This is a genomic window from uncultured Gilliamella sp. (assembly GCA_945271295.1).
GTDB lineage: Bacteria > Pseudomonadota > Gammaproteobacteria > Enterobacterales > Orbaceae > Gilliamella.
Genome location: CALYPG010000006.1, coordinates 1 through 57,671, shown reverse-complemented (window position 1 = coordinate 57,671; position 57,671 = coordinate 1). Strand labels below are relative to the sequence as shown.

Genomic DNA, 57,671 nt, shown 5'->3' with positions numbered 1-57,671 from the left:
CTTTATCATTGTTAAGTTGTTGATAAACCCATAAATGTTTACGAATACGGTTGAGCAAACTATCTGTCCCAAAAGAAATAGTTTGCCTGGTGTGATGAGTCTGAGTGATAATTGCACCTTCACTTAACATACCTTCCGGATGTACAGGTATGGTAATATAAATATGAAAAGGTTGCGGTTGATAAGCAAAGATTACATTAGCTATCTTATCACTCAATGCTTGTACAATTTGATTTTCCGGTAACTCATCTCCACTGAAAGATAGCAATCTTGTTAAAAAGGGGGTTAATCCATTTTCAGTCTCAGCTGGTTTGGATAGCTTAGATAAACCCGCAAAAGGTTGACCATAATCAGAGATAAAAAATTGATTCTCTATATAAATATAACGTTTGGCTTTTTTGATTAATTTAAGCATTACTTGATAAATATCACTTTGAGGTTGGTTTGTAAATTTTACGTTATTTTCAACATTTGGAGGGCGGTTCTTTACTCCCTCTTTACCTGAAAGTATATCATTGACAGCATCATGTAGTACTACCTGTGCCTCATTAACTCGCATAGATTTTGATGCACTTCTTAAGATTTGGACGCTGATATTACCTGTATCGCTTATGTCATCATAATTTTCTTGAGTCGGTAAGGGAATCTTACGGTGAAGACATTCATCAGATACATTTTCAGGAGGGAAATTTACATCTTGATTTGTTGGAGGCCAATTTTGTGAACGGTTGTTATAAGTTACATTTTTAGAATGTTCATTTTTGTTCTCAGCTTGATTCCAACGCAAAATAAAATTGATGGCTAAATCAAATACTGCTTTACCTTCAATTTTGACATGAATATCTTGCCATGGCATGATAGGTTGATTATCGGCTAATGTCACTTTAGTTGGTTGAGCTAATTTTTTGATAAATACCTGATCCTGTAAATGTTTGTACAATTTTAGTGATGAAAACGATCGATCCGTCGGGTCAAAAGTGAGGGATAATTTTTTTTTCGCATCTCCCATTAATACTACACATGGATTATATCGATTCAGTACTTGCCGATTATCAGCTTTAGGATCCAAATCATAACCATGACTATAGCGACCATAGGCTAAATCAATCCCTCCAACAAACGCTATTTTCTTATCGATAATAATACTTTTTTGATGATGAGAGTAAAACCTTGTGGTTACAGGAGAAGATTCATCATTTAAAGATTGATGAGATCTTACCGCTATTGCTTCGCGTCCTATATATTCATTAATATAATTTCTTAATACAATCATGGTTTCATGATCGCCTGTATTCATTGGGTATTGATGTCTCCAGGGCAAAATAAAAATTTGTAAATTTTTATTCTTTTGTACCACTTCAAGTAGTACATCTATTAAGCGTAAATCAGGTGTTAGCTTTGCATCCCAATTGACTTGCCATCCAGTTATGTAGATTTCTTTTTCGGCACTTCTAATTTCAGTAATCAAATCCTGAAAGTATTCATAGGATTGTACATATCCTTTAACACTATTTTTATGTGTTGGTTCGGCAAAATTATTCCTAATATTTTGTTCATTTATATCATATAGCCAAATATCATCGGTGACAGTCGAGGTGTAGTCTTCTTTATTATTTTTATCAAGTAAAACGTATGTTTTATTATGTTCCGTCATTGGTATACCATTACTTTTTTATTGAGTTAATTAATTGATTCTTGTTGATTTGTGAGTTACTTTCAACTGCATTTAAGAATCTTTTTTGCTCTTTTAACATTTTGGTGTTATATCCCATCGCATGAGCCGCTTTAATATTTTTTTTCAAACTATCTTCATTTCCTAAAGTCGTAAATTGTAGCTGATAAGCAATATTATTAGTCACTATCCATAGGAATCCTGGATGTTTATTATATTGTTTTATCAATTCTTTCGAGTCATCTGGTGATATCGCTAATTCACCTTGTGGTGTTGTTTTTCCTTCTGAGATAACCTCATCGGTCATTAGCGCATCATCTGAACAATTGGCTAATACAATTCGCCAATCTGAATTAGCATAATTAATACCATTTCTACCTGGAATATCGCTGATTTTAAGATTCAGTTGACAAGGAAGTTGTGAAAGAGTAATTGCCCCTAAAGGAAGCTCGATGGTTGGTGCAAATAAAGATGCTGGCCCCATTTTTTGTAACGCATTGCATTTTAGATAGATATTTCCGGAGGTACCTAGCTCAATGCCTTCACTGCTGATTTTAATATATGAACCACCACAAATTAACGTGATGTTTTCACTGGCGGTTATACTTACTTTACCCTCTACACTATCTATTTTAATGTCTTGTTTGGCCGCCATGGCTAAATTGGCATTTTGCGCTTGCACTTCTATATCGCCTTGATTGGTAAATACTTTCATACCTGATTTATGGGCAAACAGACCTATTGCTTCGGCCGATGATGCGGTGATATTTTTTAAAGCACTGATATCCGTTTGGTTTTCAGCAGTGACAGTTACGTTATTGCTGGTTGATAGCTGAATATCTTCCGGACTGGTTAAGGCAATACCTTCTTGTGCATAAGCTAATATTCCGCTTTCAGCTAGTTGAGTTAATGATGTTTTAAGTTGCGCCTGGCTATCCGTCTCAGCGGTGTGTGCTTGTGAGCTGTTTGCTGCATTTTGCAGTGCTTTAGCGATTGATAGCGCATTTTCAAGTTGCGTTATCGCACCTTGCATATCAAGTTGTTTGCCTTGTGCTTTTGGCTCGGTCTGGCTGGTTAGGTATAAACCTTTTTCAGCAGCGATAGCTCCCCATTCATCAGTTCGTAGCTCAAACCCTTCACCACGTTGTTCTTTGTTTTGATCCACTAAATGACCAATATTTAGTTGCGTTTTGCCGTATTCGGTAGCAAGCTTGATATGCTCTTTACCTCGTTTATCGTCCATGCGTAACTTATTGTTAGTTGGCGTACGGATGACATTGCGATGTTTATTTACCGTTGTTACATGATCAGGGTGAGCACTGTCATGCATGGCATGCGCAATATAGGGGCGATCTGGATTATTATCCATAAAGCCAATGGCTACTTCAGTGTTATTAATAAGTGGGAAGTGAAATCCATAGGTATGACCGGCATACGGCTTAGCCAGTCTGACCCACAGACTTTCTTGACCATTTTTCCAGTTTTTTAAGTCAACATTAAACTTAACCCGGTAACGCCCTTGGGTATCGATATAACCGTAAATATCGTTATCCGGACTGGTCACTCGAGCAGGTAATGTACCTACGGCTTTGGGCCACGCTATTGGAGCCGGGCGATAGGGTTTTAAAACCTGGTAAGCAATGGCGGTAAAGCTCAGTTCAAAGGCATCAGTACGATTTCCTTGCCCATTTATAGTTAATATTATTACGCCTTCTTGCAGTGCAGGTAATGGATTGCCGGTAATGCGTATATGCTGACCGGGCGCTAAGGTGTAGCTATTGCTTTTTCCGGTTATAAGAATTTGTCGGCTAATTGCATGTTCATGACGAATTCGGGCATACCATTGACCGCTTTCAATATTACCACTATTGTCATGATTGTTATCTTGGGTATTACTGTTTTGTTTGTCACCACCGGTACTTTTATAATGCTCCGCGTAACGGTAGTTTGTACCATATGTTGTGATATCTGTCGGTTGAGTATTCATTTCGCACAATAGATTTTCATCGGCTTTACGATAGTTATAATCTTGCACTTTTACCGATGATTCCACTATTTGACTATGTAATGCCATCTCCCAAACACTTTCTACTTCACTGTCGAGCGTTCCTGTTTCAAGTTTGTAATCAATGTCAGTCGCTTGATGATAACCTTGCTCATAATCACTTAATACCATTACGTCGCAATCATGTTGGGTATGACTTTCAAAACGAAACCATATCCCCACATCTGCCAGTAAACGCTGAATAAATTCCAAATCACTTTCGTTCCATTGGGTAATAAATTCGCGTATCGGATAGCTATCTTTTAATGCTAAGCGATAATCAATACCAGTAAATCCGTGACTACGTAGTACTTCTTCAACTACGCTTACTACACTCATATTTTGAAATATTGCATTATTACGGTTTAAGGCAAGTCTTGCTAGTCTCGATGATAATACTACCTGATAAAGTGCTTCGTCTTTATTAACCGATAATTGACTAAACTCGGTTATCACACCATACATCCGGCGTGGATTATTGATGGATGGTAAATCGCTGAGTGAATGTATCGCTGTGTTTAATAATGTGTCAGTAACAGGATTAAATGAAAACGTGGCTTGTTGGTTGAGCACAGAATTAATTGATAACATTTTATCTGAACTGGTAAAAGCAATGGTGTAACGCCATGGTTGATTTAACTGTTCTTGAGTTTCAAGCCGTAAAATCGAAATTGGTGAACTAAGTTTATCAATGGTTAAAGTGTAACGATTATGGCTAACCTTACCGATTAATCCATTGATTAAACCTTCACTAAATTGATTAATGAGGTCATTTAATACGTTCGCCATGTTATTTTCCTTTACATTGTTTAATTATTATCCATAACAAGTTGTTATTTATTTGTTCAATTTAGTTTCAATTAAGAATATACCTTTTTTACTAAATAATTTGAGGTTAACATTTTATTCTTATGCACATTTTGAGTAGTTATTACTTGCCAATTGATTAAGATTATTGGTATTGAATAATGCAACTTGATAATCTGTAATGTATATTTAATATACTATTTTTTGATATTATTGCAATAATTTCTCATTTTCACTTTTGATAAGTAAATTAGTTTAATAATTTATGGTTTTATTTATTTTATGTATGGTTAGTGTTAAACGGGAGTTTAGTAACTCTAATGCCACGTTAACTATTAGCTAATGACATTTTTGATTTAAGTAAAGATAAATATAACTCTTACACAACTTATCTGTTTTAATAATAGTGAATTGTCCAATTAACTAAATATGATTGGAGTTTATAAAAGAATAATCCTCAAAAAGAAGAAAATTATGGCATAATGTGCGCCAAATTTTAATTCAGCGACTTTACTCATATTTTGAGTTGAAAGTGACTTTAATTTAGAGAGTACATTTTTGTGTTAACAACAAATAATATGACCATGCAATTTGGCAGTAAGCCTTTATTTGAGAATATCTCTGTTAAATTTGGTAATGGCAATCGTTATGGCTTAATTGGTGCCAATGGTAGTGGTAAATCAACCTTTATGAAGATAATTGGTGGTGATTTAGTACCCACATCCGGCAATGTGAGTTTAGATCCCCATGAACGATTAGGTAAATTACGCCAAGATCAGTTTGCTTTTGAACAATATAACGTCCTTGATACGGTGATTATGGGGCACACACAATTGTGGCAAATTAAACAAGAGCGCGATCGCATTTATTCATTAGCGGAAATGAGTGAAGAAGACGGCTTTAAAGTTGCCGACTTAGAAACCCAATATGCGGAAATGGACGGCTACAGTGCCGAAGCCCGAGCCGGCGAACTGCTATTAGGCGTGGGCATTCCGACCGAACAACATTATGGCTTAATGAGTGAAATTGCTCCGGGTTGGAAGTTACGTGTGTTATTAGCCCAAGCACTGTTTTCCAATCCGGATATTTTACTATTAGACGAACCCACCAATAACTTAGATATTGATACTATTCGTTGGTTAGAAAATACCTTAAATGAACGTGAAAGCACTATGATCATTATCTCGCATGATCGTCATTTTTTGAACATGGTTTGCACCCATATGGCCGATATGGATTATGGTGAATTAAGGATTTATCCGGGTAATTATGATGATTATATGACCGCTTCGACCCAAGCACGCGAACGCTTACTTGCCGATAATGCTAAGAAAAAAGCCCAAATCAATGAATTACAATCATTTGTCAGCCGTTTTAGTGCTAATGCCTCTAAATCTAAACAAGCCACCTCGCGTGCCCGACAGATTGAAAAAATCAAACTGGAGGAAGTCAAAGCCTCGAGTCGGCAAAATCCATTTATTCGCTTTGAGCAAGACAAGAAGTTATTCCGTAATGCCCTAGTTGTCGAAAATCTGACTAAAGGATTTGATAATGGACCACTGTTTAAAGATCTTAATTTAATGGTTGAAGTGGGCGAAAAAGTGGCAATTTTAGGAACCAATGGGATCGGTAAAACTACCTTGTTAAAAACCTTAATGGGTGAACTACTTCCCGATCAAGGTGACATAAAATGGTCGGAAAATGCCAATATTGGTTATTATGCCCAAGATCATGAATATGAATTTGCTGAGGATCTAAGCGTATTTGACTGGATGAGCCAGTGGAAGCAACCTACAGATGACGAGCAATCAGTGCGCAGTATATTAGGACGATTATTGTTTTCGCAAGACGATATCAAAAAACAAGTAAAAGTCCTTTCTGGTGGTGAAAAAGGTCGGATGTTATTTGGTAAATTGATGATGCAACGCCCTAACATTATTGTGATGGACGAACCCACCAATCATTTAGATATGGAATCAATTGAATCACTCAATACTGCATTAGAGCTTTATCAAGGTACATTATTTTTCGTGTCCCATGACCGTGAATTTGTAAGTTCACTGGCGACACGAATTATTGAAATCACGCCAGACAAAGTGATCGATTATACCGGTAATTATGAGGATTATTTGCGTAGCCAAGGTATAGAATAATGCCAACAACGTTGTTATAAAAAACTTATTCCATAAAAATAGCCACAGCTGTGGCTATTTATTTATAAACTAATTATTGGTAATATTAAAAATTCAACTCATCCCACCAAATATCGATAAGTGGACTCGCTTCGACATTGGTTAACCCATGGCTTTCTAGCCAAGCAGTAACCAAAGTGCGATGTTCTTCAGTACAATTACCTAGTTTTTGGGTGCAAATAATCCCTTGCCAATTTAAAAAACCGCTACCTTCATAAGCTAAGCCATTCGGTTCAATGACTTCACGGATAAACTGATCGACAACTTTGTCCAAAGTGGCTTCATCAGTACCTTCATTGAATGACCAACTAATAGTAAAACCTAATTCTTTAAATTCATCGATATGTAATTTTTTACGTAAACGTCGACTGCGATTTACCATGATTTGCGTTCCTTTTCTTTATTGAGTATAACTTGATTTATGTTTAGAAGTAGCCTGCCTTTTAGCTAGTTTACCACTATTTGCATTGCCACTACTTTTATTTGTCGGGGCTGAGCGATTATTGGTTGATTGCGATTTACCTTGTGCACGACGAGGTGCTGTTTTTTTCGCTGGTTCTGCTTTAATCGTTGGATCAACCGCAAAACCTTGAGTGGTTAATTCCGGGATCGGCATTTTAATTAACTTTTCAATGGCTTTTAGTTGTGGCAGTTCATCAATACAAACTAACGAGATAGCCTGCCCTTTGTTTTGTGCCCGACCGGTGCGACCAATGCGGTGCACATAATCCTCGGCCACTTGTGGCAGTTCATAGTTAACCACATAAGGTAATAATTCAATATCCAAACCCCGTGCCGCAATATCAGTCGCCACTAAAGCGCGAATTTGGTCATGTTTAAAATCGGCTAAGGCTTTAGTGCGGGCGCCTTGACTTTTATTGCCATGGATAGCTGCGGCTTTAATGCCATCTTTAGTTAATTGCTCGGCTAAGTGGTTTGCGCCATATTTAGTGCGGGTAAAGATCAGCACTTGTTGCCACTGATTTTTGCCTATTAAATATGACAACAGTTCGCGTTTACGACGTTTATCAACTCGATGAACATATTGGGTGATCTGCTCTGAGGCACTATTGGTTTTAGCCACCGCAATTGACTGTGGATCATGCAAAATAGATTTGGCTAACACTTTAATGTCATCAGAAAAAGTGGCCGAAAACATCAGGTTTTGCCGTTTTTTAGGTAACTTAGCAATCACGCGGCGAATATCATGAATAAAACCCATATCCAACATACGATCGGCTTCATCCAGCACTAAAACTTTAACGGTAGCTAAATCAACAGCATTTTGTTGCACTAAATCCAATAACCGCCCTGGGGTGGCAATCAAAATGTCCACCCCACCCCGTAACTTCATCATTTGTGGATTAATACTAACCCCTCCAAACACCACCAATGAACGAATTGGCAAATAGCGGCTATAATCACGAATGTTGTCACCTATTTGCGCAGCCAATTCCCGAGTGGGGGCTAAAATTAGCGCATATAATGGCCGTCTACCCTTTTTAGCTTCAGGCTTATTAGTAGTATTGGTTTGTTGATCCAATAATTTTTGCAAAATGGGTAAACCAAATCCGGCGGTTTTACCGGTACCGGTTTGGGCACTGGCCATTAAATCTTTACCGGATAAAATAACAGGAATGGCTTGCTGTTGTATGGGTGTTGGTTCTGTATAGTTTTGCTCTTGAATAGCTTGTAAAAGCTTAGCGTCTAAGCCAAGCGAGTCAAATGACATGCAATGTTCCTAAATAAAAATATAAATAAGTGAATAATCAATCAACATTATAAAGCAATTCAGTAATTAGTTTCTGATTATTTCATTATTTTAGTATTTTAGTATTTTAGTATTTTAGTATTTTTGGTTTTTTACAATTAATATTGGGATGGCAAGCTAGATAAATTTGTAAATAGCTTTTTCACAGTATTAACGACTTTTAACATAAACATAATGATTTTTATTATGTTTCTTAACAAAAAGATTGTAATGATATTTATTATCATTACTGGCTGTGCTACTATTTATCCCCTGTATTTTGCCTGTTAGGATTTTGTATGTTTTTTAAATTTAACTACCTCAAAAATTTTTTAATTGTCTTATTATTATCAATATTTAGTTTTAATTGTTTAGCTAAAGATGATCTTACCTTCGCTAACTTCCGTGATATTCGAGATTTGAACCCTCACCTTTATTCCGGGGAAATGTGGGCACAAAATATGCTCTATGAATCACTGGTGCATTATAATGAGGATGGCACCTTTTCACCTTGGCTGGCAGAAAGTTGGACCATTAGCAATGATGATAAAACCTATACTTTTAAACTGCGAAAAGATGTTACCTTTAGCGATGGGGCTAAGTTTGATGCCCATAGTGCCAAACTAAATTGGGATGCTGTATTAGCGAATAAATTCCGCCATACATGGCTGGAAATGGTGCGGTTAATTACTGAAGTTAAAGCCGTTGACGACTACACTCTGCAAGTTAATCTATCTGAACCTTATTATCCATTTTTAATTGAAATTTCGGTTACAAGACCAATGCGGTTCATTTCGCCAAATTCAATGATTGATGGTACCACTAAAGATGGCGTTAAATCTTATATCGGCACTGGCCCTTATGTTTTAGGCGATCATAAAAAAGATCAATACGCCGTTTTTAACCTGAATCCTACTTACTGGGGTAAAAAACCGCAGTTAAAAACCATTACCATGAAGGTTATTGCTGACAATCAAAGTCGCTTAATGGCTCTGGAAAAAGGTGAAATTGATTTAATCTATGGCAAAAACATGGTGGATGCTGACTCATTTGAACGTTTTTCACAGATGGATAAGTTTCAAACCTTAATGTCAAAGCCTGTTTCTAGCCGAATGATATTGATGAATACCACTCGTTCTGCGCTAAGTGATGCCAATGTTCGTCGTGCTATTGAACATATCATCAATAAAAATGATATTTCTGAAGGTATTTTCAATGGAAGTGAAGCTCCAGCAGATACTTTATTGGCAACCAATATTCCTTTTGCTAATATTGGTTTAAAACCTTATCAATATGATACAAAACTAGCAGAGCAACTGCTTGATAAAGCGGGTTGGGTGAAAGTTAAGGATGAAAATTATCGTCAAAAAGATGGCAAACCCTTTGAAATCACACTGTATTACGATAGTAATACTGCGTCACAAAAAACCATTGCTCAATATATGCAAGATGAATTTGAACAGATTGGTCTAAAACTTAATATCCATGGTGAAGAGGAACAAGGTTATCGCGATCGTCAAAAAGCAGGTGATTTTGATATGGTGTTTGATATTTCCTGGGGTATGCCGTACGATCCGCAATCATTCTTAGCCGCCATGAAATTACCGGTGTATGGTGATTATATTGCTCAACAAGGATTACCAGAAAAAGCAAAAATTGATGCTAATATAAGTAAAGCGCTGATTGCTAATAATGATCAAGAACGGCAACAACTTTATCGTTATGTGTTAGAAACACTGCATAATGAAGCAGTATATATCCCTTTAACTTATGAACGTAATCGTGTTATAGCGGTTAAATCATTAAAAGGTATTGAATTTGCACCATCACAATTTGATATTCCTTTTGACAAAATGTACTATTAGTTTGCTTATTGTCATAATTAATAATAATGTTGAACTACATAATTAAACGTTTAATCATGATGATACCGATTTTAATCGGTATCTCATTTATCGCTTTTCTACTCATTAATTTAGCCCCTTCCGATCCAGCTGAAGTTGCGTTGCGCTTGAATGAAATTATGCCTACACCTGATGCCATTGAAAGCATGCGTCAAGAACTCGGTTTGAATGAACCTTTTTGGAGCCGCTATTTTAGCTGGCTGTATAACGTTTTTCATCTGGATTTTGGTCGTTCATTTGTCCATCGAGATAGAATGGTTTGGGATGAGATTATACGTAGCTTAAAACCCACTTTGGTTTTAGCTACTTCATCATTTATCTTTACGCTAATCGTTAGTTTAGTGTTTGGGGTGTTATGTGCTATTTTTGCTAATTCAGTGTTTGACCAGGTATTGCGTCTTTTTATTTTCTTAGGTACGGCAATGCCTAGTTATTGGCTTGGGTTATTATTTATTTGGTTTTTTGCAAATTATCTCGATTTATTACCAACTACTGGCTATGGTACATGGCAAAATTTAATTTTGCCAACCGTAACCTTGTCATTTGTTTATATTTCCACCTATATTCGTTTTATCCGTAACAATATGTTGGAAAATATGCATAACTATTCTATTTTTTATGCTAGGTGCCGCGGTTTAAGCCAACCTAAAATCATCCTTAAACATGTATTAGTCAATTCATTACATACCACCATTACCGCCCTCGGCATGACTATTCCTCAATTAATTGCCGGTTCTTTTGTGGTGGAGTACATTTTTTCTTGGCCGGGCCTTGGGCGTTTGTGTATTGCCGCAATTATGAATCGAGATTATCCGGTGATTCAAGCTTATATCTTAATTATGGCAATTTTGTTTGTGGTATGTAACTTTATTGTGGATGTACTACATCAAATGCTTGATCCAAGATTACGTGATAATGGTGGTATTGCATGAATTTATTACCACAACTTATTAAAAATAAAACTGCACTGTGTTGTTTAATCATCATAGCCATTATTATCGTTTTGGGGATTTTAGCACCTTATATAGCCCCATTTGATCCTAACAAAGTCAGGATAATTCGTAAATACGCGGGCATTTCGGCCGAACACTGGTTAGGCTGCGATCATTTAGGCCGAGATATTTTGTCACGGCTATTATATGGTATTCGGGCAACCGTGTTTTTATCCCTACTGACGATGATAATCACCATTGTAATTGGTTCCATTATAGGCTTAATTTCAGGTTACAATCGTGGCAAACTTGATGAATGTATTATGCGAATGTGCGATATTATGCTTTCATTCCCTAGTCAAGTAATGATACTGGCTATCGTCGGAGTACTTGGGGTTGGTATTGAAAACGTTATCATCGCTAACATTGTGGTAAAATGGGCATGGTATAGCCGTATGATTCGTAGTTCGGTTATCAAATATAGCCGTAAAAACTATATCTTATTTTCGCGAGCAATTGGTGCTCCGCATACATTTATCATTCGCCACCATCTATTACCAAATGTTATGTCGGAATTAGTCGTATTAGCAACGCTCGATACCGGTTGGGTTATTTTAAATATCTCAGCACTTTCATTTATTGGCCTTGGCGTTCAAGCCCCAACCGCTGAATGGGGATTAATGTTAAGTGAAGCTAAAAATGTAATGATACAGCACCCCATGCAAATGGTCTTCCCTGGAATAGCAATTTTAGTGGTGGTGGCAGCATTTAACATGCTTGGCGATTGTTTACGCGATATTCTTGATCCAAAGGAGCATAAACATGAATAACCCATTGCTCAAAGTTAGCCATCTCACTGTGATGCTAGATAATGGTAAGGTTTTACTTAATGATATTTCGTTTGCAATTGAACATAATCAATGTTTAGGCATAGTCGGTGAAAGTGGTAGTGGTAAAAGCTTGACCAGTAAAGCAATCATTGGTTTGTTAGAGCCCTATTTTTCGATTAAAGGGCAAATCCTTTTTATGCCAAAACAGCCGCAACTTAACTTACCTGAGCAGGGTGACTTACTTAAACAAAGCCCAGAAACCTTACGCCGTATTCGTGGAAAGGAAATTGCGATGATCTTGCAACACCCTATGAATTCGTTCGATCCTTTATATCGAATCGGCGATCAAATTATCGAAACCTTACTGGCTCACCAAACAATCACCAAAAAACAAGCCGTTGTCAAAGCACTAGATATGATAACTGAGGTAGGATTGAGTAATCCTAAACAAATATTCAATAAATATCCACATCAACTAAGTGGCGGCATGTTACAACGCATCATGATTGGCATTGCAATAATGCTGGAACCTGAGCTAATTATTGCCGATGAACCAACAACCGCATTGGATTCAATCAGCCAGTATCACATTTTAAAAATGTTGGCCAAAATTAAACAACAATCGAAAACGACGATGATTTTTATCTCGCATGATTTAGGGGTAATTCATCACATTGCCGATCATATTTTAGTCATGCATCAAGGCACAATTGTAGAACAAGGCAGCCGCGATCAAATTTTTCACCATGCTAACAGTGAATATACCCATCACTTAATCAATGCGCGGTTACAACTGTTAACTAAATTTAATGCGATTATTCACCCTAATTCGCAAAAATCAACCATGGAGTCTTGCTAAATGTCAGCGTTATTGCAGATTGAAAATGTAAGCAAAGCTTATTTACAACCTAACCAAGGGTTATTTAATCGACAAAAAACGCCGATCATTAAAAATGTATCGTTAAGCTTAAATCAAGGTGAATGCCTAGGCATTATTGGTGAAAGTGGCAGCGGCAAAAGTACGCTGGGTAAACTAATTTTAGGTTTAGAAAAGCCCGACCATGGCAAAATTTACTTTGATGGTCATGAAATGCAAACCCGCACATGGCGAAAATTGCAACTACAACGACAATTAAGTGCAGTATTTCAAGATTATAATGCGTCGGTCAATCCTTACTTTAAGGTGGCGCAAATTATTGGCGAACCAATCAATATTTACACAAACATGCCTAAAAAAGCTCGCCAACAACGAATTGAACAATTATTAGAACAAGTTGGTTTAGATCTTAGCTTTTATCATCGTTTCCCGCATGAAATGAGCGGTGGCCAATTGCAACGCGTCTGTATTGCTCGGGCGATTGCTTGTAATCCAAAATTCATTTTATTCGATGAAGCAGTGAGTTCTTTAGATATTTCAGTACAAACACAAATTTTAACTTTATTAACTGACTTACAAAAACAGTTAAATCTTACCTCTATTTTTATTAGCCATGATTTAACCACCATCACCTATTTATGTAATCGCGTCATTTTTTTCCAACAAGGTGAAATCGTCGAGAGCATTGATAATATGGCACAACTCAGTCAAACTCAAAACAGTTATTCAAAACAACTTCTGGAATCGATTTTAGGTTTTTAGCATTATGACAACAGCAACACTGCCGCCTAGGCAATATCGTTTTAAAAATTACCTAGCCCTGGTTATTCCTTTTATTATCTCAACCATCACCACTCCCCTACTTGGTGTGGTCGATACCGCTTTAGTCGGCCATTTACCCAATCCGGCGTTTATTGCTGGCATTGCCGTTGGCGCGGTTATTTTTAATACTATTTACTGGTTATTTGGTTTTTTGCGAGTCAGTACCACCGGTTTTGCTGCCCAAGCTTTAGATGATCCTATTTTGTTAAGAGCATCACTGATCCGGCCGCTATTTATTGCGATCTTTTTAGGTATCATCTTTATTGTTTTTCAAAAGGTGATTTTTGCTGCCTCCATGCAAGTCATAAAGCCTAATGATGAAGTCAAACATTATGCAGATATTTACTTTAGCATCCTAATTTGGGGTGCACCTTTTGTGTTAATCAATTACGTTTTAGTGGGTTGGTTAATGGGCATGGCAAAAGTGAAAGCAGTATTATTTTTACAAGTGCTGATCAATCTACTTAATATTGTTATGGCAATTATTTTTGTTTGGCAATTGCATTGGAACATTGAAGGTGTTGCTTTGGCAACATTAAGTGCCCAAGTTATTTGCAGTTTATTAGGGGTTTGGTTTATCTTTAGTTATTTACCCAAGGCTGAGCAAAAAACCGATCTAAGATCAATTTTATCTTGGCAATCACTAAAAGGGGTGATTTTGGTCAATACCAACTTAATGATTCGTACCATTTGTTTATTAATTGTCACCAATCATTTTATTGCTATCGGTTCGAGTTTTAACACCGAAGTTTTAGCCGCTAATGCCGTTTTATTCCAGATTCACTATCTAATGGCTTACCTTTTTGATGGTTTTGCCAATGCTTCTAGCGTTTTTAGTGGCAAAGCAAAAGGGACAAAAGATTTGACATTATATAAGCAAACCTTACATTGGTCACTACTTGCCTGCATCATCTGTCCAATTATTTTAATTGTGATATGGTTTGGATTTGACACGCATATTATCAAGCTTTTAACTAATCAGAGCGAAATTATCGCCATCTGCCTTGATTATCAATATTGGTTAATCATCTTCCCTATTGTAGTGGCGGGTGGGTTGATTTATTATGGCGTTTTTTCTGGGATCAGCTACACCGCATCCATTCGCGATTCGATGATCTTAGCCTTAGCATTATGGCTAATATCACAATATATCTGTGTGCCTATTTGGGGGAATGATGGATTGTGGCTGTCTTATATTTTATTTAGTCTTGGGCGCACATTATTTTTAGTGATTTGGATTAACCGCTCTAAACAACATATTATGGCTTAACAGTTAATGCTAACCAATCAACCATAAAATGGTTAATAAGAGGTTATCAATACAAACATTAATCCGATTGGTTAGCATTGAAACGTTTTTCATCGCCTAAATAGTTGATGAGGTAATTAATATAAAAAATATTAAAGATAATAATATAAAAGGATTTAGTTTTTAATTTGATATTGTATTCACCCAAACTATAATAAGTTAATACATATCTGGCAAAATTTGCCCACTCAATCAATATAAAAAAAGAAATAAAATCAATGATACTGTTAACTGATTCTAAAAACGCCAACGACGTTATAATACCGATTAAGGCAATGAAAAATGGTGAATAGTTCAAAATAATTAACGTAATGATATAAGCATTACTTTTTACCTCAACCCCTAGCAATTTTTTTATTGATTTATTAACTCTATAAATCCACACAAACTGGTAAATACCAAAGGTAATCAATGTCCATAGAATAAATTTAAATGTGCTTAAGTTATTTTCTTTTTTTAATTCAACAAATGTGTTCATTTTGTCCTGACACATGGTTACGTTAACTGAGTTATTAGCATAATAATTGCTTTATTGCGGACTTAGACGAGAATCGGTTGGCTTTAAGTTGCGTATTTTCACCCAACCCGATATATCTTCCGGATGGTCTTTTAAAAAGTACATAACATAATAAAAATTACCATAATCAGAATATACAATTAGCGTAGAAATTTCATCAGCTCGCAACAACGTATCGGTTCGGCAAGCTTCATTGGGAGCTGAATATAAGTAAACCTTTTCACCATTGTTGTTTTTTAGTTGGTAGGTTTCGAGAGGAGAAATCATCACACTATTTTCTGTAGCTTGTTGATTTAATAATTCACAATCGGTAGCAGTGGCAAAAAAAGAGGTTGATAACAGTACCAAATACCATATCTTTCTCATGTTTTATTCCTTAAAGGTAAATTCGGTACCTTGTTTTTCTCAATTATAATAGTAAAATCCCTTATTATTCTAAAAATTATTATACATTGTGCCTAGTTATTCATCCATAAAAAAACACTTGCATCTTTTTCATAAGATTAAACGTATCCAAGAAAAAGCGCCTTTGATGGTGCTAATTATTGCTGGGGTTATAGGAACCATTACCGGTATTATTGGGGTAATGTTTCAATATGCTGTCAATTGGGTTATCAGCATCCGCAAATTATTAATACTACATTTATTTGATAATATTTGGTTAACTTACTTAGCCATTTTTTGCATAACCGGAGCTATGGGGCTATTTGCCTACTATTTAGTTAAACGCTGGGCACCGGAATCGGGTGGTTCAGGTATTCCGGAAATTGAAGGTGCCTTAATGAACTTACGCCCAGTACGCTGGCGTTATGTATTGCCGGTTAAATTTATAGGCGGACTCGGGGCTTTAGGTTCGGGTATGGTGTTAGGGCGTGAAGGCCCAACTGTGCAAATTGGTGGTAATGTTGGAGCCATGATTTGTGATCTTCTTAAAATTAAAAATATTGCTTATCGACATACTTTTTTAGCCACGGGTGCTGCCGCCGGGATCACTGCCGCCTTTAATGCTCCCCTCGCCGGCATTTTATTTATTATTGAAGAGATGCGCCCACAGTTTCGTTATAATTTAACTTCCATCAAAGCCATATTTGTGGGTGTGATTATGGCGAGCATTATGTACCAATTCCTATTTAATCAAACATCAGTGTTTCAAATTGGTCATTTTAGTGCTGTGCCAATCCAATCTTTGTGGCTCTATTTAATTTTAGGGGTATTATTTGGTTGTATTGGGGTGATTTCCAATAAATGTATATTATTGATGCAAGACCGTTATCGACAATTTTATCAATGCAAATCGTCTAATTTTTTACTCACCGGCTTCTTGTTAGCGGGTATTTTTGGCGTAACTAGCTTCATTTTGCCAGAAATAACTGGTAGCGGATTTGATTTTATTCCTGACGCAACTTTTGGTAAATATGCTATTGGTACGTTATTTTTGATCTTATTGATGCGTTTTATTACCACAGTTTTATGTTTCAGTTCCGGTGCACCCGGTGGCATTTTTGCACCAACTTTAGCTCTCGGTACCACGATTGGGATTGTTTTTGGGTTATTCACTCAGCAAATTTTCCCCAATTATCATATTGAACTAGGCGCTTGCGCTATTATCGGCATGGGAGGTTTATTTGCCGCCACCGTGCGGGCTCCATTAACAGGCATTGTATTGGTGATGGAAATGTCAGATAACTATCAGCTAATATTACCAATGATTATTACTTGTTTAGGCGCAACCCTAATTGCCCAAGCATTAGGTGGCGTACCGCTCTACTCGGCCATATTAGAGCGGATTTTATTAAGAAGTAAGTCAGTTGAAGCTGAAAAAACAGAGCAAACGTAATTCGTTTTGATCTTTTAATTAACCCTTTTGTTCACCAAATCCTTCACCATAGAACACCAAGCCACTACCACCGCGTGGAATAGACTGGTGAAATTGATGTAAGGCTGTTTTTTGTTGCTGTTGTTGATTAGCTTTATATTGGCAGAGTTTATGTAACAGTAATAATTTAGCTAATCGTTTATTGGCATGTTGGCTGCGTTCCGTTTGTACTTTGACACTTATACCGGTTGCAATATGGGTTGCCCGCACCGCTGATTCGGTTTTGTTTACATGCTGCCCCCCAGCACCCGATGATTTCATAGTCGAAAATTCAATTGCACTATCCGTGATTGGTGCCGGATTAAGTAAGCAAGTTACACCAATAAACCAATTTTTACGTTTATGCTTAGGTCGATAGGGGCTTTGGCAAACCCATTGTAAAGTGCCTTGCCAACGCGCACTCAATTGATCTTTTTGCTCCCCTTCTATTGCAATGAGTACTGAGCGAAAGGTGCCGGATTTTTCACCCGGCACCGCTTCCAATATATCTGCAGACACATTTAATGCTAACGCTTCTTGCATAAATTGATTTACTGCCTTAGCCACCGCTAAAGTGCACTCATCCGGACCTTTTGCCGCAGAAAAATATAATAATGTCATCAATTTTCCCCCTGCGTTTTATAGGTCAATATAGGGGTAAGTTGGGCAATAACAGTAATAATATTGGCTTGTTGCATTGACTCAATCACACTATCGATTGATTTATATGCTTGGGGTGCTTCTTCAAAAATTAAACTATTATCAGCACAAATAACGCGACTACCTAGTTTAGTGCGCATCATATCATTTACACTATAGCGATTTTCTAGTTTACCCTTACAATCAGCACGTCGCCATTTGCGCCCGGCACCGTGCGCTAATGAAAGTAACAGTTCTTCACGCGGCATTGGCTTGACTAAATAGCTGTAATCACCGCGTGAACCCGGTACAATCACAATTTCATCCATGGCTGATGATGCACCTTTACGGTGTAACCAATAATCTTGCTTAGCTAAAGTAACTTTTTGCAAAAAATTATGACAGACATTAAGTACTTCATGCCCTTGAGTATTAAGGTTTGTCATGAGCCTTTGCGCCACAATTTTTCGATTTAATATGGCAAAATTTACCGCATTATCATGTTTAGCTAAATAATCTAGTGCTTCAGGACTATTTTCAACTAAACCTTGATAACCAAAGCGCGCTAATTGCTTTTGTAAAATAGCATGCCCGAGTCCTCTGGAACCCGAATGCACCAATAAAAACAACTTTTTAGCATTAAGCTGGTAATGATTAAAAAGTTGTTCATTATAAACTTGGCTTACTTTTTGCAGTTCAGCAAAATGATTGCCACCGCCAATCGTACCAAGATTATAGTTATGACGGCTATCAGGCTGATCGATATTACCAATACGGCGTTCAAGTTTATCGATACTTAATTTCGCTAAATTAATATCGGTTTGCCAAAAAGCCATTCCACAACCGATATCACTCCCTATCAACACCGGATAAATAAGTCCATGACTTAAATATGCTGCTCCGATAGGGTAACCTTGCCCCGGATGTAAATCTGGCATCCCGATCACTTTATGCATATTCGGCAAGTTTGCCGTTGCTAGTAATTGTTCAATCGCCAAACCGTCGATCCAAGTATTTTTAGATGCTATCATTAATGCTTTATCCGATAGCACTTTAATAGAAGTGTCCATGTTTCAATCCATTTAATAAATATTATTGTTGTACCCTGATGGTGTTCAAAGACAATAATTTAAAGATGAAAAGTCTATCAATAAAACAACTTATTTAGCATTAAACACGGTTTTATAAATTCCAGCATTTTATCTATGCAATGTTTTATCTATGCAGTTTTAATGTGATTTAATCACTGCTAAATCAATTGTCAGTTAATAACTGAATTGATTTCATCAATGTAATATCTTTAAACAATGGGTATAAGTTAAGTTGGCAGGTTAAGATCAGCAGAATAAATTGAAGCAAAAAACAGAAGGTAATTACTTAATTAGTTGGTGATGAACCTGCAAATGCTAGTTAAACAAATCATAATTAATTCTCCTTTGCTAATAATAATGGCGCGTATATTAGACAACTTTTTCACTATTGTAAATAATTTGTTTATATTATTTTATGCACCTTATTTTTAACTGGCTACCAATGGCTATTTACTTAACCAATTGATATATATAATTATATTAATAATTGATATCTGTCTATCAAGCTTAACTAGGTAGTATGTGACTTTTATAAGATAAGAAAATGAAGATCATTACAAAATTATATAAGCCTGTTATGGCCTTTTTTATTGACTATTGTTATATATTTTCTTACCAGACAGATTGAAGTGATTAATATTGATGTTGAAATAGGCTAACTGTTTAAATATCCTCACCTCAAATTTGATAATTATTATTAAACATTTGCTGTCATCATGATTTAAATAGATTAAGTGGCGGAAAGATAAATTTAGTTTGTTATAAAATGTAATGTGACAATTTAAATATCCTAATTGCGCAATTAGGATATTTAGTTCACGTAAGTTAAAAAACAATAAGCTTGAGTTTATAATCGAATAAAGAACTCTAACCTTGTAAATATAAATAATATTCTTGCAAATTTAATCATTATTGTTGAGTGAAATCACTCAATTTTTTGGAATTAGCAGGGAATCTCATCTCATCTTTAACGCCTATTTTTTTCAAAAATTTGAAAAAATCATTTTCACGAAATATTTTCATTTTTATCGATTTAGATTTAAATTTTCGTAATTTCACACTATCCGGAACAGGATCATCGAGAAAATAATCCCATTTATACTGCTCTTTATTAATGAATAAATCATTAATGGCCTTAAACGGAGCTTCTATTTCTACTAATTCACCATTTATAATTATCGACGTTTTATAATCATCCTCATCTTTTTTCCCAGCTGCAATACTTATAATGTCACTTACTCCTCCTAATACAGAATCTTTTTTATATTCAATTCTATAAATTACATAGTTACTGAGTGTTGGATTAATAATTGCAAAAGACTGTGAAGAGTCAACCGTAAAATTAACCGTGTCATTATTATAAGACAGGTTATGTTGACCAAATTCAAATTTATAATTAACACCTGAGTTTGCCGGTATCGCTAATTCATTACCGTCAATGACAACCTTTATATCGCTAGTAGTCGGATTATCTATCCAATGCTCAATAGAAGTCTTTTCAAAACAGCCGACTAGCATTAAGCTACAAATAAGTAGCAAAGTATATTTTATTTTTTTCATCTCATTCATTTGTTATAAAAATTAAAAAAGGGAATAAATTTTAACATATGCAAGAATAAATTGTTATTTGTGAATAATAAATAACAAGTTATTAGTAAATTAGCCATTTGGTTGGGCCAGTTCAGGTGTTATTAATTTGGTAACTTGCAAAAGAACATAATTAGTTAATCGGTGTTTTCTGATATTATTTTGCGCAATGCCTTTCGATCGACTTTACCAATGTGCGTCATGGGTAGCTCATCAAGCACTATGATTTTTTTGGGCATTTGGTAACGTGCAATTTGTGATTTTAACCAGTCTTTTATTGTACTTTCGGTTTGTTGGGTATTAGTGGTTAATACCACAAATGCCACTAATCTTTGTCCAAACTCATCATCTTCAATACCGATAACGGCTGTGTCATTAATATTAGGATGGCTTAATAAACATTGTTCAAGTTCGAATGGATAAACATTTTCGCCACCTGAAACTATCATATCGTCAACCCGACCATTTAGATAGTAATACCCTTCACTATCTTTTTGAGCTATATCGCCAGTAGCTATCCAGTTGTTACCTTGCGTTGACCATGCACATTGAATATAGAGTTCACCTTTTATAGCGTCCAGCTTATCGTTTTCCATTAATTTTGCCGATAACCCCTTAAGCGGTTTGCCGATGGTGGTTGGATGAATCATTAAATCATCTGGCGTAGCGATCATGGATAAGCCGGCTTCTGATGTTCCATATAAATTAAATAATACCTTACCGAGTTGATTTAGAGTTCGTTTAACCAAGATTGCAGTAATCGGTGCACCACCAGTAATAATACAACGTAAGCTGTATAGCTGTGTTGCTGAGTAGTTCAGCATTCTGTTGAGCATTAATGGTACTAGGGTGACAACTTCGATTTGATGTTTATCGATTAGCTGGCAGACTTTGGCGGTTTCAAAGCGTTGGCAGATAAACATGGTAGCACCTAATAATACCGACATGCATAGAGTAGCAATACCAAAACCATGATAAATCGGTGTTGCAATATAGATTTTGCTATACTGGCTAAGATTTAATTTCATCAATAATTGATAAAAAGGACTAATAAAATTTTGTGCTTTGCTATTCCGCCCGGCCATCTTAAATCGCCCTGTGGTGCCACTGGTTAATACAGTGAGTTTGGTAAAATGGGTGACATTAAGTTTGGAAGAATTAGGCAAAATTGCATCGTTCAATAGCGAGTAAATCGATACTTGTTCAGGATGATTAGTCGGTAAGGATTTAACAGTGGCTAAGGTGGTGATTTGCGGATCATGTATGATCCAATTGAACTTGACCATACCATGAATATTTTGTAATTGTGAAGCAGATAGTTCGGTATTGAGTAGATAAATATCCGCTCCTAATCGCGACACGGCAAACAGTGTCTGCACCATAATAGTATGATTGCTTGCCATTATGGCTATTTTTTGACGTGGTTGTATATGGCAATGTGCTGCTAATTGTTTAGCCAAATGTTGGGACTGAGTATAGAGCGTTTGGTACGTTATGCAGTTGTCATCTTCATTTATCGCTATTTGGGTTGGACTGAGTTTTTGGCGAACATAGAGCAAAGCCATTAAATTCATACCTACTGCGCCAATACTCATTAATAAATAACCAATCCCCTTAAAAGTAAGAAGCCGAGTGGTATAGAGAGCTTTAATCGTTTTTATCATCATTTTCTCTTTATATAATAGCGATTTAATATGAGCCAGATACCATTAAATAGTACGGAAGCGATTTGCCCTATAATCGTCCACCAAGGTTTATATTGCCGTTTTTGCGTTTGCAACAACCGACTTATAATTAAAGCGGCTTGCTTCGGTTGTAATGCGGGTAGGTTTTTATAAGCTATGTTCGGTTCGATCATTCTGGTTTTTACTAAGGGTAAATAAGCGGTCGATACTTTGATTTGCTGGTTTTGCAGTTCAGCCGTTGCACAGCATAGCCACTGATCGAAGGCGGTTTTTGAAGCTTGATAAGCGGCCCAGTTTACTGTTGGTGCTAGTAGTACATTTATTGCCGAAACGTTAACTATCAACCCTTGGCTCTGCTTTAGTTTAGGGATGAGAGCCAAGCATAATTGTACTGGTGCCAAATAGTTTAGTTTTATGGTTCTTTCAAAATCATGCAGTCGATCTAAAGATTGCATAATTGGACGGCAAATCGATTTGCCGGCATTGTTGATAAATATGTCAATGGGGAAAGCTTGTATATATTGTATAAATTCATCGATTTGCTGCGAATCGCGCAAATCAGCCTCATATAAGTCAATTTTAGCTCTGCACATAGCGAGCTGTTGCTTTAATTCCCGTAATTTATCAGCAGTGCGCGCAACGAGTATTAGATTACAATCAATATCCGCCAAAAGATGACAAAGTGATTCACCAATACCATAACTAGCCCCAGTTATAATGATAGTTTTATGCTGTAAACGCTGTCTTAAACGAAGCATATTTGGTTTGCGTACTGGGAATAGCAAAAAATAAAGCAAATTAATCAAAGCGACATCTTTTAATTGTGAATAATATGGACGACAGTATAAAATTAACGTTCAATAAGTCAATATGATAGCGACTCGCCGTCACCTCATCACAGTTATGCTGTTATCTAATAAGTCTAAGGTAAATTCAACCACGATTTGAATTAGTTAAATTTTCTACCAATAGCGATTGTTTGTTTTAACCGAGTATCTTTATTTAAATGATGAAGCTTGCCTTTAATGGTTAATTAACTTGACATTTATAGTAACAAGATTGCGGCTGATTAAAACAAAGCCAGGCAAATTAGTTATAAAGCAATAAGGGAGGTTTAAACAGTAAAAGAATGCTATGTCAATTTATTATCGAATTTACTGACAGGATTAACGATCACCTTTTAGCGATAAAAAACAAAAACTAAGATGGAGTTAAAATTAACGACAACGGCTACGACAGCGACTGAACGCTAATCTTAATCCGGCACCAATTTTTTCGGCTGAACTATCAATAGGTAAAACAACATCATCGTTTTTTGTTAAACCATGTCCGCTCCAAGCTTGTAGTTTTTCGTGACAAGTCGGCATTATGGTCAAAAATTCACCTCTAATCTCAAGCATACAATGCTTCATATTTTTAAATAAAGCGCGTTTGGTCTTATACTTATATATTTCAATTAATCTATTTACCCATTTATTATAAGTATCATTTGTTTTAGTATTATCAAAATAATCCGCAATTTCACTTTGAGCTATTTGTCGGCTTTTAGATAAGGCTAATAATGCTGCCTGACCTAATTCTAGATCTGATACATCGGTGGGTAATAAAAGCTCTTTTACATCAGGATCAATAGCCATCATTCTAAAACCTGAATAAGTTTGTAGAAAAATTAAATCTTGATTAAAATATGCCACAGCGCTATATTTTTCTTGTTTGGTAAAATCCATTATTTCTCCTATGTTATAATCATGTTAACACCTTGATTTTTAACTTAATCAATGGTTTTATAAATTTATTGCCATTTTTTTTAAAATAGAGTTACTGTTGTTACATTTAATTCCTGCTAGATATCCAAAAATATAATTATTCATTTAATTGTCCTTAACTTACACCTTATCAAGTCTTTTACCAACTCGATTTTCACTTAGCTTTTAAAACCTGCATAGTATGATTTCATAAAGTGTATTTGGTGGGCCTTGATACGCCTTGAAATCAGCATGAATAACTTTTCGCATATCAGAGAATTTTATTCTTCTTATCGTTTCTATTTGATTACATTCAGTCATGGATACCACCATTTTGGATGTATTAGTAATTTTGATCATATCAATCAATGTATTGATCAGTATATCTAGTCGTGCTTTAGGATCAGCCGGAAAACCAATATCTGTATCTGGTGCATATTGGTCATAATCAATTAAATAAGTAGCATTAATAGAATTTGGACCATCACTAATATCGAATATAAAAGACTCTGTATGTGGTATTAAATATGTTGGATAGTCAAATAATTCGCTTTGTTCAATTTGCCGAATATTAAGGGAACATGTTTGTAGGTAACGTTCCAATGTTAATTTATAGTCTGTATTTGGATCAGGTAATATATAACCATATACATCATTTGACATAACATTCCCTATTTTTTACATAAAATCAAATTATTGACAGAATTACTGTTGTTATCCGTTGGTTAATTATTTTTTCTCTAAATAAAAGTAATAAAAAAATCCTACAATTTAAGCGAATGGATCTTTTTACTTACCACCACTTAGGATAATCAATAAACTCATTTCTGATGACCGCGTATGCATCATCAGTAATGTTACTGCTATAGCCTGCACTCATAACATTTCCATCTGGATCTTGTCTGTTAATTGACCATGTAAATACTATCGAGCCATTAGTTTTTATTATATGTATAAAAAAACTATTATCCATATCATTTAATATGGCATCACCTCCTTCGGATAACGCTTTGGAAAACTGATCCCAATTGTTACAATCAATCCAAATTTCACCACTGTATGCTAAAAAATGAGTAAACTGCTTTAGATGGAGATCAATTTTAAATTTAATTGATGGTAAATAATGATCTATTTCTATCTCATCAAAAATGATTTTGATGGGATGATTTAAATTAATACTCACAAATGCCTCTAATTATTTGTTTACGGCTGAATTTAGAGCCTTATACAAACGATTTGTTATTATGACGATAACCTTACAGCTTTGAGATATAGTTTTTTGCCCTAAATTGGGGAGTTTAGCAATATGTTCTATCTCGTAATATCCTCGATAGTTTTGTAGATCAGCGTTCACCATGAACCCAACGCTGCCTTGGTTCACATACACTATAGCAAAATCCTCAAATTAGGCAGATCAGATGAAAATCCATCTCCCCCGCCCTTTTTTGGCATTATTGATTATGCTAATGCAATGCTGTTTCATTTGTTTTTTGAGGGACTGAATCATTCACGGATATCCAACCGTAATATTCGATCATTTTGTTACCTTAATGATTTAGGATTAAGCGAGTTACTATCTACAATAACTTTTACTCCTTAATAATTACGATGATCCTCACCCAAAATAAACCTGAAGCTTCTCCTATGGTATAAATAAAAAATCCTAGGAGAATCATCATGATCAACAAATTTAGTCTTGAATTTAAACAACTATCTATTGATTGTGCCTATACATCCTAAACTATATGCAAGTGTATATTTAATGCAATATTATCAAATTAATAAGATAATTCTTTATGAGTAATATATTAGAATGAATATCGATAACCACCATTAACTTGTAATAAATCAAATTTATGCCCTGGTGAACTTTCTAAATCAAAATAAATAGTATGTTGGTGATTGATGTTTGCACTTACACCCAAGCCATTATTCCACCAGTTACCTTTAAATGAGTGGCTCTCTTTATTATTGTTTAATTTATAATAAGTGTCACCATTAAATTCCCTTACAATCCCGGTTTTAGCATACAGGTTGATGTTATTATTTTCGTTACGAATTTCATAACCAAATAAAGCCGACGCCCGGCCAATAAGTGAATTATAGTTGCCTAATTTGACTCGCAAACCGTTAGTTGCATTTATCGATGTACCATTTTGGTGGCTGTACGATAATTGTGTTTGTGGTTCAATATAAAAACGTTGGAACATATATTTTTTACCTAATTCCATGGATAGACCTAAACCATTGGTATGACCATTACCTTGGACTCGGTTATTGGCAGTGTCCCTAACTTTAAAATGATTGCGTTGACGAGCATATTTACCCACAACATCAACGTATAATCCAGTATAATCAAAATAAGAGGTATAAAGGCCGGCATTAAATGAACGTAATGAGCCATCGCCTTTGCGGTAGTTAGGATCACCATAAGTTTGACCAACAAAAGCCCCAACGACAAAAGGTGAATAGTCAGCTAACTGTTTATCGGCACCAAATTGGAAACCATGATAACTCATATCGAATTTACTTAATTTGCCACCGGCAAACGAATCCAATTTACCAGAAAAACCACGCAACCACACATCACCAAATTCACCACTATTACGCATATCACCTAAACGTTTTAACAGTGTTTGCGTTTCCACATAACTCATCAAGTAGTTACCATTAAGGAACCCGGCACTAGCCATGGCTGATGATGAAAGAGAATTACTCCTTAAAACCCAATTATTGCCGTCTTTATTCAAATTATAGCGATAACCACCATAATCAACATCATGATTAATTTTAAAAACAGCAGTATTGGCAGCATTATCATCAATTTCAACTAAGGTTAATTTTTCTTCACCGGAAGTATTAGAAGCGCCATTATTAGTCAGATTAATTATATGTGTTCCTTCTGCTGAATTTGTAACAACAATTTTATCACTTTGTCCGGTTACAATGTTGCTACGTAGGTCGAAATTAGAACCACCTTTCAAATTTTCAATAATTAACTGGCCAAAATTATTAGTATGATTAGCATAAGTAATATTAAGGTTATCGTTAATAAATCTTATATTTCCCTGTCCTGATAACTGAGTAATATAAGAATCGTTACTAGTAATATCCCAAGATGCATTTTTAGCAAGATCCATTATAAGGGTACCAGCATCATCATCTGGGTAATCAGGGTCGGCATTACTATGTATAGATCCTATTATTTTTGAGCCAGGTTGCAAATGTAATTCAATTACTCCACCATCATAGGCTTCTATATCACCATTGATTATTGATTGATTATTAATTTTTAGATTTCCTCCCGCCATCACCATAATTTTGCCGTTAATTAATGATTCACCATTCAAAGTTAAGCTGCCGTCATCTATATCAAGGGCATATGAATATTCACTATCATCAACATTTAAAGTAGTTTTTCCATTAACTATAATTGAACTATTAGGTGCTCCCATATCGATACCAATAGAATCACTACCATGTAGATGAATATTAAGATCACCATTAAAAATAGTAGATGAGGAACCTGTAATGGCCCATACTCTAATGCCGTGAAGAAAATCATTATTGTTGTTTCCATTCGATTCTATGATGGTGACATTTTTTGCAAAAGTAGTATTACTGTTTTCATGTATTTCAATACCTGAATATCCTGTTCCTATTCCATCAACTTCACTCCAATTATGAGTAACAGGAATATTTATCTCATCTGTATAAGTCTGATTGCCTTGTAACTCCAATGCCATAGCCGTGAGCGGTGTAGCAAAAGCTAGGCCAACGATTAATTTGTTTTTCATTGTTTTCTTCCCATTTATCCCTAAAATCTTAAATAGCTTAACATAAAGCAAATGATATTCAATACGCATATCAACTCGAACCTCTAAACTGACATTGCCTTTAAGGCTATTTAATTCACTGCGGTACTATTTTGATTAGTACGCTTATAACATGAAATTGGCTTCTAATTGGACTCGTTATATCCACAATTGAATTGTGCCACTACTGTTGCTATCTTTAGCTTTAATCACAATATCGCCTGCCTGTAAAATTTATTCAGGAGTCTATACCGTCTAATATTACTCAACTCAATGTAGTTTACCGTTTGTGGGCAATATATTTACCGGCAGTGAAACCCTAATACAAAATTTAAAGACCGTGAGTTTTTTAAAAGGCGGATATTTATAATTTTTAGTAGCCAGGGAAAGAATACTAATGGATATTATCTAGATTCTTGTCATAATTCTGATACCATCTTATTAATTAAATAATATAGGAGAATATTATGTTTAATAAAATAAGGTTGTTATTAGTTTATTTTTTATTACTAGCAACACCACTATGTTACGCTCAAAAAAAAACTATCCTATGCCCACTATCAATAAATGTGCAAGGTATTCAAAACATATCTGTAACCCCTCTGGATGATTTTTCGCTGCTCCTTAGTGATAACATCCCTATTTATACTAATGGAATTGCATTATATAGTGGACATCCTAATCAGAAGTCAGAATTAAAACCTTATAATGAAGATGATAATCCTCCCACATGGAAATGGTTAGATAGCAATAAAGAAACTGTTTTTATTAGTTGTATTTATGCTAATGGTTTAATTCGACTTAACAAAGCTATTGAAAATGTTAAAACTTGTACTGCTTATCAGACTAATAGTGAAGCTAAATTAATATGCCAATGATTTTAGATTGAGCTATTATTTTGATTTAAGAGTATATTTTATCCATCGCAATACTGCTAATTTATCAATTATCTAAACTAATTTTTTAAAGAAAAAATAAGTGTAGTTTGGGTGTTTCTTTTAGTTAGTAATTAACGCTTGGCAACTAACAATTTTTGCGAAATTCATTAGAGCAGACATAAAACTGTCATGTACTGTTTGAGCAGGAATAATTATATCGTTAAACTGTAGATCGCAAGTTGCACAGGCGTCATGAATTAGTATTGGTTGATAATTTAGTTCACCTGCCATGCGGGTAGTTGAATCAACACACATATGACTCATCATGCCACAAATGACCAGTTGTTCGATGTTTTCCTGTTGTAATTTTGGTTGTAATTCAGTTTGGTAAAAACTATTGGGAAAGGCTTTAGGGATAATATATTCGTGTGGGTAAATAGGTAATAAGCTACGGTGAATTTTAGCGCCATGACTGCCTTTAACAAAAAAATTTGCATTAGGATCGGATTTGATATGTTGAATATAGTAAATCGGTAAGCGTTTTACACGAAAATATTGTTGCAATTTTAAGGTATTTTGTAATGCTACTTCGCTATTAGTTAAACTATATTTTCCATTAGGGAAATAGTCGTTTTGCACATCAATAATAATTAGGGCTTGTTTCATTTGATTTTCCTTGCGTTAGGCTTCTATTTATAATTATGCGATAATCATGCAATCACTAACATAGTCAATTGAAAGCAATCTTTATTACTTGCTTTCATGGTGAAATAATATGGATAAAAAAGATCGCGCTATTTTAGATCAACTCAAAATTAACAGCCGCCAATCATGGAAAGAGATTGGCAACAAAGTATTTTTATCTGGACAAGCCGTTGGACAGCGAGTATATGAACTGCAAGCAAATAATGTTATTGAAAAGTTCACAATTAAGGAAAAAACAGAATATACCCAATTTATTACTATTTTTATGAATTCAAACCAATTTGAATTATTTGAAAAAATCGTTAAATCTTTCCAAGAAATTCTTGAATTTTATAAGATTACGGGAGAGGGTTGCTATTTTATAAAAAGCAGTTTTACCCCACAAAATCTATCAGTATTCATCGAAAAAATCGAGCCCTACTGTCGATATAAAGTTAATCACCAATTGAAAGCAATTATTTAATTAATGCGATAATCGGTATTATTTAATTATTACATTGATATTGTATTCAAATAACCAATACCTTCTTAAATATTTTAAATTAACGTTATTACAAATATTTAGGTGAATTTTTAACTAATAATAAAAAAAGAGTTGCGAGTAATCAATTTCTGTTATATTTTGTTCACTAGTTTGTGTTTATATTTAATTAATGGTTTGTATTTTATGAATTGTTTTTGCGTTTCAGTTATTAAACATCATCACCATCATCATCCCTGAATAGTCTTCGGGCGTTTGGTGCTGGAAGACATTTGATCTTCCGGTGATAACGCGAAAGCAAATAGAAAACCCTCGGAAGGTCAAGCTTCCGAGGGTTTTTTGTTTGTGGTTTATACATTTTTTGGATAAGTTGGAGAATAATATGTTGGATAATTCACGTTTACGCATTGCTATGCAAAAATCTGGTCGTTTAAGTGATGAGTCAAAAAAATTACTGGCTCAATGTGGTATTAAAATCAATCTTCAAGAACAACGTTTAATTGCTTTTGCTGAAAATATGCCTATTGATATTTTACGTGTTCGTGATGATGACATTCCTGGTTTAGTTATTGATGGCGTTGTTGATATTGGTATTGTGGGTGAAAATGTTTTAGAAGAGGAAGTCCTCGATAGACAAGCTGAAGGGGAAAATCCTCAATATAAAAAACTACGCCGTTTAGACTTTGGCGGTTGCCGGCTATCCATTGCTGCACCACGTGATTTTGAGTATACCGGCCCTGAATGCCTCAATAACCTACGTATCGCCACCACTTACCCTCACCTACTTCGTCGCTATTTAGCTCAATATAATGTGACATTTAAAACCTGTTTACTTAACGGTTCGGTTGAGGTAGCACCAAGAGCGGGGCTGGCTGATGTAATTTGTGATTTAGTGTCTAGCGGGGCAACTTTAGAAGCCAATGGTCTGCAAGAGGTCGAGGTGATTTATAAATCAAAAGCCTGTTTAATTCAACGTCAAGGTGAAATGAACTCTGCAAAACAAGCATTAATTGATAAAGTGATGACGCGTATGCAAGGGGTTATCCAGGCACGAGAATCCAAATATATTATGTTACATGCGCCAACAGCAGTATTAGATGAAGTTGTTGCCCTTTTACCTGGTGCAGAAAACCCAACCATTTTGCCATTAACCGGTGAACAAAATAGAGTTGCTCTACATATGGTTAGCAGTGAATCCCTGTTTTGGGAAACCATGGAAAAACTAAAAGCACTGGGCGCTAGCTCAATTTTAGTACTACCAATCGAAAAAATGATGGAGTAATAATATGCAACTTTCTTATTGGCAACATTGTAATGATCAACAGCAAGCAAAATTATTAACTCGTCCGGCTGTGGCGGCATCAGATTCAATTAGTCAAGCGGTGTCAGATATTTTAGCCCAAGTAAAACAAAATGGTGATGAAGCCTTAAAAGCCTTTAGCAACAAATTTGATAAAGTACAAATCAAACAAATCAAACTTACCCAACAAGAAATTAAATTAGCCACAAGTCGTGTTGATGCTAAATTAAAACAAGCAATGCAATTAGCGGTTGCTAATATTGAAAAATTTCATCAAGCACAAGTTAAACAAACTATTACCGTGGAAACAATGCCCGGTATACAATGTCAGCTAGTGACCCGACCCATTGATTCTGTAGGTCTGTATATTCCTGGTGGTTCTGCCCCACTATTCTCAACGGTATTAATGCTAGCCACACCAGCAAAAATTGCTGGTTGTCGTAAAATCATTTTATGTTCACCCCCACCAATTGCTGACGAAATTCTATATGCCGCTGAACTTTGCGGGGTAACGAAAATTTATCAACTTGGTGGTGCTCAAGCTATAGCGGCGATGGCACTGGGCACTGAGTCAGTACCTAAAGTGGATAAGATTTTTGGTCCAGGTAATGCTTACGTTACTGAAGCTAAACGCCAAGTTAGTCAACGCCTTGATGGCGCGGCAATTGATATGCCGGCCGGCCCTTCTGAAGTGCTGGTGATTGCTGACAGTTCGGCTAATCCTGCATTTATAGCCGCTGATTTATTATCTCAGGCAGAACATGGACCAGATTCACAAGTTGTTTTACTCACGCCAGATGAAAAGATGGCTAAAGCCGTCGCTGTTGAGGTTGATAATCAATTAGCACAATTATCAAGACGAGATATTGCACAAAAAGCGCTACAACAAAGTCGCTTAATTGTCACTCAAGATTTAGAACAATGTATAAATATCAGCAATCGTTATGGACCAGAACATTTAATTATCCAAACTCGCAATGCAGATGAATTAGTCAATAAAATTAACAGTGCCGGTTCAATATTTTTAGGCGATTGGTCGCCAGAATCAGCGGGAGATTATGCTTCTGGCACCAATCATGTGTTGCCAACTTATGGATATACTGCCACCTATTCAAGTCTTGGACTGGCTGACTTCCAAAAACGCATGACGGTGCAAAAATTATCACCCGATGGATTAACAGCCATTGGCAATGCCGTTGAATTGATGGCGCAAGCAGAACAACTGACAGCACATAAGCAAGCTGTTGCACTTCGTTTAGCAGTTTTAAAAGCTAAACAAGCATAATTAGGGGGAAAAATGGATATTAATCAATTAGTCAGGAAAAATGTACAACAGTTAACACCCTACCAATCGGCTCGCCGTATTGGCGGTAATGGCGATGTATGGCTCAACGCCAATGAATACCCAATTGCACCACATTTTGAATTAACCCAGCAAACTTTAAATCGTTACCCCGAACCACAACCAGAACAAGTGCTTACTCGTTATGCGCAGTATGCTGGTGTTAAGTCAGAACAACTGATAGTCAGTCGTGGTGCTGATGAAGCAATTGAACTACTAATGCGGGCTTTTTGTGAACCACAGCAAGATAGTATTTTATATTGTCCGCCTACTTATGGCATGTACCAAGTTAGTGCCGAAACACTTGGTATCAAAACTAAAACTGTACCGACAAACGCTCAGTGGCAACTCGATCTTGAGGGAATTAAAAACAATCTCGATACAGTTAAATTAATTTATGTTTGTTCACCTAATAATCCAACTGGCAATTTAATTAACCCAGAAGATATTAAAACCTTACTGACTATGGCAAAAGATCAAGCATTGGTAGTAATTGATGAAGCCTATATTGAGTTTTCACCACAAGCTAGTGTGGTAACTTGGTTAGCAAATTACCCACATTTAGTTATTTTACGAACCTTATCTAAAGCCTTCGCTTTAGCGGGTTTGCGTTGTGGTTTTACCATTGCTAATAAACCGGTTATTGATGCCTTACAAAAAGTGATTGCACCATATCCATTAGCGGTACCTGTCGCTGATATTGCCGCGCAAGCATTAAGTAAAGAAGGCATTAACAATATGAAGTTGCATGTGCTAAATATGAATAATCAAAAACAGAAATTTGCTGCCGCACTTGCACAATTACCCATTGTTGAACAGGTTTATCCTAGCGCTTCTAATTATTTATGTGTTAAATTTCAAGATGGAAAAGACGTTTTTAACAGATTATGGAACCAGGGAATTATTTTGCGAGATCAAAGCAAATCAACCGGTATTAACAATATGACTCGTATAACCATTGGCACTCAAGCCGAGTGTGAAGCTGTAATTTCAGCACTAAGCGCGATTAACTAGGAGCGATAATGTTACAGAAATACTTATTTATTGATCGTGATGGTACTTTAATTACCGAACCACCTATCGATTTTCAGGTTGATCGCTTTGATAAACTTGCTTTTGAACCTAATGTGATTCCTGCACTACTAAAACTGCAAGCTTCTGGCTATAAATTAGTAATGGTCACCAATCAAGATGGTCTAGGTACAAATAGTTATCCGCAAGCAGATTTTGATGGTCCACATAATCTGATGATGCAAATATTTACATCACAGGGCGTTAACTTTGAACAGGTACTTATTTGCCCACACTTTCCGGATGATAATTGTGAATGCAGAAAACCTAAAATCAAATTAGTATTACCTTATTTAACCAGTGGTAAACTGGATAAAGATAATAGTTACGTTATTGGTGATAGAGCTACTGATATGCAACTAGCCGAAAATATGCAAATAAAAGGACTTCATTATGATCCTGAAAGTTTAAATTGGAACGAAATCGCCCAACGCTTAACAACAACTGATCGTTATGCTAAAGTTGAACGCAATACCAAAGAAACTAAAATACTAGTCGAAGTTTGGCTTGACCGCCAAGGTGGTAGCAAAATTAATACCGGAATTGGCTTTTTTGACCATATGTTAGATCAGATAGCTACTCATGGTGGCATAAAGCTCAATATCCAAGTTAAAGGCGACTTACATATCGACGATCATCACACTATCGAAGATACCGGACTCGCTTTAGGGGAAGCCTTGAAAAAAGCCCTTGGTGATAAACGTGGCATTACCCGTTATGCCTCAGTGATCCCAATGGATGAGTGTTTAGCCCAATGTGCAATGGATATTTCAGGTCGGCCTTACCTCAAATTTTCAGCACAGTTTACAACGCCTAAAGTGGGCGACATGAGCACGCAAATGGTTGAACATTTCTTCTATTCAATTAGTTATGCTATGGCAATAACACTGCATATTGCCACTGAAGGAGACAATGATCACCATAAAATCGAAAGCCTATTTAAAGCTTTTGCCCGAACCTTAAAGCAAGCGATTAAAATTGAAAGTAATCAGTTACCTAGCTCAAAAGGAGTACTGTAGATGAAGATAGTCATCCTCGACACTGGCTGTGCTAATTTGGCATCAGTCAAATATGCCGTGGAAAGGTTAGGCTACCGACCAATAATTAGCCTTGATCCTGATGTGGTACTGAATTGTGATAAATTATTTTTACCAGGTGTCGGTTCAGCCTCTGCGGCTATGCAACAACTAAAACAGCGCAACTTGATTGAACTGATTAAAGTGTGCACTCAACCTATTTTGGGAATTTGCCTCGGTATGCAACTACTAGCGGAGCATAGCGATGAAGGTAATGTCGATACCATAGGTATTATTCAGGAAAAAGTAAGTAAGATCCCTGATTGCGGTTTACCATTACCTCATATGGGATGGAACCGGGTTACGCCTAAAGCGGGACATCATCTTTTTAGAGATATTCCTGATGGTGCATATTTTTACTTTGTTCATGGATACGCATTACCACTATGCTCAGCAACTATCGCAGAAACCAGTTACGGCGAAAACTTTACCGCTGCCGTGCAAAAAGACAACTATTACGGCGTTCAGTTTCATCCCGAACGTTCTGGAACAAACGGTGCAAAATTATTGAAAAACTTTTTGGAGATATAATAATGGCGGTTTACCCAATTATTATCCCTGCGCTTGATTTAATTGACGGCACAGTAGTACGATTACATCAGGGTGATTATCAGCAACAACGTGATTATGGTAACGATCCGCTATTACGTTTACAAAATTATGCACAACAAGGTGCAAAACTATTACACCTTGTCGATTTAACCGGAGCCAAAGATCCTAAAGCACGGCAAATATCATTAATCAAATCACTTATCCATGGAGTGCACGTTCCGGTGCAAATCGGTGGTGGCATTCGCAGTGAAGATGATGTCAAAGCATTACTTGCTGCTGGCGCCGCGAGAGTTGTGATTGGATCCACTGCAATTAAACAACCACAATTAGTTAAACAATGGTTTACTAAATATGGCGCCGAAGCCTTAGTATTAGCACTTGATGTGCGCATTGATGCCAAAGGCAATAAGTTTGTTGCTATCCATGGTTGGCAGGAAGATTCCACACAGACATTAGAACAAGTTATCGACGATTATTTACCGTATGGTTTAAAACATGTGCTTTGTACCGACATATCCAAAGATGGCACACTATGTGGTGCAAACAACCAACTTTATCAAGAAATCAGTAAAAAATATCCACAAATTGCCTTTCAAGCTTCTGGAGGGATTGGTCATTTAGAGGATGTTAAAGCACTTGAAAATAGTGGTGTTGCTGGAGTCATAGTAGGAAGAGCATTACTTGAAGGTAAATTTACAGTTCAGGAGGCAATTTCATGTTGGCAAAAAGGATAATACCTTGTTTAGACGTTCGTAATGGACAAGTCGTTAAAGGCGTACAATTTCGTAATCACGAAATTATTGGTGATATTGTCCCTTTAGCCAAAAGATATGCCGAAGAAGGAGCGGATGAACTGGTATTTTATGATATTACTGCTTCATCTGATGGGCGAGTAGTGGATAAAAGTTGGGTGGCTAAAGTGGCTGAAGTGATAGATATTCCCTTTTGTGTTGCCGGAGGCATTAAAACAGTGGCTGACGCTGGTCAAATTCTATCATTTGGTGCAGATAAAATCTCCATCAACTCACCAGCATTGGCTAATCCAGATTTAATTAGCGAACTAGCTGCGTGTTATGGTGTGCAATGTATTGTAGTAGGTATTGACACTTGGTATGACCAAGAAACGAATAATTATCAAGTCTACCAATTTACAGGAGATGAAAAACGCACAGTTGCAACAAAATGGAATACGCTCGATTGGGTACAAGAAGTACAACAACGGGGCGCTGGTGAAATTGTCCTTAATATGATGAATCAAGATGGTGTGCGTAATGGTTATGATATCAAGCAATTACAAGCAGTACGTAATGTATGTCAGGTACCATTAATTGCCTCTGGTGGCGCTGGGCGTATGGAGCATTTTTTATCAGCATTCAATGAAGCAGACGTTGACGGAGCATTAGCCGCTTCTGTCTTTCATAAACAAATTATCAATATTGGTGAACTTAAACAATATTTAGCTCAACATGGAGTAGATATTCGATTATGCTAAATTCAAATTCAGTCACAACACTAAACCTATCACAACTTGATTGGCAAAAAGTGAATAATTTAATGCCAGTTATTATTCAGCATTATGTTTCTGGTGATGTTTTAATGCTGGGTTATATGAACCAAGATGCCTTAACCCAAACATTAGATAGTGGGAAAGTCACTTTTTATTCACGCACCAAACAACGACTTTGGACCAAAGGCGAGACTTCCGGTAACTTTTTAAATGTTATTGATATTGGTGCAGATTGTGATAATGATACACTACTAATTTTGGTCGATCCTACTGGCCCAACTTGTCACACCGGTTCAAATAGCTGTTTTACCTCAACTAAAAGCGAATGGGGATTCTTATTTGAATTAGAACAATTACTTGCTTCACGTAAAAGTGCTGATCCAAAATCCTCTTATACGGCTAAACTATACCATGATGGCACCAAACGAATTGCCCAAAAAGTCGGTGAAGAAGGCGTTGAAACCGCATTAGCAGCTACAGTTCATGATCAAGAAGAGCTAAAAAATGAGTCAGCCGACTTAATTTACCATTTATTGGTATTACTGCAAGATCAAAATTTGTCATTGCAAGATGTGATTGGTATTTTAAAAGCCAGACATAAATAATCATCAAGAAGAAAGTGCGATTGATTTCGCACTTTTATAATCAAGCTTGATTAACTATTTTTAAATTAATATTGTATTGACTATCAAGACTAATTTATTATTTATCACTTTATATTTCTCATATTAATGTATTTATAATTAGCTGATAAATGTTATTAACCTAATAGATTGTATTGATTACAATTTTCCTGCACTACCACATATACGAATTTTGTCTTGTACAATTTTTTTCATTGCCGCTTTAGCGGGTTCCATATATTTTCTTGGATCATTTGCATCTGGATGTGTAGAAAAATAGTCTTTCATTGCATCAGAAAAGGCTATTTTTAACTCGGTTGCGACATTTACTTTACAAATACCCAATTCAATAGCTTTACGTACCATCGCTTCAGGGATACCCGATGCACCATGTAACACTAATGGTATCTCAACTTTATTATTAATTTTTGCTAAACGTTCAAAATCAAGTTTAGGCTCTCCTTTGTACATACCATGTGCTGATCCAATTGCCACAGCTAATGAATCAATATTAGTGCGCTCTACATACTCTTTTGCTGCATCAGGATCGGTAAAGGAACTATCTTTGTCATTGACAATAAGATCGTCTTCTTGCCCACCTAGACGCCCTAATTCAGCTTCCACACTGGCATTATATTGATGACTATAATCAACTACGTTTTTAACAATTTGAATATTTTCTTCAAAACGATGGTGAGAGGCATCTATCATAACTGAGCGTATACCTGCTTTTACTTTTGTCTCAATATCTTTTGGATCTTCATGGTGATCCAAATGCATAGCAAATGGAAAACGATATTCCAATGCTGCCGTTTTACAAATTTCAACTAAATAACTTGTTCCAGCATATGAATATGTTCCTGGCGTACCAGCAACAATCAATGGCGATTGCATTTCAGCAGCAGTTTGAACAACTACTTGAATGGTTTCTAGATTATGAATATTAAATGCAGGAACTGCATATCGTTCTTTTTGAGCTTTTTTAAGCATTTCTTGTGTCGAGATTAAATACATTTTTGCGATCCTTTTAATTGATTTTTTCCACAATAACTTGTTGAAAATATTCCTCATAATTTTTCATATTAATAAAGCCAGTTGTCGCTTCCATTGCATTCAACATTCCCATTGTCATTGCTCTTTTCATCATTGTTTCAACATCTTCATTTTGCAATATACTAATAGCAAGTCCACCTAATGTAACATCTCCTGAACCTACCGGATTAACCACTGCTATACTAGGAATTGAGACCTGATAAAAATCATCATGATACTTTACAAAACAGCCATCTTTACCTAATGAAACAACAACAATTGGTACATCCTTACAAATAGAATTATTAATTGCATGTTTTAAACAATTGATATCATTTGCGGGTATTTTTTGATTAATTAATTGTGATAATTCCTCTTTATTTGGTTTAATTAAAAACGGTTTGTTGGTTGATTTAAGGCATGTGAGTAGTGCATTGCCCGAGGTGTCTAATAAAACAGGGATTTGACATTTTGTTGCAAATTCAACCATTTTTGCATAATAACCAATATCAAAACCTCTGGGTAAAGAACCTGAAATTGTAATAACTTTACATTGCTTAATAAGAGTTTGATAGTTATGCCAAAAGCCTTCTTCTTCTTTAGCAGTTAATTCCGGACCAGCTTCTAAAATCTCTGTTTGATTACCTTCATGTAAAATGGCGATACAATTTCTTGACTCATATTGAGTGGTATAAAAATCATAGCGAATGTTGTCTGAATCTAGCTGTTTTGTGATGTATTGACCTGTTGAGCCACCTATTATGCCCGTAGCCAAAACTGGATAGCCAGCAAGGTGGATACCTCGTGTGACATTTAGTCCTTTTCCTCCAGCTGTTTTTCTTACATCTACAACACGATTAACATTATCAATTAACAATTTTGGTAAAGGATATGAAATATCGACTGATGGATTCATCGTGACGGTTAATATCATTTATCCCCCTTTTGTTTAATATTTAACTTATTATTTTATATAATAAATTACAAACATTGAAAAGACATTTATCAATCATGATAATAGTTTTCATCCCATTTTTTAAGTTCTTCATCAAAAAAGTGCATATTGCCGGTTTGATTCGATAAATCACTAGGACTAATACTGTCAATTTTATTGATAAGACTTCGGTTTTCAGGGGTAGGTTTATAAGGTGTGTTTATAAATGCATCAATAATATCATAGATCAAATTATCCCCCACAATTTTGCCACCAAATCCAATAATATTAGCATTTAGTTCTTGCTTGGCATAAATAGTACTAGCTACATCTCTGACTAAAGCTGAGCGAGCACCTATATTTTTATTGGCCGCTGTAGTAATACCTACTCCGGTTCCACATAATGTTATACCCAAGTCAGCTTGTTTGGACACCACAGTTTCGGCTACTAATTTGCCATAAATTGGATAATGGGTACGCGTAAAATCATAAGTGCCGACATCGATAACTTCATAGCCTTTACTTTTTAAATAATCAGAAATTTTGATCTTAATGTCTGTAACAATGTGATCACAACCTAGTGCAATAATCATAATTTTCTCCTATTAATTATTGATTGTTCTCTAATAATTAAAGCATTTTATCTAACATATCGACACGAACTTGGTGGCGTCCACCAGCATAATGCGAATTGATATATGAGGTGACGATGCTAATAGCTAATGCTTCACCAACAATATCAACACCAATAGCAATAGCTCTTGCATCATTATGATTAAATGTCATTCTTGCTGAATATTCATCACTAACATTTGCTGTAATCATTCCTTTCAGTTTATTACTTGCCATATAAGATCCTACACCATATCGATCGAGCATAATACCACGGTCGGCTTGCTTACTTAATATAGCTTTAGCCACAGCTAAAGAAGAATCAACAAAATCATCAGCTGGTTCAGTGGTTACGTCAAGGACTTCATGCCCTTCCCCTATTACGATTTTTTTAATTAACTCTTTTAATTTGAAGCCGTCTTTATCTGCTCCAATTGCTATTTTCATAGTTCTTTCCTCTTCAATATTAATTAATATATTTTTTATACGTGTCACTGATCACTTGTGTATAATTTGAATAATGCCTTCTTATTTCATTCTCTAAGTTTGAATTAGTAATTAATCCATCGATATCACTCAAATTATAAAAACAGTAGAAATCACTTTTGTTTAATTTATGTAAATCAGCAACAATATATTTTTTTTCAGCACAATTTAATGCTAATTGTTGTGTTGAACCTTCTTCTGAATTTGAGTTACTAATACAGTCATTATTTATGCCATTTACGCCGATAAATGACTTCGAAAACCGCATCTTTTCTAGCACACTGTTGGTGATACTACCAACAAATGCACCTGTTTTTTTTCGATAATTGCCACCTAATAAAATTACATCATATTTATCCACACGATCTTGTAAGCTTTCAAAAACAGGCAAGCTATTGGTCACTATGCGGATAAAATTTTGATCAAAATATCGAGCAAACAATTCAATTGTTGTTCCAGTGCCAAGGAAAATGGTGTCGCCTTCTTCAACATAAGATGTTGCAATTTCAGCAACTTCCATTTTCTCCTTTTTAAAAACTGATTTTTTTTCGTCATGCGCTAACTCATTTTTCATGTTATAGGTTAGGCTTTGACAACCACCATGCATTCGGATGAGCTTGTTGCTATTTTCTAAATCAGCTAGATCCCGACGAATAGTCATATCAGAAACACCAAGCTGTTCAATTAGCTGATTAACTGTAACAATGCCACTTTGATTAACTAAATTTAATATCGTAACCAATCTTTCTTTTTTTAACACGTCATCACCTTTTTTATAGATTGTGGTACTTGCACATTAAATTGACGGTACTGAATTTAAATTACTATATTTTACTTGTCACTTGCTTTTAAGTTTATTTAATTATGTTTAATATAGTTTAAATTTGTTTTTTTACATAATAATAACAAAAATAAACAAACATTCAATGTGAAAACATAAAAGTGTGAGCAATATCTCAAATCAGAAAATAGTTATAAACACTTGTTGACTATTACTATTTTTAATAAATATAATCGGACAAAGAAAAACAAATTCAATCATAATTAAACATAAATGTGTATTATGAAATCTTACGAATGGTGATCATATGAACAATCTCTTTTCACAAAAATATATTTTTATTTCAGATAAAAAAAATCAGAAAGACGTATTTGAAGAGGTTTATAACATTTTACTCAAAGACAATTTAGTGAAAGAACAATTTTTAAAAGAACTATTAGAACGTGAAAAGAATTACCCTACCGGTATTGATCTATCGCCAATTAATAGTCAATTACTCAATATTGCCATTCCACATACTGAAAGTGAATTTGTTAATCAAACATTGATTGTTCCAATCAAATTAGAACATCCTATCGAATTTAAAAACATGATGAGTACTGATAACACATTAAAAGTTAACTTTATTTTTATGATTTTAAATAATTTAAAAGAAGAGCAAGCAAGTATTTTAGCCAGTATTATGGAATTTTTAAGTACCACTCCATTAGAAACTTTGCAATCTCTTTTTTCTGCAAAAACGACTCAACAAATTTATACTTTGTTAACGGCAAACTTTAAACCAATTTAATCAATGACTACAATGGATTATTAGGAGAAATGTTATGGTTATTAAAATATTAGCAGCTTGTGGCGCAGGAGTTAATTCAAGTCACCAAATTAAAGAGGCTTTAGAAAACAATCTTAAGGAAAAGGGGTTTGATATACATTGTGATGCAGTAATGGTTAAAGATATTACTGAAGATATGTTAGCCAAATATGATATTTTTGCACCAATAACAACAACCAATTTAGGTTTTGATATAACCATACCTGTTGTAGATTGTGGCGCAATTTTATACCGAATGCCAAGTTTGGCAGAACCAGTTTATGAACAAATGATTAAAGTAATTAGTTCATTAAATAAAAGTTAATGGAGGATCCTTTCATGGATATTATTGAATTAGCTAACACCATTTTTACCCCTTTAATTAATCTTGGTGCTCCACCTTTAATGTTGATTATTTTAACAATTGTATCATTATTAGTTGGAGTCAAATTTACCAAAGCCCTTGAAGGCGGTATAAAACTAGCCATCGCCTTAACCGGTATCGGGGCAATCATCGGTATATTAACAACGGCTTTTTCCGGAGCATTAACGCAATTTGTACAATCAACGGGTATTGAGTTGACTATCACCGATGTGGGTTGGGCGCCTCTGGCAACTATAACTTGGGGTTCGCCTTATACACTTTATTTTTTGATGGTAATGGTAATTGTAAATATTTTAATGCTTGCATTGAAGAAAACCAACACGCTAGATGTTGATATTTTTGATATTTGGCATTTATCGTTTGTAGGTTTAATGTGTATGTTTTGTGGCGCTAATTTAGTGACCGCAACGATACTTGTCATCTTTATCGGTGTATTGAAAATTATTAACTCTGATTTAATGAAACCTACATTTAATGATTTATTAAATGTCCCTGCCTCGAATCCAATGACCACCACTCATATGAATTATATGATGAACCCTGTCATCATGTTATTAAACAAAATTTTTGATAAATTGTTTTTCTGGTTAGATAAATATGACTTTGATGCCGCTAAACTAAACAAAAAAATCGGTTTTTGGGGAAGTAAATTTGCTATAGGTATTTATCTGGGAATTTTTGTCGGCTTATTGTCCAAACAAAACCCTAAAGAGATTTGTGCTTTAGCGTTTACCGCTGGTGTCTGTTTAGAATTATTTTCAATGATAGGTACTTGGTTTATTGCAGCAGTTGAACCGCTATCACAAGGTATTACTGATTTTGCAAATAAACGTCTAAAAGGCCGTACTTTAAACATTGGTTTGGATTGGCCATTCATCGCTGGACGAGCTGAGATGTGGGCGGCTGCCAATATTCTAGCGCCTATTATGTTAATTGAGGCTTTAGTTTTGCCTGGAAATGGACTTTTACCTTTGGGTGGTATTATTGCTATGGGTGCAACACCAGCATTATTAGTGGTGACTCGTGGCAAACTATTAAGAATGATTATTATTGGCGCAATTGAATTACCTATCTTTTTATGGGCGGGTACATTAATGGCTAGTTTTGTGACTTCTACCGCTAAATTAGTGGGTGCTTTCCCTGCCTCAATATCATCAAATGCATTAATTTCACAAACGACAATGGAAGGACCAATCGAAAAATTCTTGGCCTATTTAGTTGGACAAGCATCAACCGGTGCTGGACAAGCAATTTTATATGCGGCTCTTGCATTAGCGGCTTATCTATTAATCTTTATTTGGTATGCCTTTGAGATGAAAAAACGCAATAAAGAATATCAATCAAATAATAAGTAAATAAATAAAACGTCGCTGTCGCGACGTTTTTTTTGTAGTTAACTTATTTCATTATCATTATGTCGACTAACAACAAGAAACTTAAAGGTTATTTAATTGGTAATTTAACCCCATTAAATCTTGCTAAAACTTCAGTATTATTTTCACATGAAAGGAGTTGTTCAATAGTTTGTTGGTTTAAATGCTGTGAAAACTGACTGATAAAATCGAACATATAACGACGTAAAAATAACGAGCGAGCAAAGATAATATAAGTGGTACTATAAGGGAAAATGTGTCCAGCATTAAGCACAACTAAATCATCATCAGATGCAGTAGTTACGGCCATTTTGGCCACGATCCCCACACCTACTCCCAATTTTACATAAGTTTTAATCAGGTCGGCATCAGTAGTGCTAAAGACAATATTAGGCGATTGATTGGCTTTTATAAATGCTTGATTTAAATCCGAACCATCATTAGTAAAATCATAACTGACTAATGGATATTTCGATAATTCGTTAATCGAAATTAAATGGCTTTTTGCTAATGGATGATCCTTCATCACTATCACAGCTTGGTTCCAGTGATAACAAGGCAAAGCAATCATATCATCACTAAGTTGTGAAAGATCGGTAACAATAGCAAAATCAGCTTGCCCAGACTGAGCTTGTGAAATACATTGGCTTGAAGATCCTTGTTCCATATGCAAGGTAATACTGGGATACTGTTTCATAAACTGTTGTATGACTTTAGGTAAACTATAACGAGCTTGGGTATAAGTGGTCGTAATGGTTAAAGAACCTTGATTGGGTTGACTAAACTCTTTGGCAATAATTTTTATGTCTTGTGATTTATTTAGTACTTCCCTCGCTAAAGCAACAATTTTTTGCCCAACCGCCGTTACCTCAGATAGATGTTTGCCAGTACGTGTAAAAATCTGAACTCCAAGTTCATCTTCCAGTAATTTAATTTGCTTGCTAATACCTGGCTGCGAAGTATAAAGTTTTTCGGATGTTAACGATACATTAAGATCATTATTAACCACTTCAACAATATAGCGTAGTTGCTGCAATTTCATGATAAAGGCTCCTTTAACCTTATACTATCCTCCTTTATTGGTGTTTAACTAAAAGAAGTCATAAGGTAATTCCTTTCATACTTTGGCACAAACCAGAATAGATTTTTTATACTAAAACGTATGCTTTTCCTGAAACATTTTTACAAATGCCTCAGGCATAATTAACTATTTTTTACTATTTACCCATTTACCATCAACATATTGCATCACCCAACCAGTCGATTTGCCATTTACTTCAGAGGTAACATATTGTTGCTTACTTTTGCGGCTAAAACGAACAATAGCTAAATTACCATCCGGATCTTTATTTGGTGCTTCAGTTAAGTATAAGAATTTTTCAGGTAAACGATCTTTAAAACGCTGTAATTCTTCGATCAACGGAGCTCTAGTTTCCCGTGATTTTGGGAAGTTATGCGCAGCTAAAAAAACACCCGATGCACCATCACGTAATACAAAATGTGCATCAGACTTAGTGCATTTAAGTTCCGGTAAATCTACTGGATCTTCTTTAGGTGGAGCAACTTCTCCATTTTTTAAGATTTTACGCGTATTTTTACAATCCGTATTAGTACAACCCATATATAAACCAAAACGCCCAGATTTTAAATGCATTTCTGAACCACACTTTTCACACTCAATAATCGGACCTTCATAACTTTTGATCTTGAAGTTACCTTTTTCAACAATAAAACCATCACAAATTGGGTTGTTACCACATATATGCAATTTACGTTCACTATCGAGTAAATAACTATCCATAGCTGTATGACATTTTGGACAACGTTTAAGTGCTCTTAATGCATCGGTTTCGGCCGTGTCGCCTTCTTCTAAAATATTTAATGTTTCGTGTTCAGGAATTAGGTTAATAGTCTGTTTGCAACGCAATTTAGGTGGTAGGGCATAACCTGAACAAGCCAAAAACACGCCAGTGCCAGCTGTTTTAATACCCATCTCCCGACCACAATTTGGACATTTAATTTCAGGTGTTAAAACTAATGGATTTAATTGCATTCCACCTTTATCAGGTTCTTGCTCGGCGATCTCAAGATGATCGCTAAAATCGCTAAAAAATTGGTCTAAAACCTCGCGCCATTCTTGTTTTTTATTGGCTATTTCATCAAGCGCTTGCTCCATACGGGCAGTGAAATCATAACTCATTAAGTCGTTGAAATTTTCACTTAATCTGTCTGTAACTATCTCGCCGATTTTTTCAGCATAAAATCGACGATTATCCAAACGAACATAACCGCGGTCTTGAATGGTAGAAATAATTGTTGCATAAGTCGACGGTCGACCTATTTCGCGTTTTTCAAGTTCTTTAACTAAGGATGCTTCATTATAACGTGCTGGTGGTTTAGTAAAATGTTGATTTGGATTCAAGTTTTGTAAATCTAATTTGTCATTAATTGCGACCTTAGGTAATATTTTATCTCCACTATTTTTACTAAGTTGTGGTTGTACTTTAGTCCAACCATCAAAACGTAAGGTACGACCTTTCGCTTTTAAAAGAAAATCACCTGATTTAACTGTTATAGTGGTTGAGTTATATTCAGCGGATGTCATTTGACAAGCCACAAATTGTCGCCAAATTAATTGATACAATTTACTTGCATCAGCTTCAACATCACTAAGGTTTTCAGCCAATACCATCACATCTGATGGTCGAATCGCTTCATGCGCTTCTTGAGAATTCTTTTTACTGCTGTATACATTAGGTGATTTAGGTAAATATTTATCACCAAAATTTTTAACAATATAATCGCGTACCATAGCTAAAGCATCTTGGCTTAAATTGGTTGAGTCAGTACGCATATAAGTGATATAACCTGCCTCATAAAGCCGTTGGGCTAACATCATGGTTTTTTTAACACCAAAACCGAGACGAGTACTAGCAGCTTGCTGTAAAGTGGATGTAATAAAAGGTGCTGTTGGGTTACTTTTAGTTGGTTTTTCTTCAATATTAGCAACTTGATATTGGTTCTTATTTAATTGAGTTAAAGCAATATCAATGGCAAGTTTATCTTTTGGCTCAAAGGCTTCGTCTTTATAGTGAGTAACTTGTAGGGTTAATAAATCATGGTTAGCGGTATTTAAGTCCGCATAAAGATCCCAATACTCCTCAGGAATAAATGCATGGATTTCGCGTTCACGTTCCACAACTAAGCGAACTGCAACCGATTGTACACGGCCCGCTGATAACCCTCGAGCAACCTTTTTCCATAATAACGGTGATAACATAAAACCCACAACGCGATCCATAAATCGGCGAGCTTGCTGGGCATTAACGCGATCCATGTCGAGCATGGATGGCTCATTAAATGCATTTTTAATAGCCGTTTTAGTAATTTCATTAAATACCACGCGGCGATATTTGCTATCTTCACCACCAATTACATCTTTAAGATGCCACGCTATAGCTTCCCCTTCTCTATCCAAGTCGGTCGCGAGGTAAATCAGGTCAGCATCTTTAGCCAATTTTTTAAGTTCTGAAACTACCCGTTCTTTGCCAGGTAAAATTTGGTAATGTGCTTGCCAACCATTATAAGGATCAACGCTCATACGATCGACTAAGATTTGCTTTTCAGATCGTTTTACTTTTTTTTCTGTTTTATCTTTGCTGGTTTTCTCGGTGCGTTGACTACTTCCACTTACAGGTAGATCGCGAATGTGACCAACACTTGATTTAACCACGAAATCTTTACCAAGATATTTATTAATTGTTTTTGCTTTGGCTGGTGATTCCACAATAACAAGGGATTTTCCCATAATTAAACCTATTTATCATGTTGTTTGTATTATTTACTATCATTGTTCACGTCAAGCAATGACTGTAAATCATCTTTAATTGTCGATACTTTTGTTGCATATTGCTCTTTCTGCTCTGCATCTTCAATTAGTTGCGTAATTGTTTCTGATAACGTTGAACATCTTCGTTTAGCTAAATTAGCGAGTCGTTGCCAAACTAAAAATTCTAAATCAATGGATTTTTTGCGTGTATTTTGTTGTTCCGCATTAAAATGTCGTTTCCGTTTAGCTCGTATTGTTTGCTTCATACGATTATCTAAATCGGGATTCAAATGTTCTTTTATCCAACCAACCACATCAGTTGGATTATGTTCCAATAACAATAATTCATTAACGGCATGTTGGGCAGCACTTTTCTCAATATAACGAGTAATAGGCTCACCTTCTAAATGCCTTTTTACTAGATAGTGCCACTTCCAACCACATTCAAGATTTTCAAGTTGTTGATATTTCATTTGATTACCATGTGACGCTGTAACTAAGATGGATTATTTGTAACATAATCATGTTACACAATAAAGAAAATTATTGCATTTGACAAATTTTTTATAAATCTGCTATCGTTTGATTTTAGTTTTGATCTTAATTTAAGGAATCACGAATAATGGCTAAAGCTGATGTTATTTATATAAATGGCTATATTTACACTGCTGACCAGCATGATACCATCTGCGAAGCGGTTGCAGTCCGAAATGGCTATATTATAGCCGTTGGTAGCACTCAAGAAATAAATAACAATAATTATGTTGATAATCACACAGTTATTCATGATCTGTATGGCAAAACAATGATGCCTGGAATTATAGATTCTCATCTTCATACTTTTTGGGGAGGAATGCAACTATCTTCGTGTAGTTTAAATTACCAAAGTTTAACCGTTGTTGATACTTTAACTATTATTCAGACATATTTAGACGAAGATATAAATAAAGATAGTAATAATTGGTTGCAAGTTCGTGGTTGGTTACGCCAAGAGGTTTTACCGCTTGGCACAGATATTACTCGATTTGATCTTGATAAGCTTAATACTGATCGTCCAGTCATTTTATTTTCTAATGATTGCCACACATTAGTCGCTAATTCTGTCGCATTAGTAAAATTTGGCCTTAATCAAAATACACCTGAACCTCCAGATGGAAAAATAGGTCGCACTATAGATGGTGAATTAAATGGTATTTTGGAAGATGCACCGGCTATGCGAGCTTTTGATAGTATTTCTAAACTTACAACCGAACAGGCCATTAGTGTTGCCAAATCAGCGCAGGTTGAATTAAATAAACAAGGGGTAACTGCTGTAATGGATGCTCGAATTACTCAAACCCAAGCTGATGCATTTTTAAGTCTTCAACAACAAGATCAATTGTCAATCCGTTTATTTGGTGCACATGAACTCCCTCCGGATGATATTTCAACAATCGATGCTATCCCTAATGTGATAAATAAAGTCAAACAATTTGCCAACCATTATAATGATAAAAATTGGCAACCCAAACCAGGTATTAAGATCTCACATACTAAATTATTTGTTGATGGTGTCATGCAAGCACCATTAATGACAGCTCGCTTACTACAACCGTATCATCTGCCAACAGAACAAGATCGTTACGGCGATCTTTACTATTCACCTGAAATGTTAGATGCGTTAATCCTTGAATCAGCAAAAGCGGGCTTTCATCCACATATGCATACCGTTGGTGAAGGTGCTATTGAGGTTGTTCTTGATGCCATTGAAAAAATGCGCCAAACATTACCGGATGCTGATATTCGCCCGAGCACCGCTCATAACGAACTGAGTGCCACACACCAGTTTGATCGTTATAAAAAATTGAATACCAGTGTTATCTTTTCATTCCAATGGGCTGGATGTAGCTCAGCAATGATTGAACAATACCATAGTTTATTTGGCTCAGAACGCTATAGCGGTCTTGAAGCACATGGTCAATATATTGATGCAGGTGTTACCTGTGCATTTGGTAGTGATTGGCCAATTGATCCATTAAATGAATGGTATGATTTCCAAGTTGCTATGACCAGACAAATTGATCGAGATTCGCCACGATTAAATAATGATCGCAATTTGACTGTCACTGAAGTATTACGTTGTGCAACAATTAATGCGGCATATGTGTTACAACAAGATAAGTTTATAGGATCAATTGAACCAGGTAAATTTGCCGATCTTATTATATTGGATCGTAACCCGTTTAATATTGCATCAACTGATATACATAAAATTAAAGTGCTAACTACTATCGTTGGTGGTAAAATCGTTTATAAACAATAAGTTATTTTGTAAATCACTAACCACAATATGGGTTTATATACGGTAATTTAATTACGAATTGGAGAATAGTTATGATAGCCAGAACATTGGAACGTCGACTGCTTTACCATATAGTTATGATATTAGGAGAGTTTATTAATGAAATTGTTTAACACTATCATATTACTTATTGCTAGCTTATTTAGTCTATCTGTTTCAGCCAATCAAGAAAAGGATAGTATTGATAACAATTTGAGTTATAAGGATTTTATATATAATAATTGGGATTCGATAAAAGAAATTGTTGCAGATAAAATTTTTGAAGATTGTCATCAATTTTGGAATGAATTAGAAGCAAAAAATTCTCAATTTATTCATTTTGAGCATTGTGAATATGATGCGGGTGATCAAGGAACTCCGCTAGTCATCAAGGGTTGGATAAATGGTGGTATTTACGCTTTATCGGCTGAAAAATGGTTATTGGATAAATATCACATTGCTCGTATAGAGCGATTAGTTGGTGGATGGGGAAGCGATTCACTTTTTGCTAATTTTAATAATGAAAAAGATGTATATTTAAGAATAATAATTAGTTCTACAGAACGCCCGGACGTAAGAGACCGCAAAGATTGGGATAAAATCAGCAAGTTTGAAATAACGTTCATCAAATATCCAGCAGACGCAGTGTAATATAACTAGTTAGGAATTTTTTTAAAATAACAGGCTATGCTAAATGATGTTTTCTATGCTTACTTTATTTAAGTGATGTTTGTGTGGCAACTTTGTTAATTAATAATACTAATCTTTGCAATAGTATTTTCCAAATAATTGAACAAGGAACATTATCGACAACTCATAGCGCGGTCGGTTTATTAATCCAACCGCTATTACGTTGACACGCATTATAAATCAGTTCTTACAGGTAATAAATCTGCTTCACGTAATCTCATATCCAGACGATTTATAGTTTTTACATCTTCAATATTATCACGATTCGGAAAATGATCGAGCGATACAATTACGGTACCAACTTGTTTATCGTCATGATTGATCGGGATAATTTTATAGGCTTCCGGGTAATCTTTGGCATTTAATGGAACGGGAATATACACAATCATCGATGTACCGATTCGGTTAGAGAACATGACTTCGTTTGGTTCAAAAGTAAACTTCAAATCAATTTCAATATAACTTTGATAGAAAACTTCCGCTAATTCGGTGACAAATTGAACAATACTATTATATTTTTCTGCATTTTGATATTTCTTAAAAAAGAAATCTATCTTCGATTTTATTGGTTTATTAAGAAACTTTGCTGCATCGTAAATTATTAAATTTCCTCCAGGATAGGGATCAATAACATCATCAGATGTAAACAATATCATTAGATCGCCCGTTTTTTCCATTCCTTTTAATTTCGATGTCAGTTTTTTAGCTACTAATTCAGTCAATCCTTCGTTATTGTAAACTAAAAGCTCCGGTTCAATTTTTACTGGATCACTAAAATAATACCAATTTACTTTAGGATTAACATATTTTTGATAGACTGCTAATGCCTTATCAAGTTGCTCACTTATTCCAACCACATTAAGTTGCAATACTTTTGGGAAATAGATTATTACATCAAATTGCATATAATCGATTTGATCACGATTACTCATAATATTTACCTTTTTTAGAGAAGCAACAGATATTAATTTTGTTTTATTGTCTTGATAGATAAACGTATAATTATTTACACCACCCTCAAAATGTTGGGTGATTTCTAATTTATTTTTTCCTGACCATTTGTATTCCACATTAACATTTTTATCGGCATAAGTTGCGGAAAAATTTTTACCTGCTTCAATGGTGTTTCTAAATATATAGTTTGGATAAAAACTCATGGCATTATAGACTTCCAAAATCGTCATATTTTCATAATAACAAATAGCAGCCCTCTCCATTTCACCTTGCTCTGTTTCGAGGCATTGTTCATTATTTTTTAAATCAGTTATTTTGTTTTCATCTTCATCGGATAATGGTTTATAGAAAACTAGCAGATTGTTATAAGGGATCATCAGTTGATTATTTTCTAGCTGAATAATAGCTTTGACATTAAACCCAATACAAGCATTAGATAAATTTGATTCATCAATGGTATAAAGTCGTTTAATCTCATTTAAAGACAAGTTATATTTCTTTAATTGTTGATTATAATCGCTATAAAAATTTATTTTACTTAATGCTGCATTGATCTTTGCTTTTGAAATTTCAACCCGGTTAACGTCACAGCCGGATATACTCATCTTTTGAGGGTCACCTTTAATTAAATCATTAAAAATATTTATTAATTTTTCCCTTTCATCTTTTAGTTCAGTTTGTTCGTTTAATCTATCTTGCATTAAGGTATAGTGATTATTTTTACTCGAATTAAGTTCCGATGCCTGTACAAAACATGATCCTAAAATTAATAATAAACTACTGAATAAAATACTTTTCATGGCCTAACTCCATTTCAATTTGTAACCTATTTCTTCAATATTCACTTATTACTTTTTATTATTAAATATTTGAAATTGGCATTTTCCATATTGTTTTTACTTTAGACATAATTAGTTGTTGCATTACTAATTATATTTTTATCTGAGTCATATTTCTCAATTAATTTATTTTAAGCATGGTGAATATGATGTGGGTGAACAAGGAACATTATCGACAACTCATAGCGCGGTCGGTTTATTAATCCAACCGCTATTACGTTGACACGCATTATAAATCAGTTCTTACAGGTAATAAATCTGCTTCACGTAATCTCATATCCAGACGATTTATAGTTTTTACATCTTCAATATTATCACGATTCGGAAAATGATCGAGCGATACAATTACGGTACCAACTTGTTTATCGTCATGATTGATCGGGATAATTTTATAGGCTTCCGGGTAATCTTTGGCATTTAATGGAACGGGAATATACACAATCATCGATGTACCGATTCGGTTAGGGAACATAGATTTACTTAGTTTAAAAGTATATCCCAAATTAATTTCAATATAACATTGATTGAAAACTTCCGCTAATCCGGTGATAAATTGAACAATACTATTATATGTTTGTGCATTTTTATATTTATTAAAAAAGAAATCTATCTTATATTTTATTGGTTCATTAAAAAACTTCATAGCAGAGTACATTACTAAATCCCCTTCAAGATAGGGATCAATAACATCATCTGTAAACGATATCAATAGATCGCCCGTTTTTTCCATTTTTTTTAATTCCGATGTCAGTTTTTTAGCTACTAATTCAGTCAATCCTTCGTTATTGTAAACTAAAAGCTCCGGTTTAATTATTTTTGAATTAGTAAAATAATACCAATTTACTTTAGGATTAACATATTTTTGATAGACTGCTAACGCCTTATCAAGTTGCTCACTTATTCCAACCACGTTAAGTTGCCATACTTTTGGGAAATAGATTATTACATCAAATTGCATAAAATCGATTTGATCACGATTACTCATAATATTTACCTTTTTTAGAGAAGCAACAGATATTAATTTTGTTTTATTGTCTTGATAGATAAACGTATAATTATTTACACCACCCTCAAAATGTTGGGTGATTTCTAATTTATTTTTTCCTGACCATTTGTATTCCACATTAACATTTTTATCGGCATAAGTTGCGGAAAAATTTTTACCTGCTTCAATGGTGTTTCTAAATATATAGTTTGGATAAAAACTCATGGCATTATAGACTTCCAAAATCGTCATATTTTCATAATAACAAATAGCAGCCCTCTCCATTTCACCTTGCTCTGTTTCGAGGCATTGTTCATTATTTTTTAAATCAGTTATTTTGTTTTCATCTTCATCGGATAATGGTTTATAGAAAACTAGCAGATTGTTATAAGGGATCATCAGTTGATTATTTTCTAGCTGAATAATAGCTTTGACATTAAACCCAATACAAGCATTAGATAAATTTGATTCATCAATGGTATAAAGTCGTTTAATCTCATTTAAAGACAAGTTATATTTCTTTAATTGTTGATTATAATCGCTATAAAAATTTATTTTACTTAATGCTGCATTGATCTTTGCTTTTGAAATTTCAACCCGGTTAACGTCACAGCCGGATATACTCATCTTTTGAGGGTCACCTTTAATTAAATCATTAAAAATATTTATTAATTTTTCCCTTTCATCTTTTAGTTCAGTTTGTTCGTTTAATCTATCTTGCATTAAGGTATAGTGATTATTTTTACTCGAATTAAGTTCCGATGCCTGTACAAAACATGATCCTAAAATTAATAATAAACTACTGAATAAAATACTTTTCATGGCCTAACTCCATTTCAATTTGTAACCTATTTCTTCAATATTCACTTATTACTTTTTATTATTAAATATTTGAAATTGGCATTTTCCATATTGTTTTTACTTTAGACATAATTAGTTGTTGCATTACTAATTATATTTTTATCTGAGTCATATTTCTCAATTAATTTATTTTAAGCATGGTGAATATGATGTGGGTGAACAAGGAACATTATCGACAACTCATAGCGCGGTCGGTTTATTAATCCAACCGCTATTACGTTGACACGCATTATAAATCAGTTCTTACAGGTAATAAATCTGCTTCACGTAATCTCATATCCAGACGATTTATAGTTTTTACATCTTCAATATTATCACGATTCGGAAAATGATCGAGCGATACAATTACGGTACCAACTTGTTTATCGTCATGATTGATCGGGATAATTTTATAGGCTTCCGGGTAATCTTTGGCATTTAATGGAACGGGAATATACACAATCATCGATGTACCGATTCGGTTAGGGAACATAGATTTACTTAGTTTAAAAGTATATCCCAAATTAATTTCAATATAACATTGATTGAAAACTTCCGCTAATCCGGTGATAAATTGAACAATACTATTATATGTTTGTGCATTTTTATATTTATTAAAAAAGAAATCTATCTTATATTTTATTGGTTCATTAAAAAACTTCATAGCAGAGTACATTACTAAATCCCCTTCAAGATAGGGATCAATAACATCATCTGTAAACGATATCAATAGATCGCCCGTTTTTTCCATTTTTTTTAATTCCGATGTCAGTTTTTTAGCTACTAATTCAGTCAATCCTTCGTTATTGTAAACTAAAAGCTCCGGTTTAATTATTTTTGAATCATTAAAATAATACCAATTTACTTTAGGATTAACGTATTTTTGATAGACTGCTAATGCTTTATCAAGTTGTTCACTTATTCCAACCACGTTAAGTTGCCATACTTTTGGGGGATGGATTATAACATCAAATTGCATAAAATCGATTTGACCACGTATACTCATAAGATTTACCTTTTTTTAGGGTAATGGAATTAAAATCGCAGTTATTGCCGGATAGCGGCCTAAATTAAGTATTTCCAAAAACGTATCATATAGCATAGGCGTCATAAAAACCCAACAACAACGCGCCGCTGGAGGGTGCATTAAGCATACCTTATTGTGTCGCTCAGCTTGTTTACATAAACTATCCATTTTTGATATCCCTATTTGCTTTAAAACAGGTTTTCCCATGCGTAAAGACTGTGAACGACTAAACATCAGTCTATCATAACTAGCTTTCATTTCTAACAATAGACAAAATTCACGAAGCCAACCATCAAACTCAACCTTATCTGTTGGTCCATCATATAACCATTCTTTTATTTCTACAGACATTATACCGGTTTTAGGGTTTTTGGTTCTATCCCAAGTAGATCCAGCTATTGTTGCTTGATAGTCAGCGGATAAATCACTCATATTTCGTCGAAATATATTAGGTTTGATATAAGGTGTAATAGAGCAATTACAGTGTTTGGTTTTTTCAAGCTGTTCCTCTTTAATCTTCACCATTTTTTCGGCAACTTCAATCTTAATTTTATCTTTTTCAGTATCAGTTAAAGTTCTTAAACTACCATATTTTAATGTTTCAATATCTTGTCGTAAATCTGCAATTTCTTGATTGATTTCGGCAATAACTCCTGATAATTCTCTAGGTGTATATTTGGCACCACGTGGGGGGAGACCCTTTTCTAATCTTTCAAGTTCTTCTTCATAATAAGCTATTTCATATGTTAATTTTTCGACCTCTTTTTCTAACTTAGCTATTGCCTGCGGTGTATCTGGCTCTATGTCATCTTCTGTTTTATCGATTATATTGGAAGTACACGACGTAAATTCAGTACTTACTTTTTGAATCTCTTTAATGATTAATGAAAAAACTAAAGAATTTTGATATTTGGGATAGATATTTGGTTGCGTAACAGAAGGTGATTTTGTGTAAGTGTCCCAAACAGGAACGGTGCTAGTTTCATAACCTGGCGGATAAATTGATGATTCCTTGCTTGTTTGATTGCCAATTATAGAGGCAGCCATTATAACTAATAATTCTTCCAGAAAGTATAATATCGGCATTGTTATTCCTTATAGTAAACCTTTTTGCTTTTTTTCAGCAATAATCAGCAAATCCTGGTATTGTTCTTCAGGGTTGTGATTTTCTTTTTCGACCCAACTTTTGATTATTGGATTATCTTTATAACCAGGCGTCACTGCTTCACCATATAAATAAGCTTCAATAAGATTTTTTTTGGTAAAACCCAGTCCTATAAGGTAATGATAAGTCTCTTTTAGACGGTTAAATAAATCTTTAATATCTTCATTTGGTAAGGTTAAACGCTCATCATCTTTTATTTTATGAATGACTTGCCAAATATAGTCATCTTCTTCTTGTTGCAAAATAGCATCAATTTGCTCATTACAAAATTCCATTATAATTTACCTCCTATTAGTGAGTAGTAATGATTATTATGATAATAAATCCATTCATCGATATTTAACGTAAATAATTTAAATTGATCCGGATTTAAAACGTGTAGCAATTTGTTTAACACACGTGGATCGTAGTAACGCAATAATGCATTACGTTTATCTGGTAATTGCAAATGTAGTTGATTTTCTAATTGATTGAATAAATGTTCAAATCGCAGCGTTGAAATTAACCATGATACGGCTGGATAGGTTTGTTCAAGTTGAAATAGTGAATTTTGTATACTTTTATCCGTTTGTGTAATATTAATAATCCAAGGTCCTGCAAATGCAACTTCTTTATTACTTGGACGGATAAACAGTGGCAACATGTTTTTATCTTGAATGATCTCTTTTTGATATAAACGCTCATACTCTAGTCCATCTACAAGAGTGTAAAGAGCAAGTGTATGCCGCGATAGTGATTGTCGATGTAAAAGTGTTTGAAAAGCAATATGTTGGTTTAGCATTATTCTTCTCCTAGTATAACTAACATTTGTGCTTTTTCTGCAGCTCGGAGCAAGCATGGTAAACAAATTCTTTCGTTAATTTCCGATATGATATTTGGCAATTTTAGCGGAGCTATTGCTCTTGTATTTGGCCCCATCTTTTGCATAGCATTACACTTCAAATAAACATTCCCTGATGTTCCAAGCTCTATCCCTTGACTACTGATTTTGATATAAGAGCCG

The 57,671-nt window shown here is 34.9% G+C and carries 53 protein-coding genes, 1 pseudogene and 1 other annotated feature (1 of these 55 running past the window's edge); of the genes and pseudogenes, 23 read left to right on the top strand and 31 right to left on the bottom strand.

Going from position 1 to position 57,671, the window contains the following annotated elements:
* Window positions 1-1,654: the 5' portion of a hypothetical protein gene (locus tag Q0K76_RS04965; protein ID WP_294612329.1), read on the bottom strand. Its footprint begins 881 nt before the window's first position; only the first 1,654 of its 2,535 coding nucleotides appear in the window; the start codon lies at window positions 1,652-1,654; its stop codon lies off the left edge, out of view.
* A gap of 10 nt (window positions 1,655-1,664) precedes the next feature.
* On the bottom strand, window positions 1,665-4,505 hold the full coding sequence (vgrG, locus tag Q0K76_RS04960; RefSeq protein WP_294612326.1) for a type VI secretion system Vgr family protein: 2,841 nt from the start codon (window positions 4,503-4,505) through the stop codon (window positions 1,665-1,667).
* 578 nt (window positions 4,506-5,083) lie between these two features.
* Here vgrG and Q0K76_RS04955 point away from each other — a divergent pair.
* Window positions 5,084-6,676 (top strand): ABC-F family ATPase, encoded by a 1,593-nt coding sequence (locus tag Q0K76_RS04955; protein WP_294612323.1) that lies wholly within the window; start codon window positions 5,084-5,086, stop codon window positions 6,674-6,676.
* Window positions 6,677-6,761: 85 nt separating this feature from the next.
* Here Q0K76_RS04955 and Q0K76_RS04950 read toward each other — a convergent pair whose 3' ends face one another.
* Together Q0K76_RS04950 and Q0K76_RS04945 are read right to left on the bottom strand one after the other, a co-directional pair.
* Window positions 6,762-7,100, bottom strand: coding sequence for a YggL family protein (locus Q0K76_RS04950; RefSeq protein ID WP_294612495.1), 339 nt, complete (start codon window positions 7,098-7,100; stop codon window positions 6,762-6,764).
* A gap of 15 nt (window positions 7,101-7,115) precedes the next feature.
* The gene (locus tag Q0K76_RS04945) at window positions 7,116-8,447 is read right to left on the bottom strand and encodes a DEAD/DEAH box helicase (protein WP_294612320.1); all 1,332 of its coding nucleotides are present in this window, start codon (window positions 8,445-8,447) and stop codon (window positions 7,116-7,118) included.
* A gap of 317 nt (window positions 8,448-8,764) precedes the next feature.
* Here Q0K76_RS04945 and nikA point away from each other — a divergent pair, with 317 nt between their 5' ends.
* The 6 genes from nikA to Q0K76_RS04915 are packed head-to-tail and all read left to right on the top strand — an operon-like array spanning window position 8,765 to window position 15,100.
* The gene (nikA, locus tag Q0K76_RS04940) at window positions 8,765-10,330 is read left to right on the top strand and encodes a nickel ABC transporter substrate-binding protein (protein ID WP_294612317.1); all 1,566 of its coding nucleotides are present in this window, start codon (window positions 8,765-8,767) and stop codon (window positions 10,328-10,330) included.
* 26 nt (window positions 10,331-10,356) lie between these two features.
* The gene (gene opp1B, locus Q0K76_RS04935; protein WP_294612314.1) at window positions 10,357-11,301 is read left to right on the top strand and encodes a nickel/cobalt ABC transporter permease; all 945 of its coding nucleotides are present in this window, start codon (window positions 10,357-10,359) and stop codon (window positions 11,299-11,301) included.
* Window positions 11,298-12,131: a nickel/cobalt ABC transporter permease gene (gene opp1C, locus Q0K76_RS04930; RefSeq protein WP_294612311.1), complete on the top strand. Its 834-nt coding sequence runs from the start codon at window positions 11,298-11,300 to the stop codon at window positions 12,129-12,131. The genes opp1B and opp1C overlap by 4 nt, the downstream gene beginning before the upstream one ends.
* Window positions 12,124-12,990, top strand: a complete 867-nt coding sequence (locus tag Q0K76_RS04925; RefSeq protein WP_294612307.1) for an ABC transporter ATP-binding protein — start codon at window positions 12,124-12,126, stop codon at window positions 12,988-12,990. The genes opp1C and Q0K76_RS04925 overlap by 8 nt, the downstream gene beginning before the upstream one ends.
* Window positions 12,991-13,770 carry a dipeptide/oligopeptide/nickel ABC transporter ATP-binding protein gene (locus tag Q0K76_RS04920; RefSeq protein ID WP_294612304.1) on the top strand — a complete coding sequence of 260 codons (780 nt, stop codon included), beginning with the start codon at window positions 12,991-12,993 and terminating at the stop codon, window positions 13,768-13,770.
* 4 nt (window positions 13,771-13,774) lie between these two features.
* Window positions 13,775-15,100 carry an MATE family efflux transporter gene (locus tag Q0K76_RS04915; protein ID WP_294612300.1) on the top strand — a complete coding sequence of 442 codons (1,326 nt, stop codon included), beginning with the start codon at window positions 13,775-13,777 and terminating at the stop codon, window positions 15,098-15,100.
* Between the two features lie 58 nt (window positions 15,101-15,158).
* On the opposite strand, the gene Q0K76_RS04910 is transcribed toward Q0K76_RS04915, so the two are convergent.
* Both Q0K76_RS04910 and Q0K76_RS04905 read right to left on the bottom strand, forming a co-directional pair.
* Entirely contained in the window at window positions 15,159-15,617 is a 459-nt protein-coding gene (locus Q0K76_RS04910; RefSeq protein WP_294612297.1) for a DUF4234 domain-containing protein, read from the bottom strand.
* Window positions 15,618-15,668: 51 nt separating this feature from the next.
* A complete protein-coding gene (locus Q0K76_RS04905; protein WP_294612294.1) occupies window positions 15,669-16,022 on the bottom strand; it encodes a hypothetical protein in 354 nt (117 codons plus the stop codon).
* 88 nt (window positions 16,023-16,110) lie between these two features.
* Here Q0K76_RS04905 and clcA point away from each other — a divergent pair, with 88 nt between their 5' ends.
* Window positions 16,111-17,493 (top strand): H(+)/Cl(-) exchange transporter ClcA, encoded by a 1,383-nt coding sequence (gene clcA / locus Q0K76_RS04900; RefSeq protein ID WP_294612293.1) that lies wholly within the window; start codon window positions 16,111-16,113, stop codon window positions 17,491-17,493.
* A gap of 18 nt (window positions 17,494-17,511) precedes the next feature.
* Here clcA and prfH read toward each other — a convergent pair whose 3' ends face one another.
* The 9 genes from prfH to Q0K76_RS04855 all read right to left on the bottom strand — a co-directional run bounded on the left by prfH (window position 17,512) and on the right by Q0K76_RS04855 (window position 28,055).
* Entirely contained in the window at window positions 17,512-18,132 is a 621-nt protein-coding gene (prfH, locus tag Q0K76_RS04895) for a peptide chain release factor H (protein WP_294612290.1), read from the bottom strand.
* Window positions 18,132-19,220: an RNA ligase RtcB family protein gene (locus Q0K76_RS04890; protein ID WP_294612288.1), complete on the bottom strand. Its 1,089-nt coding sequence runs from the start codon at window positions 19,218-19,220 to the stop codon at window positions 18,132-18,134. Before Q0K76_RS04890 ends, prfH begins: the two co-directional genes overlap by 1 nt.
* Window positions 19,221-20,150: 930 nt before the next feature.
* Window positions 20,151-20,801 (bottom strand): hypothetical protein, encoded by a 651-nt coding sequence (locus Q0K76_RS04885; protein WP_294612285.1) that lies wholly within the window; start codon window positions 20,799-20,801, stop codon window positions 20,151-20,153.
* Between the two features lie 164 nt (window positions 20,802-20,965).
* A complete protein-coding gene (locus Q0K76_RS04880) occupies window positions 20,966-22,492 on the bottom strand; it encodes an AMP-binding protein (RefSeq protein WP_294612282.1) in 1,527 nt (508 codons plus the stop codon).
* A complete protein-coding gene (locus Q0K76_RS04875; RefSeq protein ID WP_294612278.1) occupies window positions 22,492-23,271 on the bottom strand; it encodes an SDR family NAD(P)-dependent oxidoreductase in 780 nt (259 codons plus the stop codon). The genes Q0K76_RS04880 and Q0K76_RS04875 overlap by 1 nt, the downstream gene beginning before the upstream one ends.
* A 459-nt stretch (window positions 23,272-23,730) precedes the next feature.
* Window positions 23,731-24,240 (bottom strand): contact-dependent growth inhibition system immunity protein, encoded by a 510-nt coding sequence (locus tag Q0K76_RS04870; protein WP_294612276.1) that lies wholly within the window; start codon window positions 24,238-24,240, stop codon window positions 23,731-23,733.
* 204 nt (window positions 24,241-24,444) lie between these two features.
* On the bottom strand, window positions 24,445-24,921 hold the full coding sequence (locus tag Q0K76_RS04865) for a hypothetical protein (RefSeq protein WP_294612273.1): 477 nt from the start codon (window positions 24,919-24,921) through the stop codon (window positions 24,445-24,447).
* A 130-nt stretch (window positions 24,922-25,051) separates the two neighbouring features.
* Entirely contained in the window at window positions 25,052-25,441 is a 390-nt protein-coding gene (locus Q0K76_RS04860; RefSeq protein WP_294612271.1) for a hypothetical protein, read from the bottom strand.
* A 625-nt stretch (window positions 25,442-26,066) separates the two neighbouring features.
* On the bottom strand, window positions 26,067-28,055 hold the full coding sequence (locus Q0K76_RS04855; RefSeq protein ID WP_294612268.1) for an autotransporter outer membrane beta-barrel domain-containing protein: 1,989 nt from the start codon (window positions 28,053-28,055) through the stop codon (window positions 26,067-26,069).
* 485 nt (window positions 28,056-28,540) lie between these two features.
* Here Q0K76_RS04855 and Q0K76_RS04850 point away from each other — a divergent pair, with 485 nt between their 5' ends.
* Window positions 28,541-28,951, top strand: coding sequence for an STY0301 family protein (locus tag Q0K76_RS04850; protein ID WP_294612266.1), 411 nt, complete (start codon window positions 28,541-28,543; stop codon window positions 28,949-28,951).
* A 120-nt stretch (window positions 28,952-29,071) separates the two neighbouring features.
* On the opposite strand, the gene Q0K76_RS04845 is transcribed toward Q0K76_RS04850, so the two are convergent.
* The gene (locus Q0K76_RS04845; protein WP_294612263.1) at window positions 29,072-29,617 is read right to left on the bottom strand and encodes a cysteine hydrolase family protein; all 546 of its coding nucleotides are present in this window, start codon (window positions 29,615-29,617) and stop codon (window positions 29,072-29,074) included.
* A gap of 109 nt (window positions 29,618-29,726) precedes the next feature.
* Here Q0K76_RS04845 and Q0K76_RS04840 point away from each other — a divergent pair, with 109 nt between their 5' ends.
* From Q0K76_RS04840 to hisIE, 9 genes are all read left to right on the top strand, one after another.
* Window positions 29,727-30,119, top strand: a complete 393-nt coding sequence (locus tag Q0K76_RS04840) for an AsnC family transcriptional regulator (RefSeq protein WP_294612260.1) — start codon at window positions 29,727-29,729, stop codon at window positions 30,117-30,119.
* A 236-nt stretch (window positions 30,120-30,355) separates the two neighbouring features.
* Window positions 30,356-30,481, top strand: a sequence feature (His leader region).
* A 38-nt stretch (window positions 30,482-30,519) separates the two neighbouring features.
* Window positions 30,520-31,419: an ATP phosphoribosyltransferase gene (gene hisG, locus Q0K76_RS04835; RefSeq protein WP_294612257.1), complete on the top strand. Its 900-nt coding sequence runs from the start codon at window positions 30,520-30,522 to the stop codon at window positions 31,417-31,419.
* A 4-nt stretch (window positions 31,420-31,423) separates the two neighbouring features.
* Entirely contained in the window at window positions 31,424-32,722 is a 1,299-nt protein-coding gene (hisD, locus tag Q0K76_RS04830; RefSeq protein WP_294612254.1) for a histidinol dehydrogenase, read from the top strand.
* 12 nt (window positions 32,723-32,734) lie between these two features.
* Window positions 32,735-33,793 (top strand): histidinol-phosphate transaminase, encoded by a 1,059-nt coding sequence (gene hisC, locus Q0K76_RS04825; RefSeq protein ID WP_294612252.1) that lies wholly within the window; start codon window positions 32,735-32,737, stop codon window positions 33,791-33,793.
* A gap of 8 nt (window positions 33,794-33,801) precedes the next feature.
* On the top strand, window positions 33,802-34,869 hold the full coding sequence (hisB, locus tag Q0K76_RS04820; protein ID WP_294612249.1) for a bifunctional histidinol-phosphatase/imidazoleglycerol-phosphate dehydratase HisB: 1,068 nt from the start codon (window positions 33,802-33,804) through the stop codon (window positions 34,867-34,869).
* Window positions 34,870-35,457, top strand: coding sequence for an imidazole glycerol phosphate synthase subunit HisH (gene hisH, locus Q0K76_RS04815; protein ID WP_294612246.1), 588 nt, complete (start codon window positions 34,870-34,872; stop codon window positions 35,455-35,457).
* A gap of 17 nt (window positions 35,458-35,474) precedes the next feature.
* Window positions 35,475-36,212 carry a 1-(5-phosphoribosyl)-5-[(5-phosphoribosylamino)methylideneamino]imidazole-4-carboxamide isomerase gene (gene hisA, locus Q0K76_RS04810; protein WP_363322400.1) on the top strand — a complete coding sequence of 246 codons (738 nt, stop codon included), beginning with the start codon at window positions 35,475-35,477 and terminating at the stop codon, window positions 36,210-36,212.
* Window positions 36,194-36,970, top strand: coding sequence for an imidazole glycerol phosphate synthase subunit HisF (hisF, locus tag Q0K76_RS04805; protein ID WP_294612240.1), 777 nt, complete (start codon window positions 36,194-36,196; stop codon window positions 36,968-36,970). The genes hisA and hisF overlap by 19 nt, the downstream gene beginning before the upstream one ends.
* Window positions 36,964-37,590: a bifunctional phosphoribosyl-AMP cyclohydrolase/phosphoribosyl-ATP diphosphatase HisIE gene (hisIE, locus tag Q0K76_RS04800; protein ID WP_294612237.1), complete on the top strand. Its 627-nt coding sequence runs from the start codon at window positions 36,964-36,966 to the stop codon at window positions 37,588-37,590. Before hisF ends, hisIE begins: the two co-directional genes overlap by 7 nt.
* A 177-nt stretch (window positions 37,591-37,767) precedes the next feature.
* On the opposite strand, the gene Q0K76_RS04795 is transcribed toward hisIE, so the two are convergent.
* From Q0K76_RS04795 to Q0K76_RS04775, 5 genes are all read right to left on the bottom strand, one after another.
* Complete coding sequence (locus Q0K76_RS04795) at window positions 37,768-38,622, bottom strand: tagatose bisphosphate family class II aldolase (RefSeq protein ID WP_294612234.1); 855 nt, start codon at window positions 38,620-38,622, stop codon at window positions 37,768-37,770.
* A gap of 13 nt (window positions 38,623-38,635) precedes the next feature.
* On the bottom strand, window positions 38,636-39,574 hold the full coding sequence (locus Q0K76_RS04790) for a hexose kinase (RefSeq protein ID WP_294612231.1): 939 nt from the start codon (window positions 39,572-39,574) through the stop codon (window positions 38,636-38,638).
* Window positions 39,575-39,645: 71 nt separating this feature from the next.
* Window positions 39,646-40,167 (bottom strand): galactose-6-phosphate isomerase subunit LacB, encoded by a 522-nt coding sequence (gene lacB, locus Q0K76_RS04785; protein ID WP_294612228.1) that lies wholly within the window; start codon window positions 40,165-40,167, stop codon window positions 39,646-39,648.
* Between the two features lie 37 nt (window positions 40,168-40,204).
* Window positions 40,205-40,633, bottom strand: coding sequence for a galactose-6-phosphate isomerase subunit LacA (gene lacA / locus Q0K76_RS04780; protein WP_294612225.1), 429 nt, complete (start codon window positions 40,631-40,633; stop codon window positions 40,205-40,207).
* Window positions 40,634-40,652: 19 nt separating this feature from the next.
* Window positions 40,653-41,432 (bottom strand): DeoR/GlpR family DNA-binding transcription regulator, encoded by a 780-nt coding sequence (locus tag Q0K76_RS04775; RefSeq protein WP_294612222.1) that lies wholly within the window; start codon window positions 41,430-41,432, stop codon window positions 40,653-40,655.
* 328 nt (window positions 41,433-41,760) lie between these two features.
* Here Q0K76_RS04775 and Q0K76_RS04770 point away from each other — a divergent pair, with 328 nt between their 5' ends.
* The 3 genes from Q0K76_RS04770 to Q0K76_RS04760 are packed head-to-tail and all read left to right on the top strand — an operon-like array spanning window position 41,761 to window position 44,001.
* Window positions 41,761-42,243 carry a PTS sugar transporter subunit IIA gene (locus Q0K76_RS04770; protein ID WP_294612220.1) on the top strand — a complete coding sequence of 161 codons (483 nt, stop codon included), beginning with the start codon at window positions 41,761-41,763 and terminating at the stop codon, window positions 42,241-42,243.
* Between the two features lie 34 nt (window positions 42,244-42,277).
* A complete protein-coding gene (locus tag Q0K76_RS04765) occupies window positions 42,278-42,586 on the top strand; it encodes a hypothetical protein (RefSeq protein WP_294612216.1) in 309 nt (102 codons plus the stop codon).
* Between the two features lie 14 nt (window positions 42,587-42,600).
* Window positions 42,601-44,001, top strand: a complete 1,401-nt coding sequence (locus Q0K76_RS04760) for a PTS transporter subunit IIC (RefSeq protein WP_294612213.1) — start codon at window positions 42,601-42,603, stop codon at window positions 43,999-44,001.
* Between the two features lie 88 nt (window positions 44,002-44,089).
* On the opposite strand, the gene cysB is transcribed toward Q0K76_RS04760, so the two are convergent.
* The 3 genes from cysB to matP form a co-directional block, all read right to left on the bottom strand.
* Window positions 44,090-45,061 carry an HTH-type transcriptional regulator CysB gene (cysB, locus tag Q0K76_RS04755; protein WP_294612210.1) on the bottom strand — a complete coding sequence of 324 codons (972 nt, stop codon included), beginning with the start codon at window positions 45,059-45,061 and terminating at the stop codon, window positions 44,090-44,092.
* A gap of 165 nt (window positions 45,062-45,226) precedes the next feature.
* Window positions 45,227-47,827, bottom strand: coding sequence for a type I DNA topoisomerase (gene topA, locus Q0K76_RS04750; RefSeq protein WP_294612207.1), 2,601 nt, complete (start codon window positions 47,825-47,827; stop codon window positions 45,227-45,229).
* 29 nt (window positions 47,828-47,856) lie between these two features.
* Window positions 47,857-48,321, bottom strand: coding sequence for a macrodomain Ter protein MatP (gene matP / locus Q0K76_RS04745; protein ID WP_294612205.1), 465 nt, complete (start codon window positions 48,319-48,321; stop codon window positions 47,857-47,859).
* A gap of 149 nt (window positions 48,322-48,470) precedes the next feature.
* On the opposite strand from matP, the gene Q0K76_RS04740 reads away from it, so the two are divergent.
* Both Q0K76_RS04740 and Q0K76_RS04735 read left to right on the top strand, forming a co-directional pair.
* Window positions 48,471-50,150, top strand: coding sequence for an amidohydrolase family protein (locus tag Q0K76_RS04740; RefSeq protein WP_294612202.1), 1,680 nt, complete (start codon window positions 48,471-48,473; stop codon window positions 50,148-50,150).
* Window positions 50,151-50,288: 138 nt separating this feature from the next.
* A complete protein-coding gene (locus Q0K76_RS04735) occupies window positions 50,289-50,819 on the top strand; it encodes a hypothetical protein (RefSeq protein WP_294612200.1) in 531 nt (176 codons plus the stop codon).
* Window positions 50,820-51,031: 212 nt separating this feature from the next.
* On the opposite strand, the gene Q0K76_RS04730 is transcribed toward Q0K76_RS04735, so the two are convergent.
* The 7 genes and pseudogenes from Q0K76_RS04730 to Q0K76_RS04700 all read right to left on the bottom strand — a co-directional run.
* Entirely contained in the window at window positions 51,032-52,612 is a 1,581-nt protein-coding gene (locus Q0K76_RS04730; RefSeq protein ID WP_294612197.1) for an Imm52 family immunity protein, read from the bottom strand.
* Between the two features lie 268 nt (window positions 52,613-52,880).
* On the bottom strand, window positions 52,881-54,458 hold the full coding sequence (locus Q0K76_RS04725) for an Imm52 family immunity protein (RefSeq protein WP_294612194.1): 1,578 nt from the start codon (window positions 54,456-54,458) through the stop codon (window positions 52,881-52,883).
* A 268-nt stretch (window positions 54,459-54,726) separates the two neighbouring features.
* Window positions 54,727-55,482, bottom strand: a complete 756-nt coding sequence (locus Q0K76_RS04720) for an Imm52 family immunity protein (protein WP_294612192.1) — start codon at window positions 55,480-55,482, stop codon at window positions 54,727-54,729.
* A gap of 15 nt (window positions 55,483-55,497) precedes the next feature.
* Window positions 55,498-56,589 (bottom strand): Tox-REase-5 domain-containing protein, encoded by a 1,092-nt coding sequence (locus tag Q0K76_RS04715; protein ID WP_294612189.1) that lies wholly within the window; start codon window positions 56,587-56,589, stop codon window positions 55,498-55,500.
* A gap of 9 nt (window positions 56,590-56,598) precedes the next feature.
* A complete protein-coding gene (locus Q0K76_RS04710; RefSeq protein WP_294612186.1) occupies window positions 56,599-56,943 on the bottom strand; it encodes a hypothetical protein in 345 nt (114 codons plus the stop codon).
* Window positions 56,943-57,449, bottom strand: coding sequence for a DUF4123 domain-containing protein (locus tag Q0K76_RS04705; protein WP_294612183.1), 507 nt, complete (start codon window positions 57,447-57,449; stop codon window positions 56,943-56,945). The genes Q0K76_RS04710 and Q0K76_RS04705 overlap by 1 nt, the downstream gene beginning before the upstream one ends.
* Window positions 57,449-57,671, bottom strand: a pseudogene (locus Q0K76_RS04700) (hypothetical protein); the annotation flags it as partial. The gene Q0K76_RS04705 and the pseudogene Q0K76_RS04700, both read right to left, overlap by 1 nt.

Bases quoted from the DNA above. Each gene is read 5' to 3' on its own strand.
- vgrG (WP_294612326.1), bottom strand. From the start codon at position 4,505: ATGGCGAACGTATTAAATGACCTCATTAATCAATTTAGTGAAGGTTTA.
- Q0K76_RS04945 (WP_294612320.1), bottom strand. From the start codon at position 8,447: ATGTCATTTGACTCGCTTGGCTTAGACGCTAAGCTTTTACAAGCTATT.
- nikA (WP_294612317.1), top strand. From the start codon at position 8,765: ATGTTTTTTAAATTTAACTACCTCAAAAATTTTTTAATTGTCTTATTA.
- opp1B (WP_294612314.1), top strand. From the start codon at position 10,357: ATGTTGAACTACATAATTAAACGTTTAATCATGATGATACCGATTTTA.
- opp1C (WP_294612311.1), top strand. From the start codon at position 11,298: ATGAATTTATTACCACAACTTATTAAAAATAAAACTGCACTGTGTTGT.
- Q0K76_RS04925 (WP_294612307.1), top strand. From the start codon at position 12,124: ATGAATAACCCATTGCTCAAAGTTAGCCATCTCACTGTGATGCTAGAT.
- Q0K76_RS04920 (WP_294612304.1), top strand. From the start codon at position 12,991: ATGTCAGCGTTATTGCAGATTGAAAATGTAAGCAAAGCTTATTTACAA.
- Q0K76_RS04915 (WP_294612300.1), top strand. From the start codon at position 13,775: ATGACAACAGCAACACTGCCGCCTAGGCAATATCGTTTTAAAAATTAC.
- Q0K76_RS04910 (WP_294612297.1), bottom strand. From the start codon at position 15,617: ATGAACACATTTGTTGAATTAAAAAAAGAAAATAACTTAAGCACATTT.
- Q0K76_RS04905 (WP_294612294.1), bottom strand. From the start codon at position 16,022: ATGAGAAAGATATGGTATTTGGTACTGTTATCAACCTCTTTTTTTGCC.
- prfH (WP_294612290.1), bottom strand. From the start codon at position 18,132: ATGACATTATTATATTTTTCTGCGGCAAAAGGTCCGGATGAGTGCACT.
- Q0K76_RS04890 (WP_294612288.1), bottom strand. From the start codon at position 19,220: ATGGACACTTCTATTAAAGTGCTATCGGATAAAGCATTAATGATAGCA.
- Q0K76_RS04885 (WP_294612285.1), bottom strand. From the start codon at position 20,801: ATGAAAAAAATAAAATATACTTTGCTACTTATTTGTAGCTTAATGCTA.
- Q0K76_RS04880 (WP_294612282.1), bottom strand. From the start codon at position 22,492: ATGATAAAAACGATTAAAGCTCTCTATACCACTCGGCTTCTTACTTTT.
- Q0K76_RS04875 (WP_294612278.1), bottom strand. From the start codon at position 23,271: ATGCTTCGTTTAAGACAGCGTTTACAGCATAAAACTATCATTATAACT.
- Q0K76_RS04870 (WP_294612276.1), bottom strand. From the start codon at position 24,240: ATGGATTTTACCAAACAAGAAAAATATAGCGCTGTGGCATATTTTAAT.
- Q0K76_RS04865 (WP_294612273.1), bottom strand. From the start codon at position 24,921: ATGTCAAATGATGTATATGGTTATATATTACCTGATCCAAATACAGAC.
- Q0K76_RS04855 (WP_294612268.1), bottom strand. From the start codon at position 28,055: ATGAAAAACAAATTAATCGTTGGCCTAGCTTTTGCTACACCGCTCACG.
- Q0K76_RS04850 (WP_294612266.1), top strand. From the start codon at position 28,541: ATGTTTAATAAAATAAGGTTGTTATTAGTTTATTTTTTATTACTAGCA.
- Q0K76_RS04845 (WP_294612263.1), bottom strand. From the start codon at position 29,617: ATGAAACAAGCCCTAATTATTATTGATGTGCAAAACGACTATTTCCCT.
- Q0K76_RS04840 (WP_294612260.1), top strand. From the start codon at position 29,727: ATGGATAAAAAAGATCGCGCTATTTTAGATCAACTCAAAATTAACAGC.
- hisG (WP_294612257.1), top strand. From the start codon at position 30,520: ATGTTGGATAATTCACGTTTACGCATTGCTATGCAAAAATCTGGTCGT.
- hisD (WP_294612254.1), top strand. From the start codon at position 31,424: ATGCAACTTTCTTATTGGCAACATTGTAATGATCAACAGCAAGCAAAA.
- hisC (WP_294612252.1), top strand. From the start codon at position 32,735: ATGGATATTAATCAATTAGTCAGGAAAAATGTACAACAGTTAACACCC.
- hisB (WP_294612249.1), top strand. From the start codon at position 33,802: ATGTTACAGAAATACTTATTTATTGATCGTGATGGTACTTTAATTACC.
- hisH (WP_294612246.1), top strand. From the start codon at position 34,870: ATGAAGATAGTCATCCTCGACACTGGCTGTGCTAATTTGGCATCAGTC.
- hisF (WP_294612240.1), top strand. From the start codon at position 36,194: ATGTTGGCAAAAAGGATAATACCTTGTTTAGACGTTCGTAATGGACAA.
- hisIE (WP_294612237.1), top strand. From the start codon at position 36,964: ATGCTAAATTCAAATTCAGTCACAACACTAAACCTATCACAACTTGAT.
- Q0K76_RS04795 (WP_294612234.1), bottom strand. From the start codon at position 38,622: ATGTATTTAATCTCGACACAAGAAATGCTTAAAAAAGCTCAAAAAGAA.
- Q0K76_RS04790 (WP_294612231.1), bottom strand. From the start codon at position 39,574: ATGATATTAACCGTCACGATGAATCCATCAGTCGATATTTCATATCCT.
- lacB (WP_294612228.1), bottom strand. From the start codon at position 40,167: ATGATTATTGCACTAGGTTGTGATCACATTGTTACAGACATTAAGATC.
- lacA (WP_294612225.1), bottom strand. From the start codon at position 40,633: ATGAAAATAGCAATTGGAGCAGATAAAGACGGCTTCAAATTAAAAGAG.
- Q0K76_RS04770 (WP_294612220.1), top strand. From the start codon at position 41,761: ATGAACAATCTCTTTTCACAAAAATATATTTTTATTTCAGATAAAAAA.
- Q0K76_RS04765 (WP_294612216.1), top strand. From the start codon at position 42,278: ATGGTTATTAAAATATTAGCAGCTTGTGGCGCAGGAGTTAATTCAAGT.
- Q0K76_RS04760 (WP_294612213.1), top strand. From the start codon at position 42,601: ATGGATATTATTGAATTAGCTAACACCATTTTTACCCCTTTAATTAAT.
- cysB (WP_294612210.1), bottom strand. From the start codon at position 45,061: ATGAAATTGCAGCAACTACGCTATATTGTTGAAGTGGTTAATAATGAT.
- topA (WP_294612207.1), bottom strand. From the start codon at position 47,827: ATGGGAAAATCCCTTGTTATTGTGGAATCACCAGCCAAAGCAAAAACA.
- matP (WP_294612205.1), bottom strand. From the start codon at position 48,321: ATGAAATATCAACAACTTGAAAATCTTGAATGTGGTTGGAAGTGGCAC.
- Q0K76_RS04740 (WP_294612202.1), top strand. From the start codon at position 48,471: ATGGCTAAAGCTGATGTTATTTATATAAATGGCTATATTTACACTGCT.
- Q0K76_RS04735 (WP_294612200.1), top strand. From the start codon at position 50,289: ATGAAATTGTTTAACACTATCATATTACTTATTGCTAGCTTATTTAGT.
- Q0K76_RS04730 (WP_294612197.1), bottom strand. From the start codon at position 52,612: ATGAAAAGTATTTTATTCAGTAGTTTATTATTAATTTTAGGATCATGT.
- Q0K76_RS04725 (WP_294612194.1), bottom strand. From the start codon at position 54,458: ATGAAAAGTATTTTATTCAGTAGTTTATTATTAATTTTAGGATCATGT.
- Q0K76_RS04720 (WP_294612192.1), bottom strand. From the start codon at position 55,482: ATGAGTATACGTGGTCAAATCGATTTTATGCAATTTGATGTTATAATC.
- Q0K76_RS04715 (WP_294612189.1), bottom strand. From the start codon at position 56,589: ATGCCGATATTATACTTTCTGGAAGAATTATTAGTTATAATGGCTGCC.
- Q0K76_RS04710 (WP_294612186.1), bottom strand. From the start codon at position 56,943: ATGGAATTTTGTAATGAGCAAATTGATGCTATTTTGCAACAAGAAGAA.
- Q0K76_RS04705 (WP_294612183.1), bottom strand. From the start codon at position 57,449: ATGCTAAACCAACATATTGCTTTTCAAACACTTTTACATCGACAATCA.